This window comes from Actinomycetospora soli (genome assembly GCF_021026295.1).
Lineage (GTDB): Bacteria > Actinomycetota > Actinomycetes > Mycobacteriales > Pseudonocardiaceae > Actinomycetospora > Actinomycetospora soli.
Genome location: NZ_JAJNDA010000001.1, coordinates 109529 through 166857, shown reverse-complemented (window position 1 = coordinate 166857; position 57329 = coordinate 109529). Strand labels below are relative to the sequence as shown.

53 protein-coding genes (1 of these 53 cut by a window edge) are annotated in these 57329 nt (G+C 74.5%); 28 read left to right on the top strand and 25 right to left on the bottom strand.

Features of this window, described 5'->3' with window-relative positions:
• Positions 1-49 precede the first annotated feature (49 nt).
• The 4 genes from LN037_RS00840 (at position 50) to LN037_RS00825 (ending at position 3086) form a co-directional block, all read left to right on the top strand.
• A complete protein-coding gene (locus tag LN037_RS00840) occupies positions 50-790 on the top strand; it encodes an SDR family NAD(P)-dependent oxidoreductase (protein ID WP_230749489.1) in 741 nt (246 codons plus the stop codon).
• The gene (locus tag LN037_RS00835) at positions 787-993 is read left to right on the top strand and encodes a hypothetical protein (protein WP_230748916.1); all 207 of its coding nucleotides are present in this window, start codon (positions 787-789) and stop codon (positions 991-993) included. Before LN037_RS00840 ends, LN037_RS00835 begins: the two co-directional genes overlap by 4 nt.
• Positions 980-1777, top strand: a complete 798-nt coding sequence (locus LN037_RS00830) for an enoyl-CoA hydratase/isomerase family protein (protein WP_230748914.1) — start codon at positions 980-982, stop codon at positions 1775-1777. The genes LN037_RS00835 and LN037_RS00830 overlap by 14 nt, the downstream gene beginning before the upstream one ends.
• A 79-nt stretch (positions 1778-1856) precedes the next feature.
• Entirely contained in the window at positions 1857-3086 is a 1230-nt protein-coding gene (locus tag LN037_RS00825) for an acyl-CoA dehydrogenase family protein (protein WP_230748912.1), read from the top strand.
• Here the strand turns inward: LN037_RS00825 and LN037_RS00820 are convergent.
• Both LN037_RS00820 and LN037_RS00815 read right to left on the bottom strand, forming a co-directional pair.
• A complete protein-coding gene (locus LN037_RS00820; protein WP_230748910.1) occupies positions 3076-3327 on the bottom strand; it encodes a hypothetical protein in 252 nt (83 codons plus the stop codon). The two genes, LN037_RS00825 and LN037_RS00820, sit on opposite strands and share 11 nt — an antisense overlap.
• Positions 3324-4622 (bottom strand): AI-2E family transporter, encoded by a 1299-nt coding sequence (locus LN037_RS00815; RefSeq protein WP_230748908.1) that lies wholly within the window; start codon positions 4620-4622, stop codon positions 3324-3326. Before LN037_RS00815 ends, LN037_RS00820 begins: the two co-directional genes overlap by 4 nt.
• 178 nt (positions 4623-4800) lie before the next feature.
• Between LN037_RS00815 and pyk the strand changes: the two genes are divergently transcribed.
• The 4 genes from pyk to acs all read left to right on the top strand — a co-directional run bounded on the left by pyk (position 4801) and on the right by acs (position 9699).
• Positions 4801-6219: a pyruvate kinase gene (pyk, locus tag LN037_RS00810; RefSeq protein WP_230748907.1), complete on the top strand. Its 1419-nt coding sequence runs from the start codon at positions 4801-4803 to the stop codon at positions 6217-6219.
• 28 nt (positions 6220-6247) lie between these two features.
• A complete protein-coding gene (locus LN037_RS00805) occupies positions 6248-7417 on the top strand; it encodes a MalY/PatB family protein (protein WP_230748905.1) in 1170 nt (389 codons plus the stop codon).
• 70 nt (positions 7418-7487) lie between these two features.
• On the top strand, positions 7488-7700 hold the full coding sequence (locus LN037_RS00800) for a hypothetical protein (RefSeq protein WP_230748902.1): 213 nt from the start codon (positions 7488-7490) through the stop codon (positions 7698-7700).
• Between the two features lie 76 nt (positions 7701-7776).
• Positions 7777-9699 (top strand): acetate--CoA ligase, encoded by a 1923-nt coding sequence (gene acs / locus LN037_RS00795; RefSeq protein WP_230748900.1) that lies wholly within the window; start codon positions 7777-7779, stop codon positions 9697-9699.
• 61 nt (positions 9700-9760) lie between these two features.
• Here acs and treZ read toward each other — a convergent pair whose 3' ends face one another.
• Positions 9761-11497, bottom strand: coding sequence for a malto-oligosyltrehalose trehalohydrolase (gene treZ / locus LN037_RS00790; RefSeq protein WP_230748898.1), 1737 nt, complete (start codon positions 11495-11497; stop codon positions 9761-9763).
• A gap of 100 nt (positions 11498-11597) precedes the next feature.
• Here treZ and LN037_RS00785 point away from each other — a divergent pair, with 100 nt between their 5' ends.
• Positions 11598-16496: a SpoIIE family protein phosphatase gene (locus LN037_RS00785; protein WP_230748896.1), complete on the top strand. Its 4899-nt coding sequence runs from the start codon at positions 11598-11600 to the stop codon at positions 16494-16496.
• On the opposite strand, the gene LN037_RS00780 is transcribed toward LN037_RS00785, so the two are convergent.
• Positions 16473-17144, bottom strand: coding sequence for a response regulator transcription factor (locus LN037_RS00780; protein WP_230748895.1), 672 nt, complete (start codon positions 17142-17144; stop codon positions 16473-16475). The genes LN037_RS00785 and LN037_RS00780 overlap by 24 nt on opposite strands.
• Positions 17141-19234: a sensor histidine kinase gene (locus LN037_RS33235; protein ID WP_230748893.1), complete on the bottom strand. Its 2094-nt coding sequence runs from the start codon at positions 19232-19234 to the stop codon at positions 17141-17143. Before LN037_RS33235 ends, LN037_RS00780 begins: the two co-directional genes overlap by 4 nt.
• A 195-nt stretch (positions 19235-19429) precedes the next feature.
• Between LN037_RS33235 and LN037_RS00770 the strand changes: the two genes are divergently transcribed.
• Positions 19430-20074: a hypothetical protein gene (locus tag LN037_RS00770; protein WP_230748891.1), complete on the top strand. Its 645-nt coding sequence runs from the start codon at positions 19430-19432 to the stop codon at positions 20072-20074.
• A gap of 55 nt (positions 20075-20129) precedes the next feature.
• On the top strand, positions 20130-21170 hold the full coding sequence (locus LN037_RS00765) for an aldo/keto reductase (RefSeq protein ID WP_230748889.1): 1041 nt from the start codon (positions 20130-20132) through the stop codon (positions 21168-21170).
• Here LN037_RS00765 and LN037_RS00760 read toward each other — a convergent pair.
• Positions 21167-21754: a TetR/AcrR family transcriptional regulator gene (locus tag LN037_RS00760; protein WP_230748887.1), complete on the bottom strand. Its 588-nt coding sequence runs from the start codon at positions 21752-21754 to the stop codon at positions 21167-21169. The two genes, LN037_RS00765 and LN037_RS00760, sit on opposite strands and share 4 nt — an antisense overlap.
• A gap of 92 nt (positions 21755-21846) precedes the next feature.
• Here LN037_RS00760 and LN037_RS00755 point away from each other — a divergent pair, with 92 nt between their 5' ends.
• From LN037_RS00755 to LN037_RS00740, 4 genes are read left to right on the top strand one after another with little or no spacing between them, the layout of a single operon-like run.
• On the top strand, positions 21847-22254 hold the full coding sequence (locus tag LN037_RS00755) for a nuclear transport factor 2 family protein (RefSeq protein ID WP_230748885.1): 408 nt from the start codon (positions 21847-21849) through the stop codon (positions 22252-22254).
• Positions 22248-23042, top strand: coding sequence for a Rossmann-fold NAD(P)-binding domain-containing protein (locus LN037_RS00750; RefSeq protein WP_230748883.1), 795 nt, complete (start codon positions 22248-22250; stop codon positions 23040-23042). The genes LN037_RS00755 and LN037_RS00750 overlap by 7 nt, the downstream gene beginning before the upstream one ends.
• Positions 23043-23076: 34 nt before the next feature.
• Complete coding sequence (locus LN037_RS00745) at positions 23077-23325, top strand: hypothetical protein (protein ID WP_230748881.1); 249 nt, start codon at positions 23077-23079, stop codon at positions 23323-23325.
• Positions 23326-23329: 4 nt separating this feature from the next.
• Entirely contained in the window at positions 23330-24061 is a 732-nt protein-coding gene (locus tag LN037_RS00740; RefSeq protein WP_230748879.1) for a ferric reductase-like transmembrane domain-containing protein, read from the top strand.
• 228 nt (positions 24062-24289) lie between these two features.
• On the opposite strand, the gene treY is transcribed toward LN037_RS00740, so the two are convergent.
• A complete protein-coding gene (gene treY / locus LN037_RS00735) occupies positions 24290-26641 on the bottom strand; it encodes a malto-oligosyltrehalose synthase (protein WP_230748877.1) in 2352 nt (783 codons plus the stop codon).
• A complete protein-coding gene (glgX, locus tag LN037_RS00730) occupies positions 26638-28851 on the bottom strand; it encodes a glycogen debranching protein GlgX (RefSeq protein WP_230748875.1) in 2214 nt (737 codons plus the stop codon). Before glgX ends, treY begins: the two co-directional genes overlap by 4 nt.
• Positions 28852-28934: 83 nt before the next feature.
• Here glgX and LN037_RS00725 point away from each other — a divergent pair, with 83 nt between their 5' ends.
• The 6 genes from LN037_RS00725 to LN037_RS00700 all read left to right on the top strand — a co-directional run bounded on the left by LN037_RS00725 (position 28935) and on the right by LN037_RS00700 (position 32900).
• Positions 28935-29366, top strand: coding sequence for an HIT family protein (locus tag LN037_RS00725; protein ID WP_230748873.1), 432 nt, complete (start codon positions 28935-28937; stop codon positions 29364-29366).
• A 31-nt stretch (positions 29367-29397) separates the two neighbouring features.
• Entirely contained in the window at positions 29398-30012 is a 615-nt protein-coding gene (locus LN037_RS00720) for a histidine phosphatase family protein (protein WP_230748871.1), read from the top strand.
• On the top strand, positions 30009-30638 hold the full coding sequence (locus LN037_RS00715; protein WP_230748869.1) for a TMEM175 family protein: 630 nt from the start codon (positions 30009-30011) through the stop codon (positions 30636-30638). The genes LN037_RS00720 and LN037_RS00715 overlap by 4 nt, the downstream gene beginning before the upstream one ends.
• An 87-nt stretch (positions 30639-30725) precedes the next feature.
• Positions 30726-31562 carry a class I SAM-dependent methyltransferase gene (locus LN037_RS00710; RefSeq protein ID WP_230748867.1) on the top strand — a complete coding sequence of 279 codons (837 nt, stop codon included), beginning with the start codon at positions 30726-30728 and terminating at the stop codon, positions 31560-31562.
• Positions 31544-32518 (top strand): phytanoyl-CoA dioxygenase family protein, encoded by a 975-nt coding sequence (locus LN037_RS00705; protein WP_230748865.1) that lies wholly within the window; start codon positions 31544-31546, stop codon positions 32516-32518. Before LN037_RS00710 ends, LN037_RS00705 begins: the two co-directional genes overlap by 19 nt.
• A 73-nt stretch (positions 32519-32591) precedes the next feature.
• The gene (locus tag LN037_RS00700; protein ID WP_230748863.1) at positions 32592-32900 is read left to right on the top strand and encodes an EthD family reductase; all 309 of its coding nucleotides are present in this window, start codon (positions 32592-32594) and stop codon (positions 32898-32900) included.
• Here the strand turns inward: LN037_RS00700 and LN037_RS00695 are convergent.
• From LN037_RS00695 to LN037_RS00675, 5 genes are all read right to left on the bottom strand, one after another.
• Positions 32887-34044, bottom strand: coding sequence for a tetratricopeptide repeat protein (locus LN037_RS00695; protein ID WP_230748862.1), 1158 nt, complete (start codon positions 34042-34044; stop codon positions 32887-32889). The two genes, LN037_RS00700 and LN037_RS00695, sit on opposite strands and share 14 nt — an antisense overlap.
• Positions 34041-35267, bottom strand: a complete 1227-nt coding sequence (locus tag LN037_RS00690) for an ATP-binding protein (protein ID WP_230748860.1) — start codon at positions 35265-35267, stop codon at positions 34041-34043. Before LN037_RS00690 ends, LN037_RS00695 begins: the two co-directional genes overlap by 4 nt.
• A 300-nt stretch (positions 35268-35567) precedes the next feature.
• Positions 35568-37130 carry a Na+/H+ antiporter gene (locus tag LN037_RS00685; protein WP_230748859.1) on the bottom strand — a complete coding sequence of 521 codons (1563 nt, stop codon included), beginning with the start codon at positions 37128-37130 and terminating at the stop codon, positions 35568-35570.
• Entirely contained in the window at positions 37127-37759 is a 633-nt protein-coding gene (locus LN037_RS00680) for a class I SAM-dependent methyltransferase (RefSeq protein WP_230748857.1), read from the bottom strand. Before LN037_RS00680 ends, LN037_RS00685 begins: the two co-directional genes overlap by 4 nt.
• Positions 37760-37797: 38 nt before the next feature.
• Positions 37798-38250: a hypothetical protein gene (locus tag LN037_RS00675; RefSeq protein ID WP_230748855.1), complete on the bottom strand. Its 453-nt coding sequence runs from the start codon at positions 38248-38250 to the stop codon at positions 37798-37800.
• 179 nt (positions 38251-38429) lie between these two features.
• On the opposite strand from LN037_RS00675, the gene LN037_RS00670 reads away from it, so the two are divergent.
• Together LN037_RS00670 and LN037_RS00665 are read left to right on the top strand one after the other, a co-directional pair.
• Positions 38430-39581: a sensor histidine kinase gene (locus tag LN037_RS00670; protein ID WP_230748853.1), complete on the top strand. Its 1152-nt coding sequence runs from the start codon at positions 38430-38432 to the stop codon at positions 39579-39581.
• Entirely contained in the window at positions 39578-40243 is a 666-nt protein-coding gene (locus tag LN037_RS00665) for a response regulator (protein ID WP_230748851.1), read from the top strand. Before LN037_RS00670 ends, LN037_RS00665 begins: the two co-directional genes overlap by 4 nt.
• On the opposite strand, the gene LN037_RS00660 is transcribed toward LN037_RS00665, so the two are convergent.
• From LN037_RS00660 to LN037_RS00650, 3 genes are all read right to left on the bottom strand, one after another.
• Positions 40201-40761 carry a GNAT family N-acetyltransferase gene (locus LN037_RS00660; RefSeq protein WP_230748849.1) on the bottom strand — a complete coding sequence of 187 codons (561 nt, stop codon included), beginning with the start codon at positions 40759-40761 and terminating at the stop codon, positions 40201-40203. The two genes, LN037_RS00665 and LN037_RS00660, sit on opposite strands and share 43 nt — an antisense overlap.
• A 185-nt stretch (positions 40762-40946) precedes the next feature.
• Positions 40947-41567: a maleylpyruvate isomerase family mycothiol-dependent enzyme gene (locus LN037_RS00655; protein ID WP_230749487.1), complete on the bottom strand. Its 621-nt coding sequence runs from the start codon at positions 41565-41567 to the stop codon at positions 40947-40949.
• A 114-nt stretch (positions 41568-41681) separates the two neighbouring features.
• A complete protein-coding gene (locus tag LN037_RS00650) occupies positions 41682-42674 on the bottom strand; it encodes a hypothetical protein (protein WP_230748847.1) in 993 nt (330 codons plus the stop codon).
• Positions 42675-42802: 128 nt separating this feature from the next.
• Here LN037_RS00650 and LN037_RS00645 point away from each other — a divergent pair, with 128 nt between their 5' ends.
• Positions 42803-43822: a cation diffusion facilitator family transporter gene (locus tag LN037_RS00645; RefSeq protein ID WP_308286091.1), complete on the top strand. Its 1020-nt coding sequence runs from the start codon at positions 42803-42805 to the stop codon at positions 43820-43822.
• Positions 43823-43897: 75 nt separating this feature from the next.
• On the top strand, positions 43898-44392 hold the full coding sequence (locus LN037_RS00640) for a methylated-DNA--[protein]-cysteine S-methyltransferase (RefSeq protein ID WP_305058201.1): 495 nt from the start codon (positions 43898-43900) through the stop codon (positions 44390-44392).
• A gap of 136 nt (positions 44393-44528) precedes the next feature.
• Here the strand turns inward: LN037_RS00640 and LN037_RS00635 are convergent, their stop codons facing one another.
• Complete coding sequence (locus LN037_RS00635; protein ID WP_230748843.1) at positions 44529-46340, bottom strand: hypothetical protein; 1812 nt, start codon at positions 46338-46340, stop codon at positions 44529-44531.
• Between the two features lie 61 nt (positions 46341-46401).
• On the opposite strand from LN037_RS00635, the gene LN037_RS00630 reads away from it, so the two are divergent.
• Positions 46402-47109, top strand: coding sequence for a (2Fe-2S)-binding protein (locus LN037_RS00630; protein ID WP_230748841.1), 708 nt, complete (start codon positions 46402-46404; stop codon positions 47107-47109).
• A gap of 1 nt (position 47110) precedes the next feature.
• Here the strand turns inward: LN037_RS00630 and LN037_RS00625 are convergent, their stop codons facing one another.
• Positions 47111-47824 carry a M50 family metallopeptidase gene (locus LN037_RS00625; RefSeq protein WP_230748840.1) on the bottom strand — a complete coding sequence of 238 codons (714 nt, stop codon included), beginning with the start codon at positions 47822-47824 and terminating at the stop codon, positions 47111-47113.
• Between the two features lie 46 nt (positions 47825-47870).
• Here LN037_RS00625 and LN037_RS00620 point away from each other — a divergent pair, with 46 nt between their 5' ends.
• Both LN037_RS00620 and LN037_RS00615 read left to right on the top strand, forming a co-directional pair.
• The gene (locus LN037_RS00620; protein WP_255692798.1) at positions 47871-49337 is read left to right on the top strand and encodes an MFS transporter; all 1467 of its coding nucleotides are present in this window, start codon (positions 47871-47873) and stop codon (positions 49335-49337) included.
• Between the two features lie 133 nt (positions 49338-49470).
• Entirely contained in the window at positions 49471-50928 is a 1458-nt protein-coding gene (locus LN037_RS00615; RefSeq protein ID WP_230748835.1) for a glucose-6-phosphate dehydrogenase, read from the top strand.
• Here LN037_RS00615 and LN037_RS00610 read toward each other — a convergent pair.
• The 7 genes from LN037_RS00610 to LN037_RS00580 all read right to left on the bottom strand — a co-directional run.
• Entirely contained in the window at positions 50914-51213 is a 300-nt protein-coding gene (locus tag LN037_RS00610) for a hypothetical protein (RefSeq protein ID WP_230748833.1), read from the bottom strand. The two genes, LN037_RS00615 and LN037_RS00610, sit on opposite strands and share 15 nt — an antisense overlap.
• A 167-nt stretch (positions 51214-51380) precedes the next feature.
• The gene (locus LN037_RS00605; protein ID WP_230748832.1) at positions 51381-51965 is read right to left on the bottom strand and encodes a TetR/AcrR family transcriptional regulator; all 585 of its coding nucleotides are present in this window, start codon (positions 51963-51965) and stop codon (positions 51381-51383) included.
• On the bottom strand, positions 51962-52963 hold the full coding sequence (locus LN037_RS00600) for an aminotransferase class V-fold PLP-dependent enzyme (protein ID WP_230748830.1): 1002 nt from the start codon (positions 52961-52963) through the stop codon (positions 51962-51964). The genes LN037_RS00605 and LN037_RS00600 overlap by 4 nt, the downstream gene beginning before the upstream one ends.
• A 10-nt stretch (positions 52964-52973) precedes the next feature.
• A complete protein-coding gene (locus LN037_RS00595; protein ID WP_230748828.1) occupies positions 52974-53846 on the bottom strand; it encodes a class I SAM-dependent methyltransferase in 873 nt (290 codons plus the stop codon).
• Positions 53847-53915: 69 nt separating this feature from the next.
• On the bottom strand, positions 53916-55349 hold the full coding sequence (locus LN037_RS00590) for an NADH-quinone oxidoreductase subunit N (RefSeq protein ID WP_230748827.1): 1434 nt from the start codon (positions 55347-55349) through the stop codon (positions 53916-53918).
• The gene (locus LN037_RS00585; RefSeq protein ID WP_230748825.1) at positions 55346-56890 is read right to left on the bottom strand and encodes a complex I subunit 4 family protein; all 1545 of its coding nucleotides are present in this window, start codon (positions 56888-56890) and stop codon (positions 55346-55348) included. Before LN037_RS00585 ends, LN037_RS00590 begins: the two co-directional genes overlap by 4 nt.
• Positions 56890-57329: the 3' portion of a proton-conducting transporter transmembrane domain-containing protein gene (locus LN037_RS00580; protein WP_230748823.1), read on the bottom strand. Its footprint extends 1438 nt past the window's final position; the window shows 440 of its 1878 coding nt (coding positions 1439-1878); its start codon lies off the right edge, out of view; the stop codon is at positions 56890-56892. Before LN037_RS00580 ends, LN037_RS00585 begins: the two co-directional genes overlap by 1 nt.

Below are 57329 nucleotides of genomic sequence, written 5' to 3'. Positions count from 1 at the left end.
CGCCCGGAAGCGCGTCGGCCGAGCACTCGCACCCCAGGGAGGACCCACGATGGGACGGCACGACGGGAACGTCGCGATCGTGACCGGCGCCGGGCGCGGCATCGGCCGGGCGATCGCGGAGACGTTGGCGGCCGAGGGCGCCACGGTGGTGGCGACCGACGTCGACGAGGGCACGGCGAAGGACACGGCGGCCGTCGTCGGAGGCCTCGGCGTCGCGGCCGACGTCAGCGACCGGGCGTCGGTGGACGCGCTGGTGGCGCAGGTGCTCGAGCAGCACGGCCGGATCGACGTGCTGGTCAACAACGCGGGCTTCGACGTCGTCGGGCCGTTCGTCGACTCCGACCCCGACCAGTGGGGCCGCATCATCGGGATCAACCTCGTCGGTGTCCTCAACACCTGCCACGCGGCGCTGCCGACCATGATCGCGCAGCGGCGCGGCTCGATCATCAACCTGGGCTCGGACGCCGGGCGGGTCGGGTCGTCCGGGGAGGCGGTGTACTCCGCGGCGAAGGGCGGGATCATCGCGTTCACCAAGACGATCGCCCGCGAGACGGCCCGCCACCAGGTGCGCGCCAACTGCGTCTGTCCGGGCCCGACCGACACCGCGCTGTTCGCCTCCGTCGTCGAGGGCAACGACCGGCTGCGCGACGCGCTGGTCAAGGCCATCCCGATGCGCCGGCTCGCCCAGCCCACCGACCTCGCGCCGATGGTCTCGTTCCTGGCCTCCGACGAGGCCGGCTTCGTCACCGGGCAGACGGTGAGCGTCAGCGGCGGGATGACGATGTCATGAGCGACACCGACGACCCGACCGCCCACCGGCGCTCGGTCGAGCACTCCTTCGCCGGGCTCGCCGCGGGGGTCGCGGCGGCCGACGCGCTGCCGGTGATCGCGACGGGGAAGAAGATTCACGACCGGGCGACCGCACAGGCGGTCGACGACGTCGCGGCGGGTCGGTTCACCGACGTGCGAGGAGGCACGGATGTCCTTCGATAGCTACCAGCAGCTGCTGTTCGAACGCCGCGACCACGGCGTCCTGCTCATCACGATCAACAACCCGGACAAGTACAACGCCACCGACGAGGTGCTCCACGGCGAGCTCGCGCGGGTGTGGCGCGAGGTGGACGCGGACCCGGAGGTGCGGGTCGCGGTGGTGACCGGGGCCGGCAGGGCGTTCTCCGCGGGCGGCGACCTGGCGATGGTGGAGCGGATGGCGGGCGACCACGCGCGGGTCTCGCACATGCTCAAGGAGATGTCCGAGCTGGTCTACAACATCATCGACTGCGAGAAGCCGATCGTCTCGGCGATCAACGGCGTCGCGGTCGGCGCGGGCGTGGTGGTGGCGCTGCTGGCGGACGTCGCGATCGCGGCCGAGGACGCCAAGCTCGGGGACGGCCACGTCAAGCTCGGCGTCTCCGCCGGCGACCACGCGGCGATCATCTGGCCGCTGCTGGCCGGGATGGCCAAGGCACGCTACTACCTGCTGACCGGCGAGATGGTCACCGGCGCGGAGGCGGAGAAGCTGGGCATGGTGGCGAAGGCGCTGCCGCGCGAGCAGGTGCTCGACGAGGCGCTGCGGGTCGCGGACGTGCTGGCGACGGGCTCGCAGCAGGCGATCCGGCTGACGAAGAAGTCGTTGAACAACTGGCTGCGGGCGATGGGTCCGACCTTCGACCAGTCGGCGGCCTACGAGATGCTCTGCTTCCTCGGTCCGGACGTGCACGAGGGCGTGGCGGCGCTGCGGGAGAAGCGCGCACCGGTGTGGCCGTCGGCCACCTGACCGCACCTGAGGGGGAGACCGGTGCCCCCTTCGGTCCGATCCGTGGGACCGGCCCCGAGGGCTCTGCTATCCAGCGTCCATGACCTCTCCCGCCGTGCCGCGCACCCAGGAGCGCATGATTCACGACGTCTGGCTGCCGGACGAGACCGTCGACCTGCGGGCCCGCGCGCGGGTCGCCGTGGAGAAGCACCTGGCGCCGGTGGCGCGCGAGATCGGGGCGCGGGAGGAGTCCCGCGACTCGTTCCCGTGGGAGGCGTTCCGGGGCCTCGCGGGGGAGGGGCTGTTCGCGGTCCCGTTCGCCGAGCCGTTCGGGCCGGGGCTGGAGTTCCCGATGCTCGCGACGTGCACGGTGACCGAGGAGATCGCCTACCACTCCTCGTCGATGGCGGGGGTCTACGACGGGCAGTGCCTGCTGGTCCCGCAGACCCTCGCGCACGCCTCGAGCGAGCTGCGGGAGCAGCTGATCCCGCAGCTGACCTCGGGCGAGACGTCGTTCTCGTTCGCGACCACGGAGCCCGACACCAGCTCGGACCTGACCGCGGAGCGCATGTCGACGGTCGCGACCCGGGTCGACGGCGGCTTCACGGTGACCGGCCGCAAGCGGTGGATCACCAACAGCGTCGTCGCGGGCTGGGTGTCGGTGCTGGTGCGCGCGGAGGACACCGACCGGGCCGCGATGCTGCTGGTCGACCTGCGCTCGCCCGGGGTCCGGATCGGCGAGCCGGACCTGAAGATGGGCCACCGCGGACAGATCACCGCGGACATCGTGTTCGACGACGTGCACGTGCCGGCGGCCAACCTGCTCGGGGAGTGGGGCAACGGCCTCGGCGTCGCGCTGGGGTCGCTGGTGCGCGGCCGGATCGGGATCGGCGCCGCCGGGGTCGGGGTGGCGCAGGCGGCGCTGGACCTGGCGGTGGAGCGGCTGCGCACGCGGCACGCGTTCGGCGGCCCGCTCGGGGCGATGCAGCACTGGCAGTTCACCATGGCCCGCCGCGCCACCGAGATCGAGAGCGCCCGGACGCTCTACCAGAAGGCGGCGACGCTGCTCGACCGCGGCGACCGGACCGCGATGCCCGAGGCCGCGATGGCCAAGGAGGCCGGCACCCGGCTGGCCAACGACATCGTGCGCGAGGCCATCCAGATCCACGGCGTCGTCGGGTTCGCCCGGCAGGTCTCGGAGTCGGGGGAGTCGGTGCGCCTCGAGGAGATGTACCGCGACGCGAAGATCCTCGAGATCTTCGAGGGCGCCAACGAGCTGCAGAACTGGATCATCGCCCGGCAGCTCATCGGGCGGGACGTCACGGGGTAGGTGACCCCAGGCCGCACTCCGGGCACGGGGTCGCCTTCACCATCGCGTCGGCGGTCGCGAACTCGTGGGGGAAGTCGGCCCGCGGCAGGCCGCACACGGTGGCGGTGGCGTCCGCGTCCGCGAGGAGGTGGACGTCGCCGGAGGGCCGACGGAACAGGTCGGGCTTCCCGGCGTAGACCCGGCCGGGCCGCAGCCCGGGGTAGTCGCTCCAGGTGAACCGCGAGGCCACGACCAAGGTCATGACCGGGAGCCTAGGGCGGGCTCCTCCTCGGGGACCACGTTCACGGCCGGATCCGCGCCGAACTCCGGGCGGGCGCTGCGCGGGTCGAGCGGGTTGACCGTCGCCGGGTCGACGTCGGCGTCGGAGCGCCGGGTCAGCGAGCGGACGCCGTTGTCGATCACGGTCACCAGCGGCACGGCGAGCAGCGCCCCCGGGATGCCGGCGACGACGAGCCCGCACGCGATCGGCAGCACGACCGCCAGCGGGTGCAGCTTGATCGACTTGCCGAGGAACAGCGGCTGCAGGATGTAGCCCTCGAGGTTCTGCACCGCGAGCAGGAGCAGGACGACGAGCAGCGCGTCGGTGATGCCGCCGCTGACGAGGGCGACCAGCGCCGCGACGGCCCCGGAGACCACGGCACCGAGGGTGGGCACGAACGCGCCGAAGAAGATCAGCGCGGCCAGCGGCACGGCCAGCGGGACGCCGATGAGCCACAGCCCGATGCCCGCCGTCACCGCGTCGATGAACGCCACGACGATGATCGCCCGGGTGTAGCCGACCAGGGAGGCGAACGCGCGCCGGCCGGCGACGTCGGCGCGGTTGCGCACCGCCCGCGGGACCCCGCGGAGCAGGAAACGCCAGATCAACCCGCCGTCGTGGATGAGGAAGATCAGGGTGAACAGGGCGAGCAGGCCCTCGGTGAACAGCTCGCCGACGGTGCCGACGGCCCCGAGCGCACTGGCCGCGATCGTGGCCTGGCTCTGCTGGATGCTGCTCAGGATCTGGTCACCGAGCTGGGCGAACTGCTGGTTGTTCAGCCCGAGCGGGCCGGTGCGCACCCAGTTCTGGATCTCGGCGAGGCTGCCGGTGAAGGCGCTGGTCAGCTCGGGCAGCCCGGAGATGAACGCGTAGACCACGCCGGTGAACACGCCCCCGACGACGGCGAGCCCCGCGATGATGACGATCGCGGTGGCCACGGCGTGCGGGAGCCACCGGATCCGCGAGCTCATCAGGTGCGCCTCGGGTGCGAGCAGCGAGGCCAGGATGAGCGCGAGCACCACGGGGATGAGGACGACCGACAGCGTGCTCGCCACGTAGATCAGGCAGGCCACGGCGGCCGCGATGAGCACCACCCGCCAGGCGAGCCCGGCGGCGACGTCGAGACCGTGCGGGATCGTCCAGCGCTGCCGCGCCGGCTTCACGGGCCCGGGCGCCACGTCCGGCGCGGCCGTCGTGGCCCGACCGGCAGCCGGATCCGTGAGCCGGTCACCCACCACTTCGGGGGCGCCGGGCTCGGAACCGCGCTGCGCCGTCACGGGCGTCACGGTAGACCTGCGCTGGTCGCGGGGCCGGACGACCGTGCGGACGACGTTCCGGGCGGGTTCGCCCGCCGTCCACGTCGGCGACGGACGACGGCCGCCGGGCGACCCGTCGTCGGGAAAGCTCGGTGTCCTGGCCTACTGGATCGGTGCAGAGCGGCGTAGGCTGACCCCCGTGAGCCGTCGCGCGAAGATCGTCTGCACGCTGGGCCCGTCGACGTCGTCCCCGGAGCGGATCCGCGCCCTCGTCCGGGCCGGGATGGACGTCGCGCGGCTCAACTTCTCCCACGGTGAGCACGCGCAGCACGCGGAGGTCTACCGCCGCGTGCGCGAGGCCGCCGACGCCGAGGGGCGCGCGGTCGGCATCCTGGCCGACCTGCAGGGCCCGAAGATCCGGCTCGGCCGCTTCACCGACGGGCCCCAGACGTGGGCCACCGGCGAGACCGTCCGGATCACCACCGAGGACGTCGCCGGCACGCACGACCGCGTGTCCACCACCTACAAGGGCCTCGCGGACGACGTGCGCCCCGGCGAGGCGCTGCTGATCGACGACGGCAACGTCTCGGTCGAGGTGACCGCCGTCGAGGGTCGCGACGTGGTCTGCCGGGTCGTCGAGGGCGGGCGGGTCTCGGACAACAAGGGCATCTCGCTGCCGGGCACCGTGGTATCGGTCCCGGCCATGAGCGAGAAGGACGAGGCCGACCTGCGCTTCGCCCTCGGCCTGCGCGTCGACATGATCGCGCTGTCGTTCGTGCGCTCACCTGCCGACGCCGAGCTCGTGCACAAGATCATGGACGAGTACGAGTGCCGCCTGCCCGTGATCGCGAAGCTGGAGAAGCCCGAGGCGGTCGACGCGCTCGAGGCGATCGTGCTCGCGTTCGACGCGGTGATGGTCGCGCGCGGCGACCTCGGCGTGGAGCTCGCGCTCGAGGACGTCCCGCTGGTGCAGAAGCGCGCCGTGCAGATCGCGCGCGAGAACGCCAAGCCGGTGATCGTCGCGACGCAGATGCTCGAGTCGATGATCCACAACTTCCGCCCGACCCGCGCCGAGGCGAGCGACGTCGCGAACGCCGTCCTCGACGGTGCGGACGCGGTGATGCTGTCCGGCGAGACCTCGGTCGGCGACTACCCGATCGAGACGGTGCAGACGATGTCGCGCATCGTCGAGGCGGTCGAGTCCGGGCCGGCGTCGGTCCCGGCGATCCAGCACGTGCCGCGCACCCAGCGGGGCGTGGTGACGACCGCGGCCCGCGACATCGGCGAGCGCCTCAACGCCCGCGCGCTCGTCGCCTTCACGCGCTCCGGCGACACCGTGCGCCGCCTCGCCCGGCTGCACACCCGCCTGCCCGTGCTCGCCTTCACCCCGGTGCCGGCGATCCGCTCGCAGCTGTCCCTGTCCTGGGGCGTCGAGACCTTCCTCGTGCCGTGGGAGGAGACCACCGACGCGATGATCGCCCGCGTCGACGCCTCCATCCTGCAGATCGGCCGCTTCGCGCCGGGCGAGCTCGTCGTCATCGTCGCCGGCTCGCCGCCCGGGCAGGCCGGCAAGACCAACCTGATCCGCGTGCACCGGCTGGGGGAGGACACGCACTAGGTCCCCCGGCATGGGCGATCATGGAGCGATGGCGCACCGGTTCGACGCCCTGACCGCCGACGTGATGCGGGCGGGCGGCACGTGGAAGTGGTCGGGCCAGGGCGTGGCCGGCGGCACCGACCGTCACGGCCGCGGGTTGATCGGCGCGTTCGTCGCCGAGATGGATTTCCCGACGGCGGGCCCGGTCGCCGACGCGGTCCGCGCGAGCGTCGACGCCTCCCGCGTCGGCTACCTCGCCGACGCGTGGGTCGCCGACATGGCGGCGGCGTGCTCGGCGTTCTGGACCGACCGCTTCGGCTGGACGGTCGACCCGGCGCGGATCCGGCCGGTACCCGACGTCATGACCGCGCTCGTGGCGACCATCGAGCACTTCACCCCGCCCGGCAGCCCGGTCCTGCTGCCGATGCCCGCGTACATGCCGTTCCTGACGGTGCCGGGGCGGCTCGGGCGCGAGATGGTGCCGGTACCGATGACCACCGACCCGTTCGCGCTCGACCTCGAGGCGCTGGACGCGGCGTTCACCTCGTCGGGGTCGCGGTTGCTCGTGCTGACCAACCCGCACAACCCGACCGGGCGCTTGTTCACCGCCGAGGAGCTGGCGGGCGTGGCGGAGGTCGTGGAGCGGCACGGCGCGCGGGTGTTCGCGGACGAGATCCACGCCCCGCTGACCTTCGACGGACGGGCCCACGTGCCGTACGCGTCGCTGTCGGACGTGACCGCCGCACACGCGATCACCGCGACCTCGGCGTCGAAGGCGTGGAACCTCCCGGGCCTCAAGTGCGGCCAGGTGATCCTCTCGAACAGCGACGACGCGGCGACCTGGGCCGAGCACGGCTACCTCGCCGAGCACAGCACCGCGACGCCCGGGGTGCTGGCCACGACGGCCGCCTACACCCACGGCCGCCCGTGGCTCGACGACGTCCTGTCCTACCTCGACGGCAACCGCGCCCTGCTGCGCGAGGCGTCCCTGCCCGGGGTCGACGCGGTGGTCCCGGAGGGCACCTACCTCGCGTGGCTCGACGCGTCCGGGCTCGGGCTCGACGAGCCGGCGTCGGCGTTCTTCGCGCGGGAGGCGGGGGTCGTCATGACCGACGGCGCACTCTGCGGCGGACCGGGCGGCATGCGGCTGACCCTGGCGACGGCCCGCCCGGTCCTGGCCGAGGCGCTGGAGCGGATGGCGGCGGCCCTGCCTTCGTGATGCAAGCAATGCGTCACTGCTTGCACCCAGTGACAGGAGAAGCCACATCGTCGGCGCCTAGGGTGGGGGCATGCCGCTGTCGTTCTCGGAGGAGCGCGAGACCGGCCTGGTCGCCGTCACGCTGACCGACGAGAGCGGTGAGGTCGTGCAGACCCGGGTGGTGGGCGCCGACGAACTGGGTCGGATCGCCGCGGCCGCCCGCCGCGCCGCCGCGCGGGCCCAGGAGCGGGGCGAGCCGCTGTTCGTCACGCTGGACGAGCTGATCGACGAGCCGCCGGACTGACCCGACCGTGTGGGTTTCCTCCCACTGGACGACAGCAACGACGCGTTCCTGCCACGAGGGGGGAACTCGGCACGCGATGGACGACGACCGCTACGCCCCGCCCGCCGACCTGCGCGCCCGCGCCAACGTCACCGCCGACGACGAGGCCCGGCTGCGCGCCGAGGCGGACGCCGACCTCGACGCGTTCTGGCTCGCCCGGGCCCGCGAGCTGGACTGGGACCGGGAGCCGACGCAGGGCTACGACGGGTCCGAGCACCCGTTCGTCACCTGGTTCGCCGACGGCCGGCTGAACGTCGCGCACAACTGCGTGGACCGGCACGTGGCCGCAGGCCGCGGGGAGAAGGTCGCGCTGTACTGGGAGGGCGAGCCGGGGGACCGGGTCGCGGTGACGTACGCCGACCTGCAGCGCCGGGTGGCGCAGGCCGCGCACGCGCTGACCGGGCTCGGCGTCGGGACCGGCGACGTCGTCGTGGTGTACCTGCCCGTGCTGGTCGAGACCGTCGTGGTGATGCTGGCGTGCGCGCGGATCGGGGCCCTGCACTCGCTCGTCTTCGGCGGGTTCTCGGCCGAGGCGCTGCGGTTCCGCGTGACCGACGGGCGGGCGAAGGTCGTCGTCACCACCGACGGGCAGTACCGGCGCGGGAAGGCCATCGCGGTCAAGGAGAACGCCGACCACGCCGTGGCCGGCACCGACGTCGAGCACGTCCTCGTCGTGCGGCGCACCGGGCAGGACGTGCCGTGGACCGAGGGCCGCGACGTGTGGTGGCACGACGTCGTCGACCCGCAGCCCACCACGCACGACGCGGAGGCCTTCGACGCCGAGACGCCGCTCTTCCTGATCTACACGTCCGGGACGACCGGCCGCCCCAAGGGCCTCGTGCACACCATGGGCGGCTACCTCACCCAGACCGCCTGGACCGCCTGGGCGTGCTTCGACCACCGCGACGACGACGTCTACTGGTGCCAGGCCGACCTCGCCTGGGTCACCGCACACACCTACGAGGTCTACGGCCCGCTCGCGAACGGCGTCACGCAGGTCCTCTACGAGGGCACACCGGACACCCCGCACCGGGGCCGGCACTTCGAGATACTCGCCCGCTACGGCGTCACCGTGTACTACACGGCGCCCACGCTCGTCCGGACCTTCATGACCTGGGGCACCGAGATCCTCGAGGGGCACGACCTGTCGTCGCTGCGGCTGCTCGGCAGCGTCGGCGAGGCGATCAATCCCGAGGCGTGGCGCTGGCTGCACACCCACGTCGGCGGTGGCCGCTGCCCGATCGTCGACACGTGGTGGCAGTCCGAGACCGGCGCCGCGATGGTCGCCCCGCTGCCGGGCACGACGACGCTGAAGCCCGGCTCGGCGACCCGCCCGCTGCCCGGCGTCTCGGTCCGGGTGGTCCACGAGGACGGCACCGACGCGGCGCCCGACGAGGGCGGGCTGCTCGTCGTCGACCGGCCCTGGCCGTCGATGGCCCGGACCGTCTGGGGCGACCCGGACCGCTACGTCTCGTCCTACTTCGAGCGGTTCCGCACGCAGGGCTGGTACCTCGCCGGGGACGGCGCCCGCATCGACGACGACGGGTACGTGTGGCTGCAGGGCCGCGTGGACGACGTCATGAACGTGTCCGGGCACCGGCTCTCGTCGATCGAGCTGGAGTCCGCGCTGGTGAGCCACCCGCGGGTCGGCGAGGCGGCGGTGATCGGCGCCCCCGACCCGACGACGGGTCAGGCGGTCGTCGCGTTCGTCGTGACCCGGGGGGAGCCCGCGCCCGACGAGGACCTCACCGCCGACCTGCGTGCCCACGTCACCCGCGAGCTCGGCCCGGTCGCGCGGCCGCAGCAGGTGCACGTCGTCTCGGTCCTGCCGAAGACGCGCTCCGGCAAGATCCTGCGCCGCCTGCTGCTCGACCTGGCGTCCGGCCGGGAGCCCGGGGACACGACGTCGATCGTCGACCCGACCGCCCTCGATCAGGCGCGGGCGGCGCTGCGGGCCTGACCGACGAAGCGGCGTTGCACCCACTGGATGACAGCAACGACGCTTTCCTGCCACGAGGGGGTCAGGACGTCCGCACCAGCGCGCACGACTCGGCCGGCAGCACGACCGCGGCCTCCGAGAGCCCCACCTCGAACGGCGCCCACACCACCTCGGTGGCGCCGTCGATCGGCACCGTCGCCTCCCCGCCGCCGAGGTTCACCACGAGGCGCAGCGCCCCGCGGTGCACCACGAGGGTGCGGGCGCCGGGGTCGACGTCGACGTGCACCCGGTCCAGGCGCGGGTCGGCCAGCTCCCGCTCGGTGCGGCGCAGCGCGGCGAGCGTGCGGTAGACGTCGAGCAGCCAGGCGTGCTGGCCCTCCTCGGGCTCGGCCCAGTCCAGGCGGGAGCGCTCGAAGGTGGCGAGGTCCGTGGGGTCGGGCACCTCCTCGGCGCCCCAGCCGTGCTCGGCGAACTCCCGACGACGGCCCTCCCGGACGGCGTCCTGCAGCTGCGGGTCGTCGAACCCGACGAAGAAGGCCCACGGCGTCGACGCGCCCCACTCCTCGCCCATCCAGATCATCGGCGTGAACGGCGAGCAGAACACCAGCGCCGCCCCGCACGCGAGCCGGCCGGGGGACAGCGACGCGGAGAGCCGGTCGCCGCCCGCGCGGTTGCCCACCTGGTCGTGGTCCTGCAGGTAGGCGAGGAAGCGCCAGCCGGGAACACGGTCGAGGTCGACCGGCCGCCCGTGGGTGCGGCCGCGGAACGTCGACCACGTCCCGGCGTGCACGTAGGCCTCGCGCAGCACGCGGCCGAGGGTCTCCAGCTCGCCGAAGTCGACGTAGTAGCCCTGCGTCTCACCGGTCAGCGTCGAGTGCAGGGCGTGGTGGATGTCGTCGCACCACTGGGCGTCGAGCCCGTAGCCGCCGGCCTCGCGCGGGGTGACCAGCCGCGGGTCGTTCAGGTCGGACTCGGCGATGAGCGTGAGCGGCCGTCCCAGCGCCGCCTCCAGGCCCTGGACGTGGACGGCCATCTCCTCGAGCAGGTGCGTCGCGCGGGTGTCGCGCAGCGCGTGCACCGCGTCGAGGCGCAGCGCGTCGACCCCGAAGTCGACGAACCACATCGTCACGTTCTCGAGGATGTAGGCCCGCACGGTGTCCGAACCGGGCCCGTCGAGGTTGAGCGCGGACCCCCAGTCGTTGGAGCCCGCGAAGTACGGCCCGAACCGGTCGAGGTAGGCCCCGGACGGCCCGAGGTGGTTGTACACGACGTCGAGGGCCACCCCGAGGCCCCGGTCGTGGCAGGCGTCGACGAACCGGCGGAACGCGTCCGGGCCACCGTAGTTCTCGGTGACGGCGAACCACAGCACCCCGTCGTAGCCCCAGCCGCGGGTGCCGTCGAAGGCGTTGACCGGCAGCACCTCGACGATCGTCACGCCGAGCTCGACGAGGTGGTCGAGGCGGTCGACCGCGCTGTCGAACGTGCCGCCGGGGGTGAACGTGCCGACGTGCAGCTCGTAGATCACCGCACCGGGCAGCCCGCGGCCGGTCCAGCCCTCGTCGCGGCCGGCCGGCGGCGCCCACACCTGCGAGGGCGCGTGGACGCCGTCGGGCTGCCGGCGCGAGCGCGGGTCGGGCAGCGGGTCGGCGCCGTCCAGGGCGTAGGCGTACGAGCTGCCCGGACCGGCCCCCTCGACGGTCGCGGTCCACCATCCCTCGTCGGCGCTCATGGGCCGGGCGACGCCGTCGACCACCACCGACACCGTCCCGGCCGTCGGAGCCCACACCGAGAACGTCCCGTCGACACCCGTACCCGTCACGGCGCCGATCCTCCCGGTCCGCACGGGGCATCGCCGCGCGAACCGGGTACACGCCCCCGGCGTTAGGCTCGATCGTCACCGGTACGGAGGAGAACGGCGGATGGCAGGGGCAGCGGACGGGGCGGAGCCGGCGGAGGTCGATCCGCTGTTCGCCGGGCACGGCGACGTCGCCGCCGCCATGGCCCAGGTCGACTGGGCGGGCACCCCGCTCGGGCCCTCGCGGTCCTGGCCCCGGGAGCTGCGCACCGTGGTCCGCGTGCTCCTGACCTCCCGGTTCTCGATGTGGATGGCGTGGGGGCCGGACCTCACGTTCTTCTACAACGACTCCTACCGGCGGGACACGCTGCGCTCGAAGCACCCGGGGGCGCTGGGCCGACCGTTCCGGGAGGTCTGGTCGGAGATCTACGACGACGTGCTGCCCCAGGTCACGGCCGTCATCGAGCGCGGCGAGTCGACCTGGGACGAGGACCTGCTGCTCTACCTCGAGCGCAACGGCTGGCCCGAGGAGACGTATCACACCTTCTCCTACAGCCCGCTCGCCGACGAGCAGGGCACGATCCGCGGACTGTTCTGCGCGGTGGCCGAGACGACCCCGCGCGTGCTCTCCGAACGGCGGATGGCGTTCCTGCGCGACCTCGCGACCGCGATGACCACGGCGCGCACCACCCGCGCGGTCGCCGACGCGGCCGGGGAGGTGCTCGGCGACGACCACCGCGACGTGCCGTTCGGGCTCGTCTACCTGCAGGAGGACGGCGGCCTGGAACTGGTGGCCGCCATCGGCACCGACCGCGGCGGCCCGGCGGCGCCCTGGACGGCGGGTCCGGACGAGATCGGGCCGTGGCCGCTGGACCGAGCCCGCGAGGGCACCACCGTCATCGACCTGCCGACCGGGGTGCACGGCGCGGTGCCCGAGGACTGCGACCGGGTGGCGCTCGTGCCGTTGCGCCCGCCCGGGGCCGCTCCCGACGAGCTGCTGGGCGTCCTCGTCGTCGGGCTGTCCCGCTTCCTCGCCTTCGACGACCTCTACCGCGACTTCGTCGAGCTGGTCGCGAGCCAGGTCACCTCCGGGGTGCTCGACGCCCGCGCCGCGGAGTCCGAACGACGCCGGGCGGAGGCGCTCGCCGAGCTCGACGAGGCGCGGCGCCGGTTCTTCGCCGACGCGAGCCACGAGCTGCGCACGCCCCTGACGCTCATCTCCGGGCCGGTCGACGGGCTCCTCGCCGACCCCGACCTCGCGCCGGCCCGCGCCCGCGGGGACCTGGAGGTCGTCGCGCGCAACACCCGGCGGCTCACCCGCCTCGTCGGCGACCTGCTCGAGGTCGCCCGCCTGCAGGCCGGCGGGTCCGCGCCGATCCGCACGCCGGTCGACCTCGGCCGCTTCACCGTCGACGTCACCGGGATGGTGGCCTCGGCGATGCAGCGGGCCGGCCTCGAGTACGTCGTGGACGCCCCGTCCTGGCCGGAGCGCGTCGCGGTGGACCGCACGGGCTGGGAACGCGTCGTGCTCAACCTCGTCTCCAACGCCCTCAAGTACACCCGCGCCGGCTCGGTGACGGTGCAGTTGCGCCGCGAGGGCGACCAGGCCGTCCTGACCGTGGCCGACACCGGGATCGGGATCGCCCCGGACGAGCTGCCCCGCCTGTTCGAGCGGTTCCACCGCATCGAGGGCACCTGGGCCCGCTCCGCGGAGGGCAGCGGCATCGGCCTCGCGCTGGTGCGCGAGCTCGTCGAGTACGACGGCGGGTCGGTGCAGGTCGGGAGCGAGCTCGGTGTCGGGACGACGTTCACGGTCCGCATGCCCGTCGTCGCCGCCGGCGACCGGGACGGCAGCGACGGCAGCGACGGCGCCGACGGCACCGACGACCCGGCGGACCCGTCCTCCGACCCCACCGGCCGGTCGCGTGCCCTCGTCGACGAGGCCGAGCTGTGGGTCCCCACCGGCGCGGGCGCGGGCCCGGCGGCGTCCGAGGGCTCCGTGCTGGGTCGCGTGCTGGTCGTCGACGACAACGCCGACATGCGCGACTACGTGAGCCGGCTGCTCGCCCCGCGCTGCACGGTGCTGACCGCCGTCGACGGCGACGAGGCCCTCGAGCTCGCCCTGGCCGACCCGCCGGACATGGTGGTGTCGGACGTGATGATGCCCGGCCGCGACGGGCTGGGCCTGCTCACGGCGCTGCGCTCCGACCCGCGCACCGACCGGGTGCCGGTCCTGCTGCTCTCGGCGCGGGCGGGGGAGGAGGCGGCCGTCGAGGGCCTCGCCGCCCAGGCCGACGACTACCTCGTCAAGCCGTTCGCGCCCGGCGAGCTGCAGGCCCGGGTGCAGGCCCACCTGCAGCTCGGGCGCGCCCGCCGCGAGGCCGAGGCCCGCTTCTCCGCGGTGGCCGACCTCGCGCCGGCCATGATCTGGGTGTCCGACGCCGTGGGGCGACGCGTCTTCCTCAACGCCGGCTGGACCCGGTTCACCGGCCGCGACCGGGCCGGGGAGCTCGGTCAGGGCTGGCTCTCCGGGCTGCACCCGGCGGACCGCGAGGCCTACGACGCCGTGGTGGCCCCCGCGCGCGCCGAGGGCCGGAGCTGGGAGACCGACTTCCGCCTGCGCCACGCCGACGGGACCTTCCACCGCCTCGTCGAGCAGGCCACGCCCGTCCCGGGGCCGGACGGCCACGCGAGCGGGTGGGTCGGTGCGGCGGTGGACGTCGAGACCCGGCTCCGCGAGGCCGACCGCGCGCGGCTGCTCGCCGAGGTCGGCGCGGGGATGGAGTCGACCGACACCGTCGCCGGCCGACTGCGGGAGCTCGCCCGGGTGCTGCACGACGCGCACCTCGGCGACCGGGTGTACGTCGACGAGAGCGGCGAGATCGGGACGGACGCGGACCCGCACCGCCTGCGGCGTCCGCTGCGGGTCCGCGACCGGACGCTCGGCGTCCTCGTGCTGGAGCGCGACCCGTCCGCCGCGGTCTGGTCCGACGCCGACCGCGCCCTCGTCGACGAGGTCGTGGCGCGCACACTCCCCAGCCTCGACAACGCGCTGCTCTACGCCGACGAGCGCAGCGCCGCGCACCGGCTCGCGATCGTCCACCACGCCACCACCGCGTTCTCCGCGGCCGCCACGCCCGCCGACGTGGGCCGGGCGATGATGGAGCACGTCGTGGAGCTGCTGGGCGAGGACACCCAGGCCGCCGTCTTCGAGTACGACCGCGCGACCCGCGAGCTGCGCATGGTGACCCGGCGGCCCGCCGAGCTCGACCCCCGCTCGCACGGGAACGTCGTCTCCCTGGACTCCGACACCCTGCTCACCCGGGCCGTGCGCTCCGAGCGCTCGATCTGGGTGCACGAACCCGAGCCCGGCGAGCCCGAGGGCGCGCAGGACCCCGAGCTCGTCGCACTGATGCGGGCCCGGGGGCTGCGCAAGGTGGTCACGGTCCCGCTGATCGCGGCGGGGAACGTCGTCGGCGGCATCACCGTCGGCCGGGACGTCCTCGGGCGGCTGGACGCGGGGGAGCGCACCACCCTGCTCGCGCTCGCCGAGCCGTGCGCGGTGGCCCTCGACCGGGCGCGGCTGTTCCGGGCCGAGCACGAGATCGCGCAGACCCTGCAGCGGTCGCTGCTGCCCCAGGCCCTGCCGGAGGTGGCCCGCCTGCCGATCGCGGTGCGCTACCTGCCCGGCGCGGTCGGGACGTCCGCCGGCGGCGACTGGTACGACGTCGTCGAGGTCGGGCCGCGCCACGTCGCGGTGGTGGTCGGCGACGTCGTCGGCCAGGGGACCGCGGCGGCCGCCGTCATGGGGCAGCTGCGGACCGCACTGTCCGGGTACCTGCTCGCGGGCCACGGACCCGGTCCTGCCCTCGACCTGCTCGACGGCCTGGTCTCCCGGGTCGCGGGCGCACGGGCCTCGACGGCGATCTGTCTGCTCGTCGACATCGAGTCGGGCGAGGTGCGCTGGTCGCGGGCGGGGCACCTGCCGGCCCTGCTCATCGACGACGACGGCCCGCGCCTGCTCACCGACGCCGCCGGGCACGGCCCGCTGCTCGGGCTCGCGCAGGAGAACCGGCCGCCGCGCACGGAGGGCGTGGTCCACGTCCGGCCGGGCGCCGACCTCGTGCTCTACACCGACGGGCTCGTCGAGCGCCGCGGCGAGTCCCTCGACGAGGGCCTGGACCGGCTCGTCGCGGTGGCGACCCGCAGCGTCGACACGGCCCCCGAACCGATGGCCTCGCACCTGCTCGACGCGCTCGCCCCCGCCGAGGCGATCGACGACGTGGCCGTGGTCGTCGTGCGGCTGGCCCCCTCACCCCTGACCCGGACCTTCCCCGCCGACCCCGTCGAGCTCGCCCGGATGCGGCGGGCGGTCCGGACGTGGGCCGGGGCGGCGGGGCTGCGCGACGAGGTCGCCGAGGACCTGCAGCTCGCCCTCGGCGAGGCCGCCACGAACGCGGTCGAGCACGCCTACGGCGCGGTGCCGCCGCCCGGGGCGCAGGTCACGGTCACGCTCGCGGTGCGGCCCGACGGCGGGGTGGCGGTGGACGTCACCGACCACGGCGCCTGGCGCGCGATCCCCACCGACCCGGGGCACCGCGGCCGCGGGCTGTCGCTGATCCGGGCGCTGGCCTCCGACGTCGTCCTCGACGCCGGGCCGGACGGCACCACGGTGTCGTTCACCGTACCCCCGGCCCGGCGCTCCGGCGCGGCGGACCGGGACACGACGGCCGTGGTGGCCCCCGACCGGGCGGCGACGGTGACCGTCGAGGGCACCACGGTGCGGGTGACGGGCGACCTCGACCTGGCCGGGGCCGACGTGCTGGCCCGCGCGCTGATCGCCCCGCCCGGCCCGAGCTGGACCCTGGACGTGACGGGGGTGGGGCACCTCGCCAGCGCCGGGATCGGCGTGCTGCTCGCGGCGGCCGGGGCCGGGGCGGAGCTGGTGCTGCCGGAGACGGGGCCGGCCGCGCGGGTCCTCGCGCTCAGCGGGCTGGTGTCACCGCAGGCCGCCCGGACCTGAGGCGCGGCCCAGGCCCGCCTCCCGTGCCCGCACGATCGCCTCGGCCCGGTCGGCGACCTGCAGCTTCGTGAAGATCGACGACACGACGTTGCGCACCGTCTTGGGGGAGAGGTGCAGCGCCGCGGCGATCTGCGGGTTCGCCCGGCCGGCGGCCACGAGGTCGAGCACCTCGCGCTCGCGGGCGGTGAGCTCGGGGAACACGTCGGTGCCGGTGGCCGGGCGCGGCGCGAGGAACTCCGCGACCCGGCGGGCGATCGCGGGGCCGAACACGGCGCCGCCCGCGGCGACGGTGGCGATCGCGTTGGTGATCTCGGCGCGCGTGGCGCCCTTGAGCAGGTAGCCCCGCGCGCCGGCGCGCACGGCCGCGAAGACGGTCTCGTCCTCCTCGCTCATCGTCAGCACGACGACGCCGGTCCCGGGCCGGTCCTCGAGGACCCGGCGCGTGGCGGCGATGCCGTCGAGGCCGGGCATCCGGACGTCCATCACGACGACGTCGGGGGCCAGGTCCGCGGCCCGCGCGACGGCCTCGGCGCCGTCGGCGGCCGTGCCGACCACCTCGATCCCGGTGACCGCCGTGGTCGCGGCGAGCAGCCCGGCGAGGCCCTCGAGGTAGACCGGGTGGTCGTCGGCGAGCAGGACGCGGGTCACGGGGCTCCTCCCGGCGGGCGGACGGGCAGCACGGCGCGCACCTCGGTGCCCCCGGCGGGCGGGCAGGTCACGGTCGTCGTGCCGCCGAGCTCGGCCGCGCGTTCGCGCAGCGAGTGGCTGCCGACCCCGGCGGCGCGGTCGGGGTCGATCCCGCGGCCGTCGTCGGCGACGCTGACGACGAGCGCGCCGGGCTCGCGTCCGACGTCGACCCGCGCCCGCGTCGCCCCGGCGTGCCGGACGACGTTGGTGAGCGCCTCGGACACGATGCGGAACGCGGCGACCTCCACCGCGGCCCCGAGCTCACCGGGGTCGTCCCCGTGCACCGTGACGTCGAGGTGCTCGCCGGAGAGCGCCCGCGCCCGCTCGCGCAGGGCCGCGAGCAGGCCGAGCTCGTCGAGCGCGGGCGGGCGCAGGTCGTGCACCAGGCGCCGGACCTCGGTGAGGAGTTCCGCGACGTCGTCGGTGGCCCGGCCGAGCGCGGCGTCCGCGGCCGCCGGGTCGACCCCGGCGAGCGCCCGGGCGGTCTCGATCCGCAGCGTCACGGCGCCGAGCCCGGGCCCGACGGAGTCGTGCAGGTCGTTGCGCAGCCGCCGGCGCTCCTCCTCGCGGGCCGTGACCAGCTGCTCGCGCGCCTGCTGCAGGGACGCCCCGAGGGCACCGGCGCGGGCGGCCGCGGCGGCCTGCCGGAGCAGGTCGGCGAGCAGCCGCTGGTCGCGCCGGGACAGCGCCGCGAAGGCGGTCGCGGGCACCGCGACCCGGCCGACCGGCTCGTCGCGGTAGCGCAGCGGGAGCTCGACGACGTCGTCGCCCGCCCGTCCGTGCTCCACGACGGCCCGGGCCCCGTCGGCCCGGTCGACCTCGACGCGCACCCCGGGCAGCCGGAACGCGTCCACCACCGAGCGCGCCAGCGCCGCGAGCTGCGCGTCGGGGGCCGACGCCGACTCGAGACGGTCGGCGAGGGCCGCGACGGTGCCCTCCGGGTCGTCGCGCGTGCCGCGGACGAGGCGCCGCGCGAGCCGCCACAACCGCGCGCGCAGGGGTGTGTAGGCGATCGCGACCACCGCGACGGCCACGAACACCGGATCGCGGTCGCCGAGGACCGAGCCGGCGACGAGCAGCACCACGAGGTCGACGGCGACCACGCCGAGGGCCAGCAGCGCGGTCAGCACCGTCGCCGGGAGCAGCCGGTCGATCTCGGCCAGCCGGTAGCGGGTCACCGCCACCAGCACCGCCGCCGCCGTCACGCCGATCGCCAGGCACAGCGCCGGCGCCGTCGCCCACGCCGGGAGCACCCGGCTCGTGAGCATCACCAGCGCGTCGACGATCGCGGCCCACACCAGCCACCGCATCTGCAGGCGCCGCACCCCGGTCGCCCGCCGGAACCGCACGACGACCACGACCAGCGGCACGACCAGTCCGAGCGGGAGGAACGCGTAGGCGACGTCGAGCACCACCGGCCAGCCCGACCACGGCACCGACAGCGTGTCGATCCCGAGGGCGCGGACCTCCGGGGAGGTCGTCTCGCCGAAGCGCGCGTCGAGCACCTCGGACGGGACGACGACCAGGCACGCCGGCAGGAGCGCCGTGGCCAGGAGGCTGCCCACCGTGGCGGAGCGTCCGACCCGGCCGCGGGGGAGCCTGCCGTCCGGGAAGAGGAGCAGCACGAGCGGCAGGGTGAGCAGCAGGAACGCGCCCCACCGCGCGATCACGGTGAACGCGAGGCCGCCGAGCGGGACGCCCGTCGCCAGGGCCTCCAGCAGCCAGGCGCCCGCCAGCGCGTCCACCACCCAGGCGAGCCCACCGACGAGCAGCACCGGCCCCAGGCGGTGTCCCGGCCGGCCCCGGACGATGACGAGACCCGGCACGAGCAGCGCGAGCCCGGACGCGGCGATCGGCCAGCCCGGCTCGCCGCTCGCACCCGCCGGGACGGGCCGGCCGACCGCGCGGACGTCGAGCACCACCACCGCGACGGTGACCGCGAGGGCGACCAGCGCGACGAGGGCGAGCCCCACCTCCCGCGGCCACGGCGACGACGGCGGGCGCGGCACGTCCGCGTCCGTCGCCCGCGCGCGCGGGAGGGTCTCCGTCACACGCCGACCCTGCCACGGCGACGTCGTGCCTTCGAGGGGCCACGGTCCCGGGCGATGTCCCGGACACCCGGGACACGGGACGGGACCGGAACCGGGAGCCGCGGCCCTGGGGGACCGGGACGCGCCCGGCGCAGGCTTCCCGCCATGACCGACCGGCACCCCGCCACCGTCGACCGATTCCCCCAGGAGCCCGCCATGAGCAGCACCCGCACCAGTCACGTCCCGGCCCCCGCCCGCACCGACGTGGCCCCGCCCCCGGCCCGGGAGCCGGACCCGCACCCGTCGTCGGGAACGCTCCGCCTGCTCGGCGCCGGACTCGCCGCCGGCGCCGGGATCTACGGGATCACCTTCGTCGTGACCGCGGGCTGGGAGGCCGAGGGCCGGTTCCCGATCGCGCTCAGCGGGCTGCTGTTCCAGCTCGGCGTGTTCTGCCTCCTGGCCGCGATGTGGCGCACCCGGGCGACCGGGACGACCCGGCTCGCCCGGACGATGCTCGTCGTCGAGTCGGTGTTCCTCGGCGTCGCGACCCTGCAGTCGGTGCTCACCCTGCCCACCGGCAACGGCGAGTGGAGCACGATCGCGACCGTCCTCGACCCGTTCTGGCCGCTCTCGATGCTCGGCATGGCGATCATCGGCGTGAAGGTCGCGGTCGCCGGCCGCTGGCGGGGCGCGCTGCGCGTCTGGCCGGTCGTCGCCGAGACCTGGATCTTCGTCGCCCTGCCGTCCCTCGCGATCTTCGGTCAGACGGTCGGTTCCGTGATCGCCGGGGCCCACTTCCTCGTCGGCTACGCGGCCCTCGGGACGATCCTCGCGATCCGCCCGGAGCTCACCCGCCGTTGATCGACCGCACCGCCACGCCCGTTCGGGGACGTCCCCGGGCGGGCATCCGGCGTGCATGGAGTACAGGCAACTGGGCCGGTCGGGACTCAAGGTCTCGACGATGACGATGGGCACGATGACCTTCGGCGGCCGGGGCATGTTCGAACAGCTCGGCACCACCGACGTCGAGGGCGCCACCCGACAGATCGACCTGTGCGTCGACCACGGCGTGAACCTCGTCGACACCGCCGACATGTACTCGGCCGGGCAGTCCGAGGAGATCGTCGGGCAGGCCACCAAGAACCACCGTGACGACCTCTACCTCGCCACCAAGATGCGCTTCCCGATGGGCGACGGGCCGAACGACGGCGGCGCCTCCCGGACCCGCATCGTCCGGTCCTGCGAGGACAGCCTGCGCCGCCTCGGCGTCGAGCACATCGACCTCTACCAACTGCACGGCTGGGACGGGCAGACGCCGCTCGAGGAGACCCTCGAGGCGCTCGACACCCTCGTCCGCAAGGGCAAGATCCGGTACATCGGGTGCTCGAACTACTCGGCGTGGCACATCATGAAGGCGCTGGGCGTCTCCGAGCGCGGCGAGTTCCAGCGCTTCGTGTCGCAGCAGATCCACTACACGCTGCAGGCGCGCGAGGCGGAGAACGAGCTGGTGCCGGTGTCGATCGACCAGGGGCTCGGCATCCTCGTGTGGAGCCCGATCGCGGGCGGGCTGCTCTCCGGCAAGTTCCGCCGCGGGCAGGACGACCCGGAGACCTCCCGCCACCTCGGGGAGTGGTCCGAGCCGCCGGTGCACGACCGCGAGCGGCTCTACGACATCATCGAGGTCGCCGCGGAGATCGGGGACGCGCACGGGGTCTCGGTGGCGCAGGTGGCCAACGCCTGGCTGCTCCACAAGCCCGGCGTGACCTCGCTCGTGATCGGCGCGCGCACCGAGGAGCAGCTCGCCGACAACCTCGCCGCCGCCGACCTCGCCCTCACCGACGACGAGGTCCGTCGCCTCGACGAGGTCTCCGCGATGCCGCTGCTCTACCCGTACTGGCACCAGCGGAACACGATCACCGACCGGCTCTCCCCGGCCGACGCCACGCTCCTCGGCTAGGAGCGCAGGCCTCCCACGAGGACGTCGACGAGCCGGTCGAGATACCGGTCGTCGGCGTCCTCGCCCGCGACCGTGAGCCGCCAGTACGGCGCGCTCGCGAGCGCGTCGACCACGACCTCCACGGCCACCGGGTCCTCCGCGATCTCCCCGCGGGCGACGGCGGCGGCGAGGACCGGGCGCAGCCGCTCCCGCCGGGGTCCGGCGAGCCGGTCCCGGAACGCCGCGGCGAGGTCGGCGTTGCGGCCCACCTCGGCCAGCAGGTCCGGTGTGATCCCCCGCAGCCGCGGCAGCGTCAGCCAGTCCCGGATCTCCCGGGCGAGCAGGCGCAGGTCCTCGACGAGGCTCCCCGTGTCCGGCGGCGGCTCGTCCGGGACCCCGAGGCGCGACAGGACGTCGGTCACCATCTCCTGCTTGCCCGGCCACCGGCGGTACAGGGCGCTCTTCCCGACGCCGGCCCGCGCGGCCACCTTCTGCATCGACAGGCGCCCGTAGCCGACGGCCGCGAGCTCGACGAAGACGGCGTCGATCACGGCCTCGGTCAGCTCGGGGCGCAGCACCGCGGCGCCGGCGGGTTCACGGGGCACGTCCGCACCCTACGCCGGGACGGGACCGACCCGTCGTCGGGAAGGTGTATCGTGACGACGGAACGGGACCGTATCGACGTGACGGAGGACCGGTGAGAGCGCACCGCACGATGGACCGGCTGCTGGAGGCCGTGCTGGCGCACGACATGGCGGCGTTCGCCCGGGAGTGGGCACCGGACGGGACGGTGGACTTCCCGTTCGCGCCGCCGGGCGGGGTCACGCACCTGGAGGGGCGCGACGCCGTCACCGCCCACCTGCAGGGCTACACCGACGTCGTGCTGCCCCGGCGCGTGGTCTCCGACGTCCGGCACGACACGGCCGACCCCGACACCCTCGTCGTCGAGTTCGCCGTGGCCGGCGACGTCGTGGCGACGGGGGAGCCGTACGAGATGCGCTACGTCGCCGTGGTCACGGTCGGCGACGCGGGGATCGCGTCCTACCGCGACTACTGGAACCCGCAGGCCTTCCCGACGACGGGTGCAGGTGGTCCGACGTGGTGACCCTCGTGACCGGGGCGACCGGCACCACCGGACGCCGCGTCGTGGCGGCCCTCGAGGCGGACGGGGTGACGGTGCGGCGGGCGTCGCGGTCGGCCTCCGGCTTCGACTGGGCCGATCCGACGACGCACGACGCGGCCTTCGACGGCGCGGACGCGCTCTACCTGATGGCGCCGGTGGGGGAGGCGGACCCGCTGCCCGTGGTCGGACCGGTGCTGCGGCGCGCACTGGAGCGGGGGCTGCGCCGGGTGGTGCTGCTGTCGTCGTCGCTGATCGAGCCGTCGTCGACCGGGTACGGCGGGCTCGCGACCCTGGTACGCGAGGCGCCGGAGTGGACGGTGCTGCGGCCGAGCTGGTTCGCGCAGAACTTCACCGGCGACCACGCGGTCGCGGCCGGGGTCCGGGCGGGCCGGGTGGTGACGGCGACCGGTCGGGGCCGGGTGCCCTTCGTGGACGCGGACGACATCGCGGCGGTTGCGGCGGTCGCGGTGCAGGGCGGGGCGCCGGGGGAGCAGCTGATCACCGGGCCGGCGGCGCTGTCCTACGACGAGGCGTGCGACGTGGCGGCGGAGGTCGTCGGACACCCGGTGGAGCACCTGTCGGTGTCGTTCGGGGAGTTCGTCGACCACCAGGTGGCGGCCGGACTGCCCCGTCCGATGGCCGAGGTGCTGGCCGGGTTGGACGAGCTGATCGCCGCCAGCGCCGAGGACCGGATCACCGACGTGGTCGAGCGCGTGACCGGTCGTCCGCCCCGCCCGCTCGACACGGTGCTGCGAGCCGCCCTCGCGTGATCTCACGCCGACTTCATCCGGCATCCTGGACGGCGTGGCGGCGTCGGGAGCGGTGCGTGCGGGCACGGGCGCGCGCAAGAAGACCCAGCACGAGACGAACAAGCGCATGATCGTCGAGACGACGGCGTGGATCACCGCCGTCGCCGCCGCCCTGACCGTCGGTCTGCAGGCCGCGATCTCGGCGACCGCCTCCGCGCCCGACGTGCCGCGCGTGACGCCGCTGGAGTACCAGTACACGCGCCCGCAGGAGGGTCCGCTCGTCTACACGCCGTTCACGCGGTGACGCGGTGCTCCAGCTCTGGTTCGTCTCGCGGGCCCTCGGGGCCATGGGTCTGCTGCTGCTCAGCCTCGTCGTCGTCCTGGGGATCCTGCACAACACCTCGGTGGTGAAGAACGCCGAGCTGGGGCTGCCCCGGTTCGTGCTGGTGGCGCTGCACCGGAACCTGTCGCTGATCACGGTCGTCTTCGTGGTGCTGCACATCGTGACGGTGCTGGTCACCGACTACGTGCACCTGCGGGTCGTGGACGTGTTCGTGCCCGGGATCGCGCTGTACAACCCGATCGGCGCCGCGTTCGGGACGGTGGCCTTCGACCTGATCCTGGCCATCATCCTGACCTCGCTCCTGCGCTCCCGGATCTCGCGCCGCGTGTGGTTCTGGGTGCACTGGTCGTCGTACCTGTGCTGGCCGATCGTGGTGGTGCACGCGGTGCTGAACCTGTCGTTCCGCGGGACGACGTGGTGGACGCTCGTGGTGCCGTTCCTCGCGACGGTTGCGATCATCGCCGCACTGATCTACCGCCGCCGCGACACCCGGCGGACCTCCGTGCCGGTGTCGGAGCGCGGGCGTGTCCCCGAGGAGGCGATCCGGGCCGTCACCGGCGAGGTTCCGGTCGCGCGTCCGGTGGTCGAGGAGGCGGTGACGGAGACGCTGTCCCCGGTCGAGGCGGCGACCGAGGTGCTCCCGGCGGTGCGCCCGGCCCGCAAGGTCGTCCCGCTCGCGCCGAAGCCGCGCCGCTGATCGTTCCTGCGCGTCGCCGCTCGCGAGTGGGACATGGTGCAGGTTCCAGGGCGTCAGATCGTGCCTGGTGTACCTCTCGCGGCTGGCGCAGCGACCCGCGCATTCGCGAGTGGGACATGGTGCAGGTTCCAGGGCGTCAGATCGTGCCTGGTGTACCTCTCGCGCATGGGCCGCGCCGACCCGGGCGACGGGGTCGGCGCCTGCGCACCGACCCCGTCGCGCGACCGGTCAGGCCGGGCGCACCAGCAGCGCCACGGGGTAGCGGGCGAGCAGGGTCGACAGGGCCGGGGTGGCGCCGTCGACGGCCTCCCCGGTGACCATGTCGGTCCAGTCCGACGCCCCGCCGGGCAGCGGCAGCACCGTGTCGGCCCAGCCGCCGGCCGCCTCGAGGCCCACGGGCAGCCGCGTCGCCACGACGACGAGCCGCTCCCGCCCGGCCGGGCCGCCACGGGCGAACGCCACGGCGTGCTCGGCCGCGGGACCGGAGGCCGGCAGCGGGGCGTACCCGTCGAAGAGCTCCGGCCGGAACCGACGCAGGCGCAGGGCCGCCGCCGTGACCAGCAGCTTCGAGGCGCCGTCGGGATCGTCACCGGGTGGCATCCACCCGCCGTCGATCCGCGCGAGCAGCTCCCGGCGGCGGGCGAACTCGACCGGCCGCCGGTTGTCCGGGTCGACCAGCGAGTACTCGAACAGCTCGGTGCCCTGGTACACGTCGGGAACGCCCGGCCCCGCGATCTGCAGCAGCTTCTGGCCCAGCGCGTTCGAGCGGCCGTGGCGGTCGATCTGCGCCACGAAGGTCTCGATCTCCGCGACCGTCTCCGCGTTCCCGAGCACCTGCGCGGGCCAGGCGGCGATCTGCTCGTCGACCTCGGCGTCGGCGTCGACGTGCGCGGTGACGAGCTTCGCCTCCTTCGAGGCCTTCGTCAGGTACCCGCCGAGCCGCTCCTCGGTGATCGGCCACGCGCCGAGAACCGACTGCCAGGCCAGCAGCTCCAGCGACGGCGAGGGCAGCGGGTGCCGCGCCGAGAGCGTCCGCAGCAGCGCGCCCCACTCGGCGGTGAGCTCGGACAGGACGGCGAGCCGGGCCCGGACGTCCTCGGAGCGCTTCGTGTCGTGCGTCGAGAGCGTCGTCATCGCGACCGGCGTGGCCGCGTCGCGGTGCGCGGCGGCGGCGTGGAACTCGGCGGGGGAGACGCCGAACCGGTCGGGCTTGCCGCCGACCTCGTTGAGGGCGACGAAGCGGTTCCACCGGTAGAACGTCGTGTCCTCGACGCCCTTCGCGGTGACCATCCCGCTGGTCTGCTCAACGCGCAGGGTCAGCGGCCCGTCCGGGTCGGCGAGCATCGCGGCCCGGATGCGGCGCACCACGGGGGCCAGCTCCGGGCGCGAGGTCGACGCGGTGTCGACCGCCCGCTCCAGGTCCGCGCGCCCCTCGGGCAGGTACGACCGGTACACCGGGTAGGCCGCCAGCAGCTCGGCCACCGCGTCCTGCACCGTCGCCTCGTCGTCGCCGTCCTCGGACGGCACGAGCCGGGCGATCCGCTTGACCTCGGCGAGCAGGATCTCGTCGGTGACCAGCCGCTTCGCGGTGTGCTCGGCCACCGACAGACGCTGCCGTTCGCCGGTGTGCTCCGCGGCGATCTGCTCGATCAGCGACTCGCCGCGCGGGTCGACGAACAGCCCGCACACCTCGCGCAGCGCGTCGTACCCCGTGGTGCCGTCGGCGGGCCACGACGCCGGCAGCGCCTCGGTGACCCCGTCCGCGCGCAGCGAGGTGATCTTCTCGACGAGCAGCCAGGCGTCGTCGCCCAGCCGCTCACGCAACCGCCGCAGGTAGGCGCCGGGCGCGGTCAGCCCGTCGGGGTGGTCGATGCGCAGGCCGCTGACGACGTCGGGGTCGGCCCCGACCCAGCGCAGCACCTCGGCGTGCGTCGCGTCGAAGACCTCGGGGTCGTCGACCCGTACGGCAGCGAGGTCGGAGACGTCGAAGAAGCGGCGGTAGGTGAGCTCGGCGTTGCCGCGCCGCCAGTGCACGAGGCGGTAGTGCTGCCGCTCGTGCACCTCCTGCGCGGTGCCCTCGCCGGTGCCCGGCGCCACCGGGTAGCGGTGCTCGAAGTACCGCAGCTCGGACCCGTCGTCGGACAGTTCGAGCTTCTCGACGTCCTCCGGCGATCCGAGGACCGGGATGAGGACCGGCACGGAGAGGTCGGCGTCGTACCAGGACGCGTACGGCGAGTCGGGGCCGAGCTGCAGCAGCGACCACCACGACGGGTTGGCCTCGGGCACGGCCACGCCCATGTGGTTGGGCACGAGGTCGATCAGTGCCTTCAGGCCGGCCTCGCGCAGCGCGCCGACGAGCGCCACGCGGGCCTGCTCGCCGCCGAGCTCGTCGTTGACCCGCGTGGGGTCGACGACGTCGTAGCCGTGCATCGAGCCGGGGGAGGGCTGCAGCAGCGGGGAGCAGTACAGCGCGCCCGCGCCGAGGTCGCCGAGGTAGCCGACGAGCTCGGTCGCCGCCGCGAAGTCCTGCTCCGGCGAGAGCTGGAGCCGGTAGGTGGAGGACGGGATGCGGGCGCTCACGAGCCGGCGTCCGTCTTCTGCAGGAGCAGCATCGAGCGGGCGGTGAGCGTGACCGTGTCGCCACCGCCGCGCGTGGCGAGGTCCTCGGGCAGCGCGTCGACCGTGGTGAGCGCCGTGCTGCGGGCGGTGCCGACCACCACGGTGCCGTCGACGGTGTCGAGCACCGTCGCCCACCGGTCGGGCAGGCCCTCGCCGGGCAGCGTGACCTCGACGTCCTCGTGGTGGGCGTTGAACATCAGCAGGAACGAGTCGTCGAGCACCCGCTGCCCGCGCTGGTCGGCCTCGGCGATGCCGTCGCCGTTGAGGAACACCGTCAGCGTCGCCGCGGTACCGGCCTCCCAGTCGTCGTCGCCCATCTCCTCGCCGGAGGGGGTGAACCACGCGATGTCGCGCTGCGGCTCGTCGGACGACCCCGGCGCGGCCGGGCGGATCTCACGGCCGTTGAAGAAGCGGCGCCGGCGGAAGACCGGGTGCGCGGCACGCAGGGCGGACACCTCACCGGTGAAGGTCATCAGCTCGGAGTCGGCCTTCTCCGGGGCCCACTCCATCCAGGAGATCTCGGAGTCCTGGCAGTAGCCGTTGTTGTTGCCGTACTGCGTGCGGCCCTGCTCGTCGCCGTGCAGCAGCATCGGCACGCCCTGGGAGAGGAAGAGCGTCGCGAGGAAGTTCCGCCGCTGGCGCCGGCGCAGCTCCAGGACCTGGGCGTCGTCGGTGGGGCCCTCGACGCCGCAGTTCCAGGAGTTGTTGTCGTCGGCGCCGTCGTTGCCGCCCTCGCCGTTGGCCTCGTTGTGCTTCTCGTTGTAGGAGACGAGGTCGTTGAGGGTGAAGCCGTCGTGCGCGGTGACGAAGTTGATCGACGCGTAGGGGCGGCGGCCGTCGTCCTGGTAGAGGTCGGACGACCCGGTGAGCCGCGAGCCGAACTCGCCGAGCGTGCCGGGGGTGCCGCGCCAGAAGTCGCGGACGGTGTCGCGGTACTTGCCGTTCCACTCGGTCCACGCGGGCGGGAAGTTGCCCACCTGGTACCCGCCGGGACCGACGTCCCACGGCTCGGCGATCAGCTTGACCTGCGAGATCACCGGGTCCTGCTGGACGAGGTCGAAGAACGTGGACAGCCGGTCGACGTCGTAGAACTCCCGCGCGAGGGTGGACGCCAGGTCGAAGCGGAAGCCGTCGACGTGCATCTCGGTGACCCAGTAGCGCAGCGAGTCCATGATCAGCTGCAGGGTGTGCGGCTGCCGGACGTTCAGCGAGTTCCCGGTGCCGGTGTAGTCCATGTAGTAGCGCGGCTCGTCGTCGACCAGCCGGTAGTAGGCCTGGTTGTCGATGCCGCGCATGGACAGCGTGGGGCCCTGGTGGTTGCCCTCGGCGGTGTGGTTGTAGACCACGTCGAGGATCACCTCGATGCCGGCGGCGTGCAGGTCGCGCACCATCGCCTTGAACTCCTGCACCTGCGAGCCCGGCGCGGTCGACCCGGTGGGCCCGGCGCTCGCGTAGCCGAAGTGCGGCGCGAAGAAGGCGATCGTGTTGTAGCCCCAGTAGTTGCGCAGGCCGCGCTGGACCAGCGCGTCGTCGTGCACGAACTGGTGCACCGGCATGAGCTCGATCGCGGTGACCCCGAGCCGCTGCAGGTGCGAGATCGTCGCCGGGTGCGCGACGGCGGAGTACGTGCCGCGCATCTCCTCGGGGATGTCCGGGTGCTGGTAGGTCAGGCCCTTGACGTGCGCCTCGTAGATCACCGTCTCGTGGTACGGCGTGCGGGGCGGGCGGTCGTCGTGCCAGTCGAAGAACGGGTTGACGACGACGCCCTTCGGCACGTGCTGCGCCGAGTCGTCGTGGTTGACCTCGTCCTGGTCGTCGAAGTGGTAGCCGAACAGCGACTCGTCCCAGCCGTAGGTCTGCCCCAGCGAGCCGTCGATCGACTTCGCGTACGGGTCGACCAGCAGCTTGTGCGGGTTGCACCGCTGACCGGCCTCGGGGTCGAGCGGGCCGTCGACGCGGTAGCCGTAGCGCTGTCCGGGCACGACGCCGGGCAGGTAGCCGTGCCAGACGAACCCGTCCCGCTCCGGGAGCGGGATCCGGGTCTCGGCGCCCTCGGCGTCGTAGAGGCACAGCGTGACGCCCGTCGCCACCTCGCTGAAGAGCGCGAAGTTCGTGCCGGCCCCGTCGTAGGTGGCACCCAGCGGGTAGGACGTGCCCGGCCAGGGCTGCATCGATTCTCCTCAACACCTCGAACACCGACCGGCGCCACGCTACCGGCCCCCACCGACACCCTCGGGTCGTTAGGCTCCGCCGCGTGGCGACCGTCTTCACCAAGATCATCAACGGCGAGATCCCCGGGCGTTTCGTGTGGTCCGACGAGCAGGTCGTCGGGTTCCTCTCGATCAACCCGCTGGGGCCCGGCCACACCCTCGTGGTGCCCCGCGAGGAGATTGACCAGTGGATCGACGCGCCAACCGGGCTCTTCGAGCACGCCATGGCGACCGCGCGCACGATCGGGACGGTGATCCGCGACGTCTTCGAGCCCCCGCGTGTGGCGCTCATGATCGCGGGCTTCGAGGTCCCCCACCTGCACGTCCACGTCCACCCGGCGTGGGGGCTGGAGGCCTTCGACTTCACGCAGGCCGCGTCCGACCCCGACCCGGCGGCGATGGACGACCAGGCCGAGCGCATCCGGGCCGGGCTGCGCGCCGCGGGCCACGGCGACCACGTCCCCGCGGCCTCCTGACGAGGCGAGCGAAGCGACGGGAGAACCGATCATGCAGCTCGTCCTCGTCCGCCACGCCGAGCCGGTGGCCGCGGAGGCCACCCCCGACGGTCGCCCCGCCGACCCCGAGCTGTCCTCCCGCGGGCGCGTGCAGGCCAGCGCGCTGGGCTGGTGGGCGGCGAACAACACCGGCGAGAAGGTGACCGAGATCGTCGTCTCGGGCATGCGCCGCGCGCAGGAGACCGCCGAGCCGGCGGCGAACGCCCTCGGCCTCACCCCCGTCGTCGACGAGGACCTGGCGGAGTTCGACGCCGGGCGCTCGTCGTACACCCCGGTCCACCAGCGGCTCGGGTCGGACGATCCCGACTGGCAGCGCATCCAGGAGGGGTTCCTGCCCGAGTTCGTCGACGTGGGCGCCTTCACGGCCCGCGTGCGCGGGGCCTTCGACCGGATCGTCGCCCGGCACGCCGACGCCGGCCGGGAGACCGTGCTCGTCGTCTGCCACGCGGGGACGATCAACCTGTTCCTCGCGCTCGAACTGGGCCTGGGGCGGCCGCTGACGTTCCCGCTGGACCACGCGAGCCTGAGCCGGGTGCTCGTCTCGCGCTCGGGTCGTCGCAAGGTGCGGTCGGTGAACGAGACCGGGCACGTCGCGGACCTGCTGTGAGCGCGGTGGACGAGCCGGACCCGGCGGCACTGCCGGGTCAGGAGCGGATGGTCGCCTTCGTCGACGCGTCGGTGGCCATCGCGCTCACGCTGCTCGTCCTCCAGCTCAGCGAACTCGTGCCCGCCGACGACCGCCCGGCGGTCCCGCCGGCGCGGCTCGTCGTCGAGAACCTCCCGGTGTTCGGCAGCTTCCTGCTGAGCTTCGCCGTCATCGGGCGGCTCTGGCTGGTCCACCACCGGCTGTTCGGGTTCGGCGCGCGGCTCACCCCGCTGCTGGTGCTGCTCAACCTCGGGTGGGTGCTGACGGTGGTCCTCCTGCCGTTCACCACGCAGCTGACCTCGACCTACGGTCCGGACCCCTTCGTCCTGCGCACCTACATCGGGGTGCTGACGCTCGCCACCGGCCTGCTCACGGCGATGGCCGTGCTGATGCGCCGCACGGCGCTCGCCCACGACGACCCGCGCCGGCCGCCGGAGGCGTTCGTCGTCGGGTCGGCGGCGGCCACGGTCGACATCGTGCTCGCCCTGGTGCTCGTCGTCGTGGTCCCGGCCGTGGGCTACTACGCCCTGCTCACGCTGTTCCTGGACCCGCTCACGACGCGGGTGGTCGCGCGCCTGCGCCGCTGAGCCGGTCCCGTGCTCGCCCTGCCGAACCGCGGGGGACGTGGTTCTGTTCGGAGGCAGCCATCACGGCACCTACGGAGGCGCGGACACATGCCGCAGCAGGGCACCACGGAGGAACGCAGCCTCGCGCACTGGGCCGAGGAGGGCCGGGCGGGCATGGAGGCGTTCTACGCGCTCGCCACCGAGGACTACCGGCAGATGGTCGCGGCGCGGGACTGGGCGGCCGACCTGCGCGGCCATGCCCGCGACACCACGACCACCGTGCTCGACGTCGCGTGCGGCAGCGGGAAGTTCCCGGCCGAGCTGCAGCGTCGCGGGCTCGCCACCGCGGTCGGCGACCTCCGCGTCGAGATCGACCTGCTCGACCCGTCGTCGTTCTCGCTCGCCGAGGCCCGGTCGGTGCTGGCGGCCCCGTTCGCCGTGCGCGCGGAGCACGAGGTCCGCATCCAGGACCTGCCCGCGGAGGTCGGGGACTTCGACGTCGCCTGGGCCACGCACGCCCTCTACGCCGTCCCGCCGACCGAGATCGGCGCGGGGATCGCCCGGATGGTCGCCGCGCAGCGCCCGGGCGGCTTCGGCGCGATCGTGCACGCCGCCCCGGCCTCGCACTACCTGCGCTTCGCCGACGCGTACCGCGGGACGTTCGCGCCGGACGCGGTGCCCTTCACCTCGTCCGAGCAGGTCCGGGAGGCCCTCGTCGCCGCCGGGGTCGAGCCCGCCGTCGCGACCATCCGCTACGACGTCGGCCACCCCGACCGCCGGGTGGTCGAGGGCTTCCTGCAGCGCTGCGTGTTCGACGACTCGATCCCGCTCGAGCGGATGGAGACCGAGGGCGCGGTGGGGGAGTACCTCGCCGGCCGACAGGGCGACGACGGCTACCGGTTCACCCAGGTCGTCGACGTGATCACATGGGAGAGACCGACATGAACCCGCACCTCAGCGAAGCCACCGCGGCCGGTGCCCCCGACGACGTCGCCCCCGCCTGGGACGGTGACAACGAGCAGTGGTGGGACTGGTACATGTCCCTCGCGGACAACGGGACGCCGCCGGCGCTGGTCGAGCTCCCCGCGTCCGACCCGGGCCCGCTGCCCGACGACGACACGGTGATCGCCGAGCTCGCCGAGCCCTACGAGCTGCCCCTCGGCGCGGCGGGCGCCTTCGCCGCGGACGGTTTCGTGGTGCTGCCGCGGGTGGTGTCCCCGGGTGCCGCCGAGGTGCTGCGCCGTCGCCTGACCGAGCTGCTCGCGACGACGACCGGGTCCGCGCTGCGTGCCCGCGAGATGATGTGGCTCGAGGACCCGCTGGTCCGCGCGGCCGTGCTCTCGCCGCGCATCGCCGGGATCTGCGCCGCACTCCTCGGGCACGACACGCTGCGGCTCTACCACGACAGCGCGCTCTGCAAGGAGCCCGGCGCGGGCCGTACCCCGTGGCACTACGACGCCCACCACTTCCCGCTGGACTCCCACGACGTCATCTCCACGTGGATGCCGCTGCAGCCGGTCCCTGCCGCGATGGGCCCGCTCTCGTTCGCGCGCGGCATGGACACCTGGCGGCTGGTCGCCGACGTGCCGTTCGACAAGGTCGGGACCTCCTACGACCTCCGGGTCTCCGAGGCGCTGCGGGGCGCGGGGGTGGTCGTCCACGACGAGCCGTTCGCCCTCGGGGACGTCAGCTTCCACTCGACGTTGTGCTTCCACACCGCCGGCGCGAACCACACGACGACCCCGCGGATGGTCCTCGGGGCGACCTACTACGCCGACGGCGCGCGGGTGATCGACCACCCGACGATGGTCAGCGGTGACTGGCAGCTGTTCGTCCCGGACACCGCGCCGGGGCAGCCGGCGGCGAGTGCCCGCAACCCGATCGTCACGGGTTCCGCCTGACCCCTTTCCCGACGGCGGGTCGGGCTGGTTGTGTTGCAGCGCACACGGAATTCCGCGCAGGGAGGGTCCACCGATGTACCGCCTGACCGCCAGCTACCACCACCCCGCCGACATGGACGCGTTCGTCGCGCACTACCGCGACGTCCACGCCCCGCTGGCCAACGACCTGCCGGACCTCCGGTCGTTCACCTGGGGGGTGTGCGAGACGCCGGACGGCTCGAAGCCGCCGCACGCGTTGATCGCGGTCCTCGACTGGGACTCCAAGGAGGCGGCGCAGGCGTCGCTGGGGTCCGAGGCGGGGCAGAAGGCGGTCGCGGACCTGGACAACTTCGCCCAGGCCGGCATGGACATGGAGTTCCAGGAGGTCGTCAAGAGCGCGTGACGTCGGGTCGTGGCGGCCGCTCCGGGGGCCGCCACAGCTCGGCCCGCTCGGTGCGCCGGTCCTGCCCGTAGCGCGCGGTGCGGGCCCGGCTGACCAGCACCGCGACGACCCGCACCACCAGCCCGAGCAGCAGCAACGGCAGGACGTGCACGCCGTTCGGCACCGGCAGGACGACCAGCACCGCACTCAGCACCGAGGTCACCGCCGACGAGACCATGAGCGGCGCGACGACCGGGTCCCGGCGCCACGCCCGCGAGGCCGCCGGCCGCAGCGAGGCCGGCACCGCCCGCCGCAGCCAGGCGGCGACCAGCCCGACGACGGCGAGCACCGCCACGACCGCCACCGCGTGCCCGGGCGCACCCGCGCCCGCCGAGGCGCCCGCACCCGACGTCGGGAGCCGCGGTGCCAACGCCACCCCGGCGACGGCCGCCGCGAGGAACAGCACCGTGAGGACCAGGCCCGCGCGGCGCACCAGGCCGAGCATCGCGAGCGGGACGTTGAACGCCGTGGGCTCGAGCGTGGGGTCGACCGCCAGGGCGTCGGCGAACGAGCGCAGGGCCCGCCGCGAGCGCCCGAGGGTCAGGTCGACGAGCCCGAGGGCGTTGAGGTTCGCCGGGTCGTCGGGCTTGAGTCGTACCGCCTGCTGCAGGTGCGGCAGGGCCGCCCGGGCGCCCGAGCGGCCGTGGGTGGAGGCGAGCACCTGGCCCAGGGCGTAGTGGGCGTGGTCGTTCTCCGGAGCGAGGGAGACCGCGTGCTCGCCGTGCGCGCGGGCGCGGTGGTAGTCGGCGCGGCCCTCCCCGCCGAGCATCTGCGCGAGCAGGACGTGCGCGAGGACGTGCTGCGGGTCGTGGCGCAGCAGTTCCTCGGCGGTCGCGACGGCCTTCGGGAAGCGGCGGGCGTGGTAGAGCGTGTTGAGCCGCGTGTAGAGGTGGGCGGTCGGCGGCAGGCCGAGTTCGGCCGCGCGGTCGAGCGCCGCCAGCGACTCGTCGTGGTTCCCGGTCCGCTGCTCGAGCAGGGCGAGCACGTGGAAGGCCGCCGCGTCGTCCGGGTCCTCGGCGAGCGCCCGCGCGATCTCGGGGCGCGCGAGGTCGTACTGGCGGGCGTCGACCAGCAGCCCCGCCCGCCGCCGGGCCTCGCCGCTCACAGCAGCTTGCGGCGCTTCATGTAGGCGGCGAGGTCGTCGTACGTGCCGTCGCCGTTGGCGTACAGGGCCACCTGGCGGGCGGTGGTGAACCACGGCCCGGTCGACGGTCGCATCTCGGCGGCCGCCGCGAGCAGGTCGTCCTGGTTGATCATCCGCGCCGTGCCGGTGCTGACGGAGTCGAGCAGGGCGTGCTCGGTCGCGGCCTCGCAGAGGTGGGCCAGGTCGGCGCCGGAGAACCCCTCCGTGCGGGCGACCAGGGGCTTGAGCTTCACGTTCTCCACCGGCCGGTCGCGCAGGTGGTACTCCAGGATGGCGCGGCGGGCGTGGTCGTCGGGCGGGACCACGAGGACCGTGCGGTCGAACCGGCCCGGCCGTCGCAGCGCCGGGTCGACGTCCCACGGCATGTTGCTCGCGGCCAGGACGAACACGCCCTCGTTGTCGGCCGACACCCCGTCGAGCTCGGCGAGCATCTGCGTGATCACCTGCCGCAGCACCCCGCCGACCACGGCCGAACGTTTCTGCGCGATGCCGTCGAGCTCGTCGAAGAACAGCACGCAGGGGGCCGCGGCGCGGGCGGCGAGGAAGACGTCGTGCATGTTGCGCTCGGAGGTGCCGGCCCACTGGTCGAGCACGTCGTGGATGCCGACTGCGAGGAAACCCGCGCCCAGCTCGCCCGCGAGCGCCCGGGCGAAGAACGTCTTGCCGCACCCCGGTGGCCCGTAGAGCAGCAGCCCGCCGCGCAGGCTCTTGCCGTAGAGCGCCCGCAGCTTCTCGTTGCGCAGCGGCGCCAGGAACGCGGCCTCGAGGCGCTTCTTCACCGCGTCCATGCCGCCGACGTCGGCGAGGCGCAGGTCCGGGCGCTCCACCGCGAAGCGGGTGCTTCCCGACGGCGGGTGGGCCGGGACCGGCTCAGGGTCCTCGGCCTCCGGTGCGAACCGGGGCCCGACGACGTCGCTGACCTCGGCCTCGGCCGCCGCCCAGTCGAAGGCCGGCGTCCCGACGGCGGGTGCGGGCGCCTCGGGAGCCAGGGCACGCGCCATGAGCCCGGTGGCCGCGGTGTTGCCGGGCTCCCGCCCGAGCACCGCCGCGACGTGGGTGATCGCCTCCTGCTGCTCGCCCGCGTCGAGCAGCAGCCCGGCGAGGTGCAGCCGCAGGGTCATGTCCTCGGGCGCCGCCGTGACGGCGGCGCGCAGGCTGTCGAGCAGGGGATCGGCGCCGCTCACGTCCGGCACCCTAGCGACCGCGCGCCCTCCCGGCGCCCGGGTCGCGCAGGGCGCGGGCGTCGACGCCGAGCGGGTTGCGCGGGGCGCACACAGTCCGGCGGGAGCGCGGCCCGATCCGGGTGAGTCCTGCGCGGGGCGCACACAGTGCGGCGGGAGCGCGGCCCGACCCGGGTGAATCCCGCGCGCGGCGCACACAGTGTGTGCGGGACGCGTCGGGTTCGGCCGGGTCGTCGGTCGGTGGACCGGGTGTTCCGTGAGGCCCGGAGCGACCGGAGCGGCAGGACCCGTCGTCGGGAAGGATCAGCGATCGAGCATGGCCTCCTCGTAGTCCAGCTCGCGGAGCAGTTCGCGCATGGCGGTCTCCTCGAGTCGGCCCATGTCGCGGAAGCGGACGAAGGTCTCGCGCTCGGCGTCGAGCATGGCGCGGCGCAGCCGGACGAAGGCGACCGAGGGCGACTCGCCGATCTCCTCGGCGGGACGTCCGAGCCGTTCCCAGGCGCCGTTCGAGCGCTGTTCGGCCCAGGACCGCAGCTGGTCGGTGACGTGGCCGGGCGTGCGGTCGCCGTCGACGCCGGTCAGCTCCTCGAGGCGGGCCAACGCGTGCTCGGCGGCCGCCTGCTTCGCCGCGGCCTCCTTGAGGGTGTCGGCCTGGGCGCCGGTGTCGTAGACGTTGAGCCGGCGGATGACCCACGGCAGGCTCAGGCCCTGCAGGAGCAGGGTGCCGACGGTGACGACGAACGCCAGGAACAGCACGATGTCCCGGCCCGGCATCCGCGGGTCGATGGTGAACGCCGCGGCCAGCGTCACCACGCCGCGCATCCCGGCCCAGGACAGCACCACGGGCACCCGGACGGGCATCGCGGGACCCCGCGCCCGGACCTTCGGCAGGAGGCGCGGCAGGTAGATCGTCGGGAACATCCAGACGAAGCGGGCGAGGATCGTCGCCGCGAGGACGGCCACCGACGCCCAGGCCACGACCCCGAACGAGATCCGCAGGTCCGCGACGACGACCGCGAGCTGCAGCCCGATCAGGGCGAACACGAGGGCCTCGAGCAGGCGGTCGAGGGCCTTCCAGACGGCCTGGTCCTGGATGCGGGTCGCGAAGCCGCCCTCGTTCGACTTGTGCCCGAGGTAGAGCCCGGCGATCACGACGGCGAGCACCCCGGAGGCGTGCAGGTCCTCGGCGAGCAGGTAGATCGCGAACGGGACGACGAGTCCGACCGCGCTCTCCAGCGACGAGTCGCCCAGCCGCAGGCGCACGCGGTGGATCACCCAGCCCGCGACGGCCCCGATGACGATCCCGCCCGCGGCGGCCAGGACGAACTCGCCGATGCCCTCCCACAGCGAGGCGCCGGTGCCGAGCGCGACGGCGAGCAGCACCCGGAACAGGGTCAGCGCGGTCGCGTCGTTGAGCAGGCTCTCGCCCTCGAGGACGGTCATCATGCGGCGGTTGAGCCCGAGTCGGCGCCCGATCGAGGCGGCGGCGACCGCGTCCGGGGGCGCCACCACGGCCCCGAGGACGAGCGCGCTCGCGAGCGGGAGGCCCGGGACGACCCACCACGCGACGAGACCGACGACCGCCGTCGTGAAGATGACGAGCCCGAAGGCGAGCTGGCCGATCCGGTTGAGGTTCTCCCGGATGCGCAGTGCGGAGGACTCCAGCGCGGCCGAGTAGAGCAGCGGCGGGAGGACGAGGAAGAGGACGAGGTCGGGGTCGAGGGGCACGTTGGGGATGCCCGGGACGAATGAGAGGACGAGGCCGACCAGCACCAGGAGCAGCGGCGACGAGACGCGGAAACGGTCGGCGAGGGCGGTGACGGCCAGCGAGACGACGAGGACGATCAGCAGGGCGAGGCCGTTCACGGGGTGGTGCTCCCTCGGCGGTGGACGCTCACCGCGTAGCCGCCGCCGGTGTACGGCTCGGTGCCGTCCCAGTCCGCGGTGCGTATGAGCAGCTGCAGGCCGGCGCCGACGGCGGCCGTGTCGTAGGCGTGCAGGTCGGGGAACGGCACGTCGTCGGGCAGGGTGAACGGGACGTGCTCGTCGTCGAGCCCGAACCCCAGCACGAGCAGGCCGCCCGGCCGCAGGTGCGACGCCAGGCGGGCGATCACGCGGGCGTGCGTCCCCGGCGTGAGCAGCGGCCAGAGGTTGCCGGCGCCGACGACGAGGTCGAAGCGCCGGCCGAGGTCGAGGGTCGTGAGGTCGCGCAGGTGCCATGCCAGGTGCGGGGCCGCGGCGCGGGCCTCGTCGAGCATCGAGGCGTCGAGGTCGACGCCCTCCACGCGGTGGCCGAGCTCGGCGAGGTGGATCGCGACCCGCCCCGTCCCGCACCCGGCGTCGAGCACGTCGCCGGGGCATGCGCCGAGCAGCTCGTGGACCCGCCGGGCCTCGCCGTGCAGGTCGGCGCCCTCCGCCGCCATCGTCGCGAATCGTTCCGCGTAGCCGGGTCCGGCGGTGCCTCCGGTGACGGCGAGCCAGGGGTTCTCGGGCACCGGCGCATGTTAGTGCGCGGGCGGGGGGAGCGACGGCGTCACCAGTCCTGGACGAATACGAAGGCCCCCAGCCAGAGCACGAGCGCGAGGACCCCGAGGGCGAGGCCGGCGCGGGCGAGCCTCCCGCGGCCTGCTCCCTGCTCGGCGCGGGTGGTCGCGAGTCGACCGAGCAGCACGGCCCCGATGCCGAGGACCAGGGGGACGCCGGTCCAGAAGACGACGCAGCCGAGGCTGCCGAGGGCCCCGATGACGACGGCGCCCGTGGCCGACCGGTTCCCGGCGTCGGGCTCGCGGGCCAGGAGGAGGACGACGGCCCACGCCGCGACGGCGACCGCGGTCATGACGGCGATCCCGACGAGATCGCCCCCGTCGACCCGGTGTTCCGGTCCGATCAGGAGTCCGACGACGTCGGCGGTCCACATGAGGAGGAGGGCGCCGGCTCCGAGGGCGAGCCGGGCGGGCAGTGCAGGAGTGGTCGTCGCGGTGGTCATGGCAGCTCCTTCGGCCGGTGGGCTGGACGCATCGACGCTAGGAATCGCGGACCGGTGTCGACGTCCCCCGACGGGCACGGGCCGGGCGGCCTACGGGGTGGTGCCGTCCACCCCGGGATGTGGGCGGGTACCACCTCGGATGGATGACGGGCGTTCCCGCGTCCGGCTAGCGTCCGCTCATGACCGAGCGCTGGGACCGGGTGCCGGCCCCGGTCGTCGACGGGCTGCTCGCCCTCGTCCTCACCGTGGCCACGCAGGTCGAGCTCTCATTCGCCGAGACCCTCGAGGGACCCGAGTGGGCCCAGCGGTTCACCTTCCTGGTCGCGACGTTCGCGGTGGGCCTACGACGGATCACCCCGCTCGGGGCCGCGCTCGCGTGTGCCGCGGCCATGGCCGTTCAGACGCCCCTCGGCGCCGCATCGGCCGTCGGGGGCTTCCTCGCGCTGATGATCGTCACGCACTCGGTGGCCCTGCGTTGCGAGCCCGTGGCGGCATGGGTCGGGCTGGTCGGGGTGCTGATCGGCGTGCACGTCTACGACGTCCTGTTCTGGGAGGAATCCAGCGTCGGCGATCTCCTCGGGAACGCCGCGATCTTCCTCGGGATCTGGGGCCTCGGCCGAGGAGCTCGCCGGTGGCGCCGGCACGCGGAACAGCTCCGGGTGGAGGCCGCCGTGGCGGTTCGCGACCAGGAGGAACACGCGCGCGAAGCGGTCCGGAGGGAGCAGGCGCGGATCGCGCGGGAGCTCCACGACGTCGTCGCCCACGGCATCAGCGTCATGACGCTCCAGGCCGGCGCGGCCCGACAGGTCCTGAGCGACGATCAGCCCGCCGTGACGGCGGCCCTCCTGGCCGTCGAGGACAACGGGCGCCGTTCCCTCGACGACATGCACCGACTGCTCGGACTGCTCCGCCCGTCGGACGGATCGGACGGCGGGCCGCAGGGGACCGGTGTCGCGGAGCTCGTCGAGCGCACCCGCGCGGGCGGCCTCCCCGTCACGATCGTGACCCTCGGCCGCGACGACGACATCCCGGCCAGCCTCGCGCTCACCGTGCACCGCATCGTGCAGGAGGCGTTGACCAACGCACTGCGGCACGGGCCGCGGGAGGACGTGGTGGTCCGACTGCACTACGCACCGGACGAGGTGTCGGTCGAGGTCGACGATCGCGGGCACGGAGGCGGAGGCGGGACCGACACGCGCGGCTCCGGACTCGGTTTGATCGGCATGCGCGAGCGGGTGGCGGTGTTCGACGGCGAGCTCGTCGCCGGTCCGCGGGAGGGCGGGGGATGGGTGGTGCGTGCGCGCCTGCCCCGCATCGGTGTCCCGGTGTGATCGACGTGGTGGTCGCGGACGACGAGGCCCTCGTCCGCGGCGGAATCCGGATGATCCTCGAGGCGCAGGGCGATCTCGTCGTCGTGGGCGAGGCGGCCGACGGTGCGGAGGCCGTCCGGCTCGTCGTCGATCTCCGGCCGGCGGTGGTGCTCATGGACGTCCGCATGCCGCGCCTCGACGGCCTCGAGGCCACGCGCCGGATCGTCCGGTCGTCGGCGGGCACGCGGGCGCTGATGCTCACCACCTTCGACCAGGACGCCCATGTCTACGACGCGCTGCGCGCCGGTGCCGGTGGCTTCCTGCTCAAGAGCTCTCCGCCGGAGCACCTGGTGCACGCCGTGCGCGTCGTCGCGGCTGGGGAGTCGCTCCTGGACCCGTCGATCACTCGACGGCTGGTCGAACGTTTCGTCTCGCGACCGTCTCCCGCTACCGCCGACAGGGACGTGCTCACGCGGATCAGTGACCGCGAGTCCGAAGTCCTGCGGCTCGTGGCGCGCGGCCTCTCGAACTCGGAGATCGCGCGGACCCTCTTCCTCAGCGAGGGCACGGTGAAGACCCACGTGAACCGACTGCTCCGCAAGCTCGACCTGCGTGACCGGGTGCAGGCGGTCGTGCTCGCCTACGAGTCGGGCCTCGTGGAGCCCGGGGAGGTCGAACGCTGACCGGTAACCCGGTCGAGGCGGTAGACGCGGTGCTCGGGCGGGTCGACGGGGTTGTCGGGCGCCGCGAGCGCCTCACCGACGAACCGGAACCCGGCCTTCTCCAGCGCCCGCCACGATGCGGGGTTCCCGGCGACGACGGGCACGAGGAGCAGGCCGCAGTCCGGATGCGCGGCGAAGGTGTCGGCGGCGAGCGCGCGGATCAGCTCCGTCCCGAGGCCGTGCCCGACGTCGACCGGGTCGCCGACGAGGTAGTCGATCGTCATCGCGTCGGTCGGGACGTCGATCTGGTCCGCGAACTCCTCGACCTCGTCCGGATAGGCGTGCCAGAACGAGCGCTGGCACAGGCCGACCGGTCGGCCGTCGAGTTCGGCGATCAGGTCCTCCGCCGGTTCCTCGCCGCGCAGGGTCGGGCCGAAGTCCCGGTCGACCGCCGCCGGGCTCGGGTCGTGCACCCACCACCGCGCCACGTGCGGCTCGGCCAACCAGCGCCCGATCAGCGGGAAGTCGTCCGCCGTCACGGGGCGGAAGGTGACGGCCACACCACCAGCCAACCGTTCCCGACGACGGGTCGCGACGGATTTCGCGGACGGGGAACCGTGGGACGTGGCCCGCGTCCGAGGACGAGCTGGTGCTCGAGCTGAGCCGGCGACTGTGCGACCGGACCGCAGCTCCGACTCCGGGCCGACGCTCTCGTCCCGACCGGTCACCCGAGGCGTGGGGCGAGGAGCGGGACCCCGTCGCCCTCGAGGTCGTCGGCGACACGACGTCCCGCGATCGCCATCACGAGGGCCTCGGCCGTCCCCCGCACCGTGCCGCGCCGACGGGTGAGGGGACCGGACGACCAGGCGATGTCCGTGGCCTCGAGCCGGAGATCGTGGACGCGCAGGACGCCACGGATCGGCGGGGCGAACAACGCCAGGGTCAGCGCCGGACGGAGCCGCTCCTCGGGGATCGACCTCGGCAGACCGAGCGGGCGCCGGACGTCCTGCTGGTGGATGAGCCCGTCGACCAGTCCGATGCGCCCGCCCATGGCCGCGGTCAGACCCCGCGGGGTCAGGTGGGCACGGAGGAGGGCGACGAGTTCGTCCGGCGTGCGCCGCCCGTACTCGTCCACGCCGAGCGCGTTGGCGCCGTCCGGGTTGCCACCCGCGCGGACGAGTCGACGGCCGACCTCGGACCAGGAGAGCTCGTCGTAGCTGATCGCGTGGGCGACGACCTCGCGCACCGTCCAGCCCGCGCAGAGGCTCGGTGCCTCCCACTGCTCCGGCGAGAGGCCCTCGAGCAGGTCGGCGAACTCGGCGCGCTCGTCCCGGGCGAGGTCCATGACGCTCACGGGCGGCACCCTACGGTCCGCCTCGGTCCACGAGGGGCACACCGGACGGGCTCCGACGTCGTCGTCGGACCTGCGCGGTGCGCCCCTCGCGACGCGGGAGGCCGGTCAGCCGCAGACGCAGTGGTCGTCGCCGTTCCCCTGGCCACCGCCGTTGTTGCCGTGGCCGCCGCCGTTGTTGCCGTGGCCGCCGCCGTTGTTGCCGTGGCCGCCGCCGTTGTTGCCGTGGCCGCCGCCGTTGTTGCCGTGGTTCCCGCCGTTGCCGTTGTTCCCGCCGTTGCCGTTGCCGTTGTCGGGCCCGGTGGTCGGCGGGGTGGTGGGCGTGGTCGGGTCGACAGGGGTGGTGGGCTTCGTCAGCTCGAAGTCATAGGTCGTGGTCGGCGTCGTGACGAGGTCGACCGCCGACTCGAGGCCCGGGTTCCCGCTGCCTTGATTGATCGTGACGGCCTGCACCACCAGATTCGGTGCTGCCGCCACGTAGTCGGCGAGCGGCTTGGCGCCGTCGTTCGAACAGAACGTCTGGGACGCGTCGATGACGTTCTCGATCGGCTTGGTCGAGCACCATCTGCCGGCGCCTGCCAGGTAGCGGTTCCACTGGTTCGGCGCGGTGCTGGCGCCGGGGTTGTAGATCGGCTCGTAGAAGAGGGTGGCGAAGCCACCGGCCCCTGTCGGGTCGACGGCGAGCTGGAGGCTCGGGAACTGGTCGGGGTTGTCGGCGGCGCCCTGATAGGCGGAGTACGCCCCGGCCGCGATCCAGTTCTCCAGATCGGCGTCGGCACCCGAGACGAGCTCGTAGTAGGCCACCTTGTCGGAGCCGGTGGGCGTGGACAGACGCAGCGATGCCGTTCCGCCTCCGGCGGGGGCGCCGTACTCGTCCGACACCTCGGCCTTCCCGCCGCCGCGGATGTCACCGGGCTCGAACGGGTCGAGGTCCGGCAGCACGTAGGTCGTGTTCGCCGGCGTCGCGATCGGGAGCAGGTCGAGCGGCGCGGCGCTCCCGGTCCCGAGCAGGGCGGCGGAGGTCCCGCCGATCACCAGAGCCCCGGTTGCCGCGAGTGCGGCCACCGTCCGTCGTCCCAGTCGGATCCTGTGCTTACCCATCGGTGCGTCCTTCCCCCGGTGTTCTGACGCGACCGCGGATGCAGTCACACCGACGGTAACGAAACGATCACGAAAGGGTGATGCAGCGGATCGCAGGAGGGCGGGTCGTGACGCACCACAACCACCACATGCGCATGCATGCATGTATCGTTCGGGTCATGGGGCAGGGTCACGGGCACGGACATGGTCACGGCCATGGGCACGGGGCGGGTGCCGACGGGCGTCGGCTCACGGTCGCCCTGGTGATCACCGCACTCGTGCTCGTGTCGGGCGCCGTGGGGGCCTGGGTCACCGGGTCGCTGTCGCTGCTCGCCGACCTCGGCCACCAGGTGACCGACGTGGCAGCGCTCGTCACGGCCGTCGTGGCCGCCCGACTCGCGCAGCGTCCGCCGAGTGCCCGCCGCACGTTCGGGCTGGGGCGCAGCGAGGTGCTCGGCGCCGCGGTGAACGCCCTGGCCCTGCTCGCCGTCACGGTGTGGGTCGCGGTCGAGGCGGTGGAGCGCCTGTTCGCCGACTCCCCGCCCGAGGTGCCGGGACTGGCGTTGCTCGTGTTCGGTGCGGTCGGCCTCGTCGGGAACCTCGTCTCGCTCGCCGTGCTCTCCGGTGGGAGCGGCTCGCTCAACGTCCGCGGTGCGGCGCTGCACGTCCTCGGCGACGCGCTCGGGTCGGTGGCGGTGATGGTGGCCGCGGGCGTGCTCCTGCTGACCGGCTGGCCCTACGCCGACGTCGTGGCCTCCCTGGTGATCGTCGCGATCCTCGTCCCGCGCACCGTCGCCCTGCTCTCGACGACCGCGCACGTCCTGCTCGAGGGTGCCCCGCCCGGGGTCGACGTCGAGGAGGTCCGCGCGGCCCTCCTCGCGGTCCCGGGCGTGCTCGAGGTCCACGACCTGCACGTCTGGGTCATCTCCGACCGCACCCCGGCTGCGTCGGCCCACCTCGTCGTCGACGACGGGACGACCCCGCACTGCGAGGGTTCGGGTCCCTCCAGCGTGCTGGACCGGGCCGCCACGGCGCTGCGCGACCGCTTCGGCCTGGACCACTCGACGCTGCAGATCGAGACGCCCGAGCACGCCGACCACGAGGAGCACTGCGCTTCGCCGACGTCCCGAGGAGCGGTGGACAGCCCCGTGACCCCCGGGCACGGCTGACCTGTCGCACCGGCCGGGCGTGTGCGCCCAGGGGTGGCCGTGGCGACCCCCTCCGCCCGCCGGGACGATGTCCTCATGGCCGTGACGTACTCGATCATGGACAGCCCGCTCGGCCCGCTGACCCTGCGGGCTGACGACGGCGTGCTATCCGGGCTGTACATGACCGACCACCGACACGGTCCGTCCGTCAGCGCGTTGGGGGAGCGGGTGGACGACGCCGTGCCCGCCGCCCGCGAGGAACTCGGCGCCTACTTCGACGGGCAGTTGCGGGAGTTCACCGTCGACGTGGTGCTGCGCGGGACCGAGTTCCAGTCCCGCGTGTGGTCGGCGCTGCGCACGATCCCGTTCGGCGAGACCCGGACCTACGGGGAGCTCGCGGAGGCGATCGGTGCGCCCACGGCGGTGCGGGCGGTCGGCCTCGCGAACGGGAAGAACCCGGTCAGCATCGTCGTGCCGTGCCATCGCGTGATCGGGGCGAACGGGTCGTTGACCGGGTACGGCGGCGGGATGGAGCGCAAGCGCGCGCTGCTCGACCTCGAGGGTCTCGGCTCGCCGACCCTGTTCGGCTGACTGCTCGCGCGCCCGGCGGGGCGGCTGCCGGCACTCACGTGCGGCGGGGAGCGGGGGCTCGGCCCGGCCGTCGCGACGGTGCCCGTCGGACGGCCGTGCCACCCGGACGCCGAGCGCGTCGCGGGGTGCGCGCGGATCAGTTGTCGCGGTTCTCCGAGCCGAAGCCGTCGGCGGCCCCGTCGGTCACCGGCTCGAACCAGCCCGCCACGGGCGCACGCGACGACCGGCTCTGCGGCGTCCGCGCCTCCCGCGCCTCCCGCGCCTCTCGTGCCTCCTGCGGCTGTGCCGGCGTGCCGCCGACGGCCTCGTCCGCGACCTCCGGGATCGGCGCCGACGGGGTGAACAGGTCGGATCCACTCGTCGACGGCGCCGGACGCGGCGAGCGCATGGTGCCCGCCAGGCCGGGGTGGCTCGCCGGGGTGCTGCCCGACGGCGGGTCGGTGGGCTCCTCGCGGTCGGGCGTGGCTGTCTCCGGGCGCGGGCCGGCGGAGGCGGGAGTGCCGGAGCCGCCCGACGCGGCGGTGGGCGCGGGCTGCGGGCGCGGCGTCGGACGCGCGGGCGGCGCGAAGGACGACGACGTGTCCGCCGACTGCGGGCCCGGGGCGGGCGAGCTCGCGGCCGGGGCGACCGCGGGCTGCGGACCCGACGGCGAGGCCGGCGACTGCGGGCCCGACGACGGGGCGGGCGACTGCGGGCCCGACGACGGCGCGACCTCGGGCTGCGGGCCGGACGGCGCGACCGCAGGCTGTGGCCCCGACGACGGGGCGGCCGACGGCTCGGCGGACGACCCGGAGGCGGCCGGGAACGGCGCCGAGGGCTGCGGGCGCGGCGAGGGCCGGGACGGTGCGGGCGCCGCCGCCGGTCCGGTCTGCGCCGGGCCCGACGTCGAGGTCCGCGTCGGCCCGTCGGCCGACGACGTGTCCGCCTCGGTGTCGGCCGTGGTCGGGGTGCCACCGACCGCCGCCTCGTCGACGTCGACCTCGGCGGCCGCAGTCACACCGTCGGCTGCGCGCCCGGCGTCGGGCACGGGCGTGAGGTCGGTGTCGCCCTCGTCGGGGACCGGGTCGGCCGCGGTCGGCGTGCCACCGACGGCGGCCTCGTCGACCCCGGCGGGCCCGGGATCGGACGGGACCAGGGGCGAAGGGGTCGGCTGCGCGACCTGGGCGGGACCGGACGGAGCGGCGGGGTCGTCGGGCTCGGCCCCGGTGGGCGTCCCGCCGACGGCGGCCTCGTCGACCCCGGCGGGCCCGGGGTCGGCCTGGTCGACGGTGCCGGATTCCCCGTCACCGGGTGCCGGCAGTGACGCATTGCTCGCACCGGAGGTGCGGCCCACGATCGGCACCGCCTCGGTCGGCAGGTCCGCGCCGTGCTCCGGCGCCGCCGGCCCGGACGGGATCGGGCCCGACGTCGCCGCGGCCGCCCCGAGACCGGCCGCGCCCACGACACCGGCCCCCGCGGCGAGCCCCGCCGTCTGCGGGGACAGCCGGACCCCGGCCTGGGCGACCACCTGCTGGCCGTGCTCGTCGAGCAGGGCGTGCCGCCCGGTGGGCGCGTCGTCGGCGAACGGCTCGGGCGTGAAGCCCGGGGGAGGGGTGGGCACCGCGGTGGTCGGCGCGTCGGCGTTCGTGGCGGAGGGCAGCCGGCGGAAGAGCGCGGTGAGGATGAGGACCCAGGACACGACGGTGAGGGCCGCGACCACGAGGGCGATCACCGTGGCCACCGTGAGGGCCGTCGACGGGTCCCCGCCGCCCTGCACGATCGAGGACGGGATGACGTTGACCAGCGCGCCGGCCACGATCGCCACGAGCTGGAGCCCGAGCCCCCAGATGGCCGGCGTCGACACGTCGGGCTGCACCCGACGCCGCTGGATCGCCAGGACGAGCCCCACGACGACGGCGACGCCCGCCGGCAGGAAGGCGAACGCGAAGCGCAGACCGGACTCGAGCATGCGCCGAATCTAACGAACACCACCGACACCCATCACGACGTGGTTCCGGGAGCATGGCCACATGGCACCGACCCCGACGGCCGCCGACGCCCTCGCCGACGTCGACACCCTCGGCGGGTTCTTCGTCCTCGTCACCGGCCCGGTCGAGGGGGCCGACCCGTCCTGGCGGCCGCTGCCGGAGTTCGCCGGCGAGGTTCTCGACACCCGCATCGACGCCGTCGCCGAGCAGCTCGGCGCCTCCCGGCGGGTCGCCGGCTCCCTGCTGGGCCTCTCGGTGTCCGCCCGGATCACCGGGCTCGTGCTCGGCGCCGCCGCCCTGCACGGCGTCGTCCCCCGCCTGCACGACCGCCTGCACTGGCGTCCCTGGGCCGGTGGTCCGGCCCCGCTGTGGCTCGACGCGCCCGAGGCCGTCGACCGGCAGGACGACCTCGCCGTCAGCGCGACCGCCGAGATCGCGCGCACCCTGCGGCCCGTCCTCACGGCGATCGGGGCCCAGGCGTCGGTGTCCGACCAGGTGTTGTGGGGGAACGTCGCGTCCTCGGTGGGTGGCGCTCTCCGGATGATCCTCACCGACCGCCCCGCGGCCGGCGCCCGGGCGACCGAGGTGGCCCGGGCCGTCGTCGGGAATCCGCCGTTGGCCGACCTGGGGGAGTTCCGGCCCGAGCCCGGGCACCCGACCGGGATCGGGTTCGCCCGCCGGACGTGCTGCCTCTTCTACCAGGTGCCCGGCGGCGGGACCTGCGCCGACTGCGTGCTCGCGGACCGGTAGCTCACGGCAGGGGCGGCCAGGCGAGCAGCAGGTTCGCCGCGAGGATCAACGAGATCACGCCGATGAGCGCGAACATCGCGACGACCGCCCCGGCGGGGATGCCGGTGAGGTGCTCGACCTGGTCGGGGTCGGACGTCGGGGCGCCCCGTCGCTGCAGCCGTGAGCGCTTCTGCGCCATCTCGACGACCGTCCGCAGCCCGCCGACGATGAGGAACCACGTCACGAAGCAGGCGAACGCGTACTGCCAGGTGACCGACCCGTAGGCGATCACCAGCGCGACGACGGCCCCGGTCAGCACCACCGACACCACGCCGAACAGGTTCCGGATCAGCACGAGCGTGCCGAGCAGGACCATGATCGCCAGGCCCAGCATCGTCGGGACCGCCCCGCCCGCGACCAGCGCCGCCGCGCCCAGGCCCAGCAGGGGTGGGGTCGGATAGCCGGCGAAGGCGGTGAACGCCATCCCGGGCCCGGTCGGGCGCCCCTTCGACAGCGTCACGCCCGACGTGTCCGAGTGCAGCCGGATCCGGGTCATGGTGCGCCCGGTCGCGATCGCCACCAGGGCGTGCCCGCCCTCGTGCGCGATCGTCACCACGTTGCGGGCGATCCGCCACGTGCTGTCGAAGGCGATGACGAGCAGGGCGACCAGGCCGGCGCAGACGACGAGGGCCACCTGGGTCTGGTCGGCGGTGAGGTCACCGAGTGGTTCGAGCACAGTGCCGCTGACCGTAGCGTGGGCCCCTGTGACGACCGAGTTGCGGATGCGCACCCCGGCGGGGCGCTGGGTGCTGGCGACGACGGTGCTCGGGTCGGGCCTCGCGATGCTCGACTCGACGGTCGTCAACGTCGCGCTCGAGCGCATCGGGTCGGACTTCGACGCCGAGTTCGCCGACCTCCAGTGGACGATCAACGCCTACACGCTGACCCTGGCCGGGTTCATCCTGCTCGGCGGCTCGCTGGGCGACCGGTTCGGCCGTCGTCGGATCTTCCTCGTGGGGGTCGTCTGGTTCGCCGTCGCGTCCGCGCTCTGCGGGCTCGCGCCCTCGGTGGAGGTGCTCATCGCGGCCCGCGCCCTGCAGGGTGTCGGCGGCGCCCTCCTGACGCCGGGGTCGCTCGCCCTGATCTCCGCGTCCTTCCGCGGGGAGGACCGCGCGGCCGCGATCGGCGCCTGGTCCGGCCTCGCCGGGGTCGCGGGCGCCGTCGGCCCGTTCGTCGGTGGCTGGCTCGTGGAGTGGAACTGGCGGGCGGTCTTCCTCGTGAACCTGCCGGTGGCCGCCGTCGTGGTGGCGGCGGCGGTGCGGCACGTGCCGGAGTCGAAGGACCCCTCCGCCGTGGCGCACCTCGACCTCCCCGGCACGGTTCTCGCCCTGCTCGGGCTCGGCGCGGTCACCTGGGCGCTGACCGAGGCCGGGGCCGTCGGCGCTTCCCCCGCCGTCGTGACGACGGGTGTCGCAGGAGTGGTCGCGCTCGTCGCCTTCGTCGTGATGGAGCGCCGCTCGCGCTCGCCGCTGGTGCCGCCGGACCTGTTCGCCAACCCGCGGTTCAGCGCCCTCAACGTCGTGACGCTGCTGATGTACGCCGCGCTCGGCGTGCTGTTCGTGCTGCTGGTGCTGCAGCTGCAGGTGGTCGCCGGGTTCTCGCCGCTCGGTGCGGGGCTCTCGACGCTGCCGATCACCCTCGTGATGCTGCTGCTCTCCGCCCGCGCCGGACGGCTCGCGACCCGGATCGGCCCGCGCGTGCCCATGACGGTCGGCCTGGTCGTCGCCGCCGGCGGGATGCTGCTGCTCCTGCGCGTCGGGCCCGGGGCGTCGTACTGGACCGAGGTGCTGCCCGCGGTCCTGATCTTCGCGCTGGGCCTCGCGGCGACCGTCGCGCCCCTGACCGCGACCGTGCTCGACGCCGCCGACGACCGCCACGCGGGCGTCGCCTCCGGGGTGAACAACGCCGTCGCCCGCGCCGCGAACCTGCTCGCCGTCGCCGTGATCCCGGCCGCGGCGGGCATCGCCGGGGCGGACTACACCGACCCGGTGGCCTTCTCGGCGGGCTACCACCGGGCCGTCGTCATCGCGGCCTGCCTGCTGCTGGGTGCCGCGCTGCTCACGGCCCTGCTGCTGCGGCCGTCGGCGCGCTTCCGGGTGCACGAGTGCTCGCACTGCGGGGTGTCCGAACCGGCCCCGGACGCGCGTCCGGTCCGTCCCGACGACGGGTCGGGCACCCCGGCGCGCTAGGCAACTGATCATGCCGGGCGCGACGGCGGGCGACGTCGCGCCCGGCACGATCACCGGCCCGGCCGCGCGACACGTGGGGGGCCGTGCGCCCGGCGACGTGTCAACCGCGCGTCGGCGGGGGAAGCAGGATCACGTGACCGATCCCGGAGACACCCCGCCCACCGTGTTCGTCCTGTTCGGCGCGAGCGGTGACCTCGCGGCGCGGCTCGTGCTGCCGGCGTTCTTCCGGCTCGCCCAGGAGAAGCTCCTGCCCCCGTCGTGGCAGCTGATCGGCAGCGGTCGGCGGAAGCTCTCCGACGACGACTTCCGCGCCCACGTCCGGGAGAAGCTCGACGAGTTCGGCCCGAAGCCCGACGACGGGCCCTGGGAGGACTTCGCCGCCCGCCTGCACTTCGCGAGCGACGGGTTCTCGGTCGACGACCCGGGCCAGCTGGTCGACCGGGTGGCCCGGGCCGAGCAGGAACTGGGCGGGGGCGACCCCTCCACGGTCCAGCGGGTCCACTACCTCGGCGTCCCGCCCACCGCGTTCGGGCCGACCACCGACGCCCTCGGGGCGCACGGGCTCGCGGAGCGCTCGCGCGTGGTCTACGAGAAGCCGTTCGGCACCTCGCTGGAGAGCTTCCGCGAGCTCGACGAGGCCGTGCACCGGGTCTACGACGAGGCGTACGTCTACCGGATCGACCACTTCCTCGGGAAGGAGGCGACCCAGCAGCTGCGCGCGCTGCGCTTCGCCAACGGTCTGTTCGGCACGAGCTGGGACCGCCACCACGTGGCCGCCGTGCAGATCGACGTGCCGGAGACCCTCGACGTCGCCGACCGCGCCGAGTTCTACGACGCCACCGGGGCCGTGCTCGACATGCTCGTCACGCACCTGTTCCAGGTCGCGGCCGAGATCGCGATGGAGCCGCCGACGAGCCTCGCGTCCGACGACATCGCGCAGGCCCGCGCGGACGCCGTCAAGGCCTTCCGCCCGCTGACCGCCGACGACGTGGTCCGCGGCCAGTTCGACGGCTACCTCGACATCGACGACGTGGCCGACGACTCGGACACCGAGACCTTCGTGGCCGCGCGCATGTTCGTCGACACCGACCGCTGGCGCGACGTCCCGTTCCTCATGCGCACCGGCAAGATGATGGCCGAGAGCCACCAGAAGGTGTCGCTCGTGATGCGCGACCCGCAGGGCGGCCCGTACTGCCCGGCCGGCGAGGACGGGAACCCGGCGTGCGCCGACATCCCGCCCCGCGGCAACGTCATCCGCTTCGACCTCTCCGGCGACGGCGAGCTGGCGCTGTCGATGAACATCGAGCTGCCCGGCAGCCAGTCGGAGCTGACCACGCAGTGGACGACGATCCCGCTGCACGACGTGCGCGGCGGCGACCCGCTGCCGCCCTACGTGCGCCTGATCCACGACATCCTGCTGGGCGACCGGACGCTGTTCACCCGCCCCGACGGGCTCGAGGAGGTCTGGGAGGCCGCGGGCGCCGCCCTCGACGGCTCCGCCCCACTGCACTCCTACGAGCCCGGCTCCTGGGGCCCGCGCGAGGCGCTGCACCTGGCGGAGCCGATCGGGTGGACGCTAGGCGACCAGTGACCGGGGACGTGGCCCGTCGTCGGGGTGGAGCCAGCTGGTGACCGGCAGGTCCCACCCCGGCACGGGCCACAGCGGGGAGTCCTCGGGGTGGTCGTCGTCGACGATCCGGTGGGCGAGCGCCGTCGCCTCGTGCCGCAACGGGGCCGACACGGCCCCGGGGTCCACCGCCACGCCCGTCAGCCCGTTGCAGACGACGTTGACCGCCGCGTCGGAGAGTTCGTCGTAACGCCCGACCCGGCGCCGGATCAGGACGATCGACCGGGCGTTGAGCAGCAGTTCGGTCACGGAGTGCCCGTGACGGGTTCGGGTGCGCACCTTGCACCTCCAGACGATCGGGGAGCACCCCCAGGGTGCCCGAGGTCCTGCCCGACGACGGGTGAGGCACGTCGCGCGACGGCGTCACCGCAGCGCACGACGCCGGGTGGGGTGTGGGCCGTGACGACACCCACCGATCAGCGCCGACGGGCCAGGTAGCCGCCGATCACCGCCGTGAGCTCGTCGAGCACCGTCTCGCGCGGGATGTCCGGCGCCTCGACGACCCAGCTCACGGTGACGTGTTCCACCGTGCGGACGAGCACCCACGCCACGGTGGCGGCCGGCAGGTCGCGGGACTCGGCGAGCAGCACGCCCGCGACCATCTGGTCGACGCGGGCCGCGAACTCCCGTCGGCGGGCCTCGAGGACTCCCGGGACGTGTGCGGCGACCGTGCGCAGGAGCGCGGCGTCCGTGCCGAGCGCGTCCAGCAGCGCCTCGAGGTTCGCCCGCACCGTGTCCTCGGCGCGCAGGCTCGCGAGGAACGCCGCGAGGATGCGGGACTCCATCTCCTGCGCCACGTCCGCGACGACGCGGTCGACGATCGCGTCCTTGTCCGGGAAGTACTGGTAGAGCGTGCCGGGGCCGACCCCGGCGGCCGCCGCGATCCGGTTCGTGCTCGCGCCCGCGTAGCCGCGCTCGGCCAGGACCCCGCGTGCCGCGACGAGGATGCGCTCCACGGTCGCGCGGGACCGCTCCTGCGTCGGCTCGCGGCGCCGTCTCACCGCAGGGCGTCCAGGACCAGGTCGACGTCGGTGTCGGTGTTGTACAGGTGGAACCCGACCCGGGTGGCGCCCGCGCGGGCGGCGCACCGCACCCCGGCGTCGAGCAGCCGCTGCGGGTCGCCGGGGATCGACACGATCGCCGACCCGGTCTCCGGCAGCCCCAGGCCCGCGCGCAGCCGCGCCGCGAGCCCGACCCCGTGGGCGTGGACGGCGGCGCGGTCGAGCCCGGCGAGCCAGGGGAGCGCGACGGCCGCACCCGCGAACGACGACCAGGCGGGCGAGACGTCCAGGCGGCGCGCCGTGCCCGCGAGCCGCAGCGGCAGGCCGTAGACCGCGCTCCACCGGTCCTCGCCCGCGTACCAGCCCGCCGCGCTCGGCGTCACGCGGTCGAGCGCCCGGTCCGAGAACGCGCCCCAGGCGCACCCGCGCGGGGAGAGCAACCACTTGTACCCGCCCGCGACGACGACGTCGGCCCACGACAGGTCGGTCGGCAGCCACCCGAGCGACTGCGTCGCGTCGAGGACGACGAAGGCGCCCGACGCGCGCAGGGCGTCGAGGTCGACCAGGGCCCCGTCGGCGGACTGGGCGACGCTCACCGCCACGACCTCGTACTCGGCCGCCCGCGCCCCGACCGCGGCGACCGGGGCCTCGGTGACGTCGTGCCCGCACGCGGCGAACGGGAAGCTCACGCTGGTGAACTCCCCGGCCGCCGTGAGCACGCGCGTCCCGGCCGGGAACGACGCCGCGACCGGCCCCAGCAGCCCGGAGACGACCGAACCGACGGCCACACCCGTCGTCGGGAAGCCGGTGAGGGACGCGAAGGCGGTGCGCGTGGCGTCGACCGGGTCGTCCATGGCGGGTGCGGAGATGCGCCCGGTCGCCCAGTCGTCGGTCCAGGCGCGGACCGCGTCGACGACGGGGCGCGGCGGGACGCCGACCGACGGCGTGTTCAGGTACCCGGGCCCGAGGTCGAACGGGGCGCCGAAGGCGGTGATCACGCCCGCGACGCTAGCCCGACGCCGGGCCGGGGGCGCCTGGCACCGGCCCGCGACTGGCAGGTCCCGGGGCCACGGCCTGCAGGGTGTAGCTGAGCGGGAGCCGCTCCGGGTGCTCGACGAGCCGGAACTCGCCGTCGTCGTCCCGGCGCATCCGCCCCGGCAGGGCCTCCCACGGGACGCTGCGGTGCTCCTCGAAGGCGGTGACGCGCAGTCCGCGGGCGAGCAGGGCGGTCATCAGCTCGCCGAGGCCGTGCGCCCACTCGTGCGTGGTGGTGGCCGTGAGAGTGCCCTCGGCCGCCACGTAGGTGGTGGCGTCGTCGAACACCAGCGGCTCGACCGTCTCGAACCACGGGTAGCCGACGACGAGCTGCCCCGGCACGGTCTCGTCGATCGCGCCGAGCGCCGGGTGCATCTCGCGCAGGAGGAGCCGGCCGCCGGGCGCGAGGACGGCGACGACCACGTCGGCCCAGCGCTCGATGCTCGGCAGCCAGTTCAGCGCTCCGATCCCGGTGTAGACGAGGTCGAAGGTCCGGCCGGACAGCGCCTCGGGGGCGGCGTACACGTCGCTGACCAGGTATTCGATCGGGACGCCGGCGCGCTCGGCCGTGCGCCGGGCGTGGTCGACGGACACGGGGGAGAGATCCACCCCGACCATCTCCGCCCCGAGCCGGGCGAGCGAGAGCGTGTCGGTGCCGATGTGGCACTGGAGGTGCACGCCGCGCAGACCCGTGAGGTCGCCGAGCCGCGGGCGGTCGAAGGCGACGACGTCGGAGATCGCCGTCGGGTCGGCGACGAGCCGGTCCACCGCGTAGTCGGGGCTGGTGACGTGCAGGGCCGCGCGCTGGTCCCAGTTGGCGCGGTTCAGGGCGAGATGGTCGTCCACGAGCGGTGACGATGTGGCTTTCCTGCCACTGGATGCAAGCAACGACGCTTCGCTGCCAGGTGGAGGGGATCAGAGGGTGGGGACGAGCACGAGCGCCACGCTCCCCACCACCGACAGCACCGCCAACCCGAGCGCCACCACCCGTGCCCGCGGCGCCACCGGGTCGCGCAGCACCGGGTCGCCGGCGGAGAAGACGGGCGCGATCCAGCGCAGGTAGTACACGAGGCTCGCGATCGAGTTGACCACCACGACGACGCCGAGCCACGCCGCACCGCCGTCGAGGGCCGCGGTGAGCACGCCGAGCTTGCCCGCGAACACGATCGTCGGCGGGGTCCCGACGAGCCCGAGCAGCCCGACCGCCAGCGCCACGGCCAGGCCGGGGTGGCGCCGGGCGAGGCCGCGCTGCTCGCCGATCTCGAGGGCGTGCGGGCGGGCGGCGAGGACCGCGAACACGGCGAGGTTGGTGACGGTGTAGGCGGCGAGGTAGCCGAGCAGGGTCGGCAGCGCCAGCCCGGTGTCCCGCGCGAGGGCGACCGGCACGAGCAGGTAGCCGACCTGGCTGACCGTCGAGTACGCCAGCAGGCGGCGCAGCGAGGTCTGGGCGAACGCGGCGAGGTTCCCCAGCGTCATCGACGCGACGGCGAGGATCGCGACGAGCAGCGGCGTCGGCACGGCCGGGACGGCGAGGGCCAGCCGCCAGACGGCCACGAGCGCGCCGATCTTGGCGGTCGTGGTGAGCACCGCGCCGGTCACCGGCGAGGTCCCGTCCACGGCGTCGGGCACCCAGAAGTGGGCCGGCACGGCACCGGCCGCCATGAGGAGCCCGGCCAGGACCAGGATCATCCCGACGGCGGGTGCGGGGCCGGTCAGGCCCGCCAGCGCGGGGTACGCCGTGGCGCCGGCCAGGCCGAGCAGCAGCGTCGTGCCGGTGAGGGCGAGCAGGCCGAACAGCGCCGAGCTCAGGAAGTACTTGAGCGCCGCCTCGGTGGCCCGGCCGTCGCGTCCGAGCCCGGCCAGGGCGGCCAGGGGGAGCCCGGCGAGCAGGACCGCGGCGGCGAGCAGCAGCAGGTCGGTCGCCCCGCCGAGCAGCATCGCGCCGACGGCCGAGAGCTGGAGCAGGACGGCGAACGCGGTGTCGACCCGGGCGGTCGTCGGCTCGGCCTCGTCGCCCGTCAGCCGTGGCCCACCGCTGCCGCCGGACGTCAGCCGTGGCCCACCGCTGACGTCCGGGCGGTCACCGGCCAGCACCAGCGTCACCACCACGGCGCCCGCCACCACGACGCGCACCACCGTGGTCGCCGTGTCCACCAGGTACGTGCCGTCGAACGCGGGGCCGCGCGGACCCACCACCGCGACCACCGCCGCGGCCACGGCGAACAGCACGCCGAGACCGCGGACCGCCCCCTCCCGCCCCGGCGGCAGCCACGTCCCGACGGCCAGCCCCAGCACGGCGCCCAGCGCGACGAGGGCCTCCGGGGCGAGCGTCAGGACGTCGGCGGTCACCGGGACACCAGGTCCACCACGGTGGCCGCGGCGGGTGCGATCGTCGCCGTGACGAGCCCGGGCGCCAGCCCGATCGCCAGCGAGGCCGCGAGCAGCAGCCCGACGGCCGCGGTCTGGGTGATGCGCAGGTCCGGTGACGCCGGCCGCCGGAAGGCCCCGGTCCGCGGGGGCACGCGCTCGGCCGCGCGCGGCAGGTGCCGGTCGCCCAGCAGCATCGACTGCAGCGCCCGCACGAACAGGGCCGCCGTCACCGCCAGCCCGAGGGCGGCCACCGCGGCGGCCACCGGCACGGCCGGGAGCGACCCGGCGAGGATCGAGAACTCGGCGACGAACCCGGACAGGCCGGGCAGGCCCAGCGACGCGAACGCGGCCACGGCGAACGTCCAGGAGAACCGCGGCATGGGTCCGGCGACGCCCGACCAGGCCGCGATCTCCGAGGTCCCGCCCCGCTCCCGCAGCACGCCGGCCAGGAGGAACAACGCCCCCGTGATCAGGCCGTGGCTCACCATCTGCACCGTCGCACCGGTGACCGCCAGGCCCCGGGCCTCCGGACCCGCCGTCAGGAAGCCGGCGGCGCCGACGGCGAGCAGGACGTAGCCCATGTGGTTCACCGAGGTGTAGGCGACCATCCGCTTGAGGTCGCGCTGGGCGAGCGCCACGAGCGCGCCCCACAGCACCGACACCACCCCGAGCACCACCGCGACCAGCGCGACCGACCGCCACGGCCCGGGCAGCAGCGGCAGTGCGATCCGGACGAAGCCGTAGGTCCCCATCTTCAGCAGGACGGCGGCCAGCACCGCCGACCCGGCGGCGGGGGCGTCGGTGTGCGCGGGCGGCAGCCAGGTGTGCACCGGCCACACCGGCGTCTTGATCGCGAGGCCGATCCCGATCGCGGCGACCGTGAGGACCCCGGCCACGCCGCGGCCGGCGAGGGGGTCGAGGGCGGCGAGGGTCGGGATGTCGAAGGTCGGTCGGGGCGCTGCGACGGCCAGCGACAGGAAGCCGAGCAGCATCACCAGCGAGCCGATGAACGTGTACAGGAAGAACTGCAACGCGCTGCGGGCCCGCGCGCCGCTGCCCCACCCCGCGATGACGAAGTACATGAGCACGATCGACACGTCGAAGAACACGAAGAACAGCACGAGGTCGAGGGCGACGAAGAGCCCGATCGACACCGCCTCGAGCCCCAGGAACAGCAGGACGTACCCGCGGGTGCGGCGCGGGTCGGTGTCGCCGTCCTGCGCCGGGTCGCCGCGCATCGAGTAGAGCGCGACCGCCAGGAACACGAGCGCCGTCATCGCCACGAGCGGCGCGGACAGCCCGTCCAGCCCGACGTGGTAACCGACCCCGAACGCCGGGATCCACGGCACCGCGACCTCGTGCGCGTAGCCGGGGGCGCCGACGCCGGACCACGCGAGGGCCGCGAGCACCACCTCGAGCAGGGCCAGCGCCGTCCACGCCCCGAGGAGCACCTCGCGGCGCGTCACCGGCACCAGCAGCAGCGCCACCACCAGCGGCGCGACCCACATCGCGGTGAGCATCAGCGCACCCCCGCCGACACCACGACCACCGCCACGGCCGCCAGCACGCCGATCGCGATCACCCCCTGTGCGTAGTACTGGTGCTGCCGTCCCGTCTGCGGGCGGCGGGCGAGGTCGCCGAGCCGGCGCACGCCGGTGGCGAACCGGTCGACCGCGGCGGCGATCCGACGCTCGCCGTGGCGCTCCACCCCGCGCGCGAGGACGGGGACCGTCGCGGCCGCCCGCGGCACCGCCGCGCCGAGCGCGGCGTCCGCCCGGTCGAGCAGCCCGGCGAGCGCCAGCACGGGCGTCCCGACGACGGGTCCGGTCAGCGCCTCGAGCCCCAGCCAGCCCCGCACGCGGGCGGCCGCCCGACCCCAGAGCGACGACCGGAGCCGGACCGGGCGGCTGTGCAGCGCCCACGTGGCCGCGGCGGCGAAGAGCACGACCACGCCCGTCG

Excerpts from the sequence above, each read along its gene's own strand:
- LN037_RS00840 (WP_230749489.1), top strand. The coding sequence starts at position 50 with ATGGGACGGCACGACGGGAACGTCGCGATCGTGACCGGCGCCGGGCGC.
- LN037_RS00835 (WP_230748916.1), top strand. The coding sequence starts at position 787 with ATGAGCGACACCGACGACCCGACCGCCCACCGGCGCTCGGTCGAGCAC.
- LN037_RS00830 (WP_230748914.1), top strand. The coding sequence starts at position 980 with ATGTCCTTCGATAGCTACCAGCAGCTGCTGTTCGAACGCCGCGACCAC.
- LN037_RS00825 (WP_230748912.1), top strand. The coding sequence starts at position 1,857 with ATGACCTCTCCCGCCGTGCCGCGCACCCAGGAGCGCATGATTCACGAC.
- LN037_RS00820 (WP_230748910.1), bottom strand. The coding sequence starts at position 3,327 with ATGACCTTGGTCGTGGCCTCGCGGTTCACCTGGAGCGACTACCCCGGG.
- LN037_RS00805 (WP_230748905.1), top strand. The coding sequence starts at position 6,248 with ATGGCGCACCGGTTCGACGCCCTGACCGCCGACGTGATGCGGGCGGGC.
- LN037_RS00800 (WP_230748902.1), top strand. The coding sequence starts at position 7,488 with ATGCCGCTGTCGTTCTCGGAGGAGCGCGAGACCGGCCTGGTCGCCGTC.
- acs (WP_230748900.1), top strand. The coding sequence starts at position 7,777 with ATGGACGACGACCGCTACGCCCCGCCCGCCGACCTGCGCGCCCGCGCC.
- LN037_RS00785 (WP_230748896.1), top strand. The coding sequence starts at position 11,598 with ATGGCAGGGGCAGCGGACGGGGCGGAGCCGGCGGAGGTCGATCCGCTG.
- LN037_RS00770 (WP_230748891.1), top strand. The coding sequence starts at position 19,430 with ATGAGCAGCACCCGCACCAGTCACGTCCCGGCCCCCGCCCGCACCGAC.
- LN037_RS00765 (WP_230748889.1), top strand. The coding sequence starts at position 20,130 with ATGGAGTACAGGCAACTGGGCCGGTCGGGACTCAAGGTCTCGACGATG.
- glgX (WP_230748875.1), bottom strand. The coding sequence starts at position 28,851 with ATGCAGCCCTGGCCGGGCACGTCCTACCCGCTGGGTGCCACCTACGAC.
- LN037_RS00720 (WP_230748871.1), top strand. The coding sequence starts at position 29,398 with ATGCAGCTCGTCCTCGTCCGCCACGCCGAGCCGGTGGCCGCGGAGGCC.
- LN037_RS00710 (WP_230748867.1), top strand. The coding sequence starts at position 30,726 with ATGCCGCAGCAGGGCACCACGGAGGAACGCAGCCTCGCGCACTGGGCC.
- LN037_RS00705 (WP_230748865.1), top strand. The coding sequence starts at position 31,544 with ATGGGAGAGACCGACATGAACCCGCACCTCAGCGAAGCCACCGCGGCC.
- LN037_RS00700 (WP_230748863.1), top strand. The coding sequence starts at position 32,592 with ATGTACCGCCTGACCGCCAGCTACCACCACCCCGCCGACATGGACGCG.
- LN037_RS00675 (WP_230748855.1), bottom strand. The coding sequence starts at position 38,250 with ATGACCACCGCGACGACCACTCCTGCACTGCCCGCCCGGCTCGCCCTC.
- LN037_RS00670 (WP_230748853.1), top strand. The coding sequence starts at position 38,430 with ATGACCGAGCGCTGGGACCGGGTGCCGGCCCCGGTCGTCGACGGGCTG.
- LN037_RS00655 (WP_230749487.1), bottom strand. The coding sequence starts at position 41,567 with ATGGACCTCGCCCGGGACGAGCGCGCCGAGTTCGCCGACCTGCTCGAG.
- LN037_RS00650 (WP_230748847.1), bottom strand. The coding sequence starts at position 42,674 with ATGGGTAAGCACAGGATCCGACTGGGACGACGGACGGTGGCCGCACTC.
- LN037_RS00645 (WP_308286091.1), top strand. The coding sequence starts at position 42,803 with ATGCGCATGCATGCATGTATCGTTCGGGTCATGGGGCAGGGTCACGGG.
- LN037_RS00640 (WP_305058201.1), top strand. The coding sequence starts at position 43,898 with ATGGCCGTGACGTACTCGATCATGGACAGCCCGCTCGGCCCGCTGACC.
- LN037_RS00635 (WP_230748843.1), bottom strand. The coding sequence starts at position 46,340 with ATGCTCGAGTCCGGTCTGCGCTTCGCGTTCGCCTTCCTGCCGGCGGGC.
- LN037_RS00630 (WP_230748841.1), top strand. The coding sequence starts at position 46,402 with ATGGCACCGACCCCGACGGCCGCCGACGCCCTCGCCGACGTCGACACC.
- LN037_RS00620 (WP_255692798.1), top strand. The coding sequence starts at position 47,871 with ATGCGCACCCCGGCGGGGCGCTGGGTGCTGGCGACGACGGTGCTCGGG.
- LN037_RS00585 (WP_230748825.1), bottom strand. The coding sequence starts at position 56,890 with ATGCTCACCGCGATGTGGGTCGCGCCGCTGGTGGTGGCGCTGCTGCTG.